This window comes from Dokdonia ponticola (genome assembly GCF_042653865.1).
GTDB classification, from domain to species: Bacteria; Bacteroidota; Bacteroidia; order Flavobacteriales; family Flavobacteriaceae; genus Dokdonia; species Dokdonia ponticola.
In genome coordinates this window covers 1-57,671 of sequence record NZ_JBHSFV010000018.1, presented here as the reverse complement: position 1 = coordinate 57,671, position 57,671 = coordinate 1, and the positions used below count along the sequence as shown (strand labels likewise).

At 38.8% G+C, this 57,671-nt stretch carries 45 protein-coding genes (1 of these 45 running past the window's edge); 27 read left to right on the top strand and 18 right to left on the bottom strand.

The window, feature by feature from the left end; all coding sequences use genetic code 11:
- On the top strand, positions 1-1,044 hold the 3' portion of the coding sequence (locus ACFO3O_RS20810; RefSeq protein WP_379982480.1) for a response regulator. Its footprint begins 81 nt before the window's first position; the window shows 1,044 of its 1,125 coding nt (coding positions 82-1,125); its start codon lies off the left edge, out of view; it ends in the stop codon at positions 1,042-1,044.
- 233 nt (positions 1,045-1,277) lie between these two features.
- Here the strand turns inward: ACFO3O_RS20810 and ahr are convergent, their stop codons facing one another.
- Entirely contained in the window at positions 1,278-2,285 is a 1,008-nt protein-coding gene (gene ahr / locus ACFO3O_RS20805) for an NADPH-dependent aldehyde reductase Ahr (RefSeq protein ID WP_379982478.1), read from the bottom strand.
- A 780-nt stretch (positions 2,286-3,065) separates the two neighbouring features.
- Complete coding sequence (locus tag ACFO3O_RS20800; RefSeq protein ID WP_379982476.1) at positions 3,066-5,465, bottom strand: TonB-dependent receptor; 2,400 nt, start codon at positions 5,463-5,465, stop codon at positions 3,066-3,068.
- A 189-nt stretch (positions 5,466-5,654) separates the two neighbouring features.
- Between ACFO3O_RS20800 and ACFO3O_RS20795 the strand changes: the two genes are divergently transcribed.
- From ACFO3O_RS20795 to ACFO3O_RS20785, 3 genes are read left to right on the top strand one after another with little or no spacing between them, the layout of a single operon-like run.
- A complete protein-coding gene (locus ACFO3O_RS20795) occupies positions 5,655-6,305 on the top strand; it encodes a hypothetical protein (protein ID WP_379982474.1) in 651 nt (216 codons plus the stop codon).
- A gap of 3 nt (positions 6,306-6,308) precedes the next feature.
- Positions 6,309-7,364, top strand: coding sequence for a sensor histidine kinase (locus ACFO3O_RS20790; protein WP_379982472.1), 1,056 nt, complete (start codon positions 6,309-6,311; stop codon positions 7,362-7,364).
- A complete protein-coding gene (locus ACFO3O_RS20785) occupies positions 7,361-8,086 on the top strand; it encodes a LytR/AlgR family response regulator transcription factor (protein ID WP_379982470.1) in 726 nt (241 codons plus the stop codon). Before ACFO3O_RS20790 ends, ACFO3O_RS20785 begins: the two co-directional genes overlap by 4 nt.
- Positions 8,087-8,218: 132 nt before the next feature.
- Here the strand turns inward: ACFO3O_RS20785 and ACFO3O_RS20780 are convergent, their stop codons facing one another.
- Entirely contained in the window at positions 8,219-8,353 is a 135-nt protein-coding gene (locus ACFO3O_RS20780) for a hypothetical protein (protein ID WP_379982468.1), read from the bottom strand.
- A gap of 506 nt (positions 8,354-8,859) precedes the next feature.
- Here ACFO3O_RS20780 and ACFO3O_RS20775 point away from each other — a divergent pair.
- From ACFO3O_RS20775 to ACFO3O_RS20765, 3 genes are read left to right on the top strand one after another with little or no spacing between them, the layout of a single operon-like run.
- The gene (locus tag ACFO3O_RS20775) at positions 8,860-13,929 is read left to right on the top strand and encodes a translocation/assembly module TamB domain-containing protein (protein WP_379982466.1); all 5,070 of its coding nucleotides are present in this window, start codon (positions 8,860-8,862) and stop codon (positions 13,927-13,929) included.
- Positions 13,930-13,980: 51 nt separating this feature from the next.
- The gene (tamL, locus tag ACFO3O_RS20770; protein WP_379982492.1) at positions 13,981-16,224 is read left to right on the top strand and encodes a translocation and assembly module lipoprotein TamL; all 2,244 of its coding nucleotides are present in this window, start codon (positions 13,981-13,983) and stop codon (positions 16,222-16,224) included.
- A gap of 12 nt (positions 16,225-16,236) precedes the next feature.
- The gene (locus tag ACFO3O_RS20765) at positions 16,237-17,121 is read left to right on the top strand and encodes a YihY/virulence factor BrkB family protein (protein ID WP_379982464.1); all 885 of its coding nucleotides are present in this window, start codon (positions 16,237-16,239) and stop codon (positions 17,119-17,121) included.
- 90 nt (positions 17,122-17,211) lie between these two features.
- Here ACFO3O_RS20765 and ACFO3O_RS20760 read toward each other — a convergent pair whose 3' ends face one another.
- Positions 17,212-18,318: a DNA topoisomerase IB gene (locus ACFO3O_RS20760; protein WP_379982462.1), complete on the bottom strand. Its 1,107-nt coding sequence runs from the start codon at positions 18,316-18,318 to the stop codon at positions 17,212-17,214.
- 247 nt (positions 18,319-18,565) lie between these two features.
- On the opposite strand from ACFO3O_RS20760, the gene ACFO3O_RS20755 reads away from it, so the two are divergent.
- The 3 genes from ACFO3O_RS20755 (at position 18,566) to ACFO3O_RS20745 (ending at position 22,499) form a co-directional block, all read left to right on the top strand.
- Positions 18,566-19,834 carry a DUF2254 domain-containing protein gene (locus ACFO3O_RS20755; protein ID WP_379982460.1) on the top strand — a complete coding sequence of 423 codons (1,269 nt, stop codon included), beginning with the start codon at positions 18,566-18,568 and terminating at the stop codon, positions 19,832-19,834.
- 515 nt (positions 19,835-20,349) lie between these two features.
- Positions 20,350-21,639, top strand: a complete 1,290-nt coding sequence (locus tag ACFO3O_RS20750) for an AAA family ATPase (RefSeq protein WP_379982458.1) — start codon at positions 20,350-20,352, stop codon at positions 21,637-21,639.
- 2 nt (positions 21,640-21,641) lie between these two features.
- A complete protein-coding gene (locus ACFO3O_RS20745; protein ID WP_379982457.1) occupies positions 21,642-22,499 on the top strand; it encodes an HNH endonuclease family protein in 858 nt (285 codons plus the stop codon).
- A 133-nt stretch (positions 22,500-22,632) separates the two neighbouring features.
- Here ACFO3O_RS20745 and ACFO3O_RS20740 read toward each other — a convergent pair whose 3' ends face one another.
- Entirely contained in the window at positions 22,633-22,836 is a 204-nt protein-coding gene (locus ACFO3O_RS20740) for a YgaP family membrane protein (RefSeq protein ID WP_379982455.1), read from the bottom strand.
- A gap of 222 nt (positions 22,837-23,058) precedes the next feature.
- On the opposite strand from ACFO3O_RS20740, the gene ACFO3O_RS20735 reads away from it, so the two are divergent.
- The 12 genes from ACFO3O_RS20735 (at position 23,059) to ACFO3O_RS20680 (ending at position 39,185) form a co-directional block, all read left to right on the top strand.
- Positions 23,059-24,231 (top strand): helix-turn-helix domain-containing protein, encoded by a 1,173-nt coding sequence (locus ACFO3O_RS20735; protein WP_379982453.1) that lies wholly within the window; start codon positions 23,059-23,061, stop codon positions 24,229-24,231.
- Between the two features lie 179 nt (positions 24,232-24,410).
- Entirely contained in the window at positions 24,411-26,576 is a 2,166-nt protein-coding gene (locus ACFO3O_RS20730; protein WP_379982451.1) for a serine hydrolase domain-containing protein, read from the top strand.
- 267 nt (positions 26,577-26,843) lie between these two features.
- A complete protein-coding gene (locus tag ACFO3O_RS20725; protein WP_379982449.1) occupies positions 26,844-27,056 on the top strand; it encodes a hypothetical protein in 213 nt (70 codons plus the stop codon).
- Positions 27,057-27,220: 164 nt separating this feature from the next.
- Entirely contained in the window at positions 27,221-28,138 is a 918-nt protein-coding gene (locus ACFO3O_RS20720) for a hypothetical protein (RefSeq protein ID WP_379982447.1), read from the top strand.
- Positions 28,139-28,400: 262 nt separating this feature from the next.
- On the top strand, positions 28,401-29,426 hold the full coding sequence (locus ACFO3O_RS20715; RefSeq protein ID WP_379982446.1) for a ligase-associated DNA damage response exonuclease: 1,026 nt from the start codon (positions 28,401-28,403) through the stop codon (positions 29,424-29,426).
- A complete protein-coding gene (locus ACFO3O_RS20710; protein ID WP_379982444.1) occupies positions 29,423-31,027 on the top strand; it encodes an ATP-dependent DNA ligase in 1,605 nt (534 codons plus the stop codon). Before ACFO3O_RS20715 ends, ACFO3O_RS20710 begins: the two co-directional genes overlap by 4 nt.
- Positions 31,024-33,486 (top strand): ligase-associated DNA damage response DEXH box helicase, encoded by a 2,463-nt coding sequence (locus tag ACFO3O_RS20705; protein WP_379982442.1) that lies wholly within the window; start codon positions 31,024-31,026, stop codon positions 33,484-33,486. The genes ACFO3O_RS20710 and ACFO3O_RS20705 overlap by 4 nt, the downstream gene beginning before the upstream one ends.
- 237 nt (positions 33,487-33,723) lie before the next feature.
- Positions 33,724-34,374 carry a ligase-associated DNA damage response endonuclease PdeM gene (gene pdeM, locus ACFO3O_RS20700; protein WP_379982440.1) on the top strand — a complete coding sequence of 217 codons (651 nt, stop codon included), beginning with the start codon at positions 33,724-33,726 and terminating at the stop codon, positions 34,372-34,374.
- Between the two features lie 358 nt (positions 34,375-34,732).
- Entirely contained in the window at positions 34,733-35,200 is a 468-nt protein-coding gene (locus tag ACFO3O_RS20695) for a (2Fe-2S)-binding protein (RefSeq protein ID WP_379982438.1), read from the top strand.
- Positions 35,201-35,233: 33 nt separating this feature from the next.
- Positions 35,234-37,495, top strand: coding sequence for a xanthine dehydrogenase family protein molybdopterin-binding subunit (locus ACFO3O_RS20690; RefSeq protein ID WP_379982436.1), 2,262 nt, complete (start codon positions 35,234-35,236; stop codon positions 37,493-37,495).
- Between the two features lie 78 nt (positions 37,496-37,573).
- Positions 37,574-38,596 (top strand): XdhC family protein, encoded by a 1,023-nt coding sequence (locus ACFO3O_RS20685; protein ID WP_379982434.1) that lies wholly within the window; start codon positions 37,574-37,576, stop codon positions 38,594-38,596.
- The gene (locus ACFO3O_RS20680; RefSeq protein WP_379982432.1) at positions 38,589-39,185 is read left to right on the top strand and encodes a nucleotidyltransferase family protein; all 597 of its coding nucleotides are present in this window, start codon (positions 38,589-38,591) and stop codon (positions 39,183-39,185) included. Before ACFO3O_RS20685 ends, ACFO3O_RS20680 begins: the two co-directional genes overlap by 8 nt.
- A 94-nt stretch (positions 39,186-39,279) precedes the next feature.
- On the opposite strand, the gene ACFO3O_RS20675 is transcribed toward ACFO3O_RS20680, so the two are convergent.
- The 10 genes from ACFO3O_RS20675 to ACFO3O_RS20630 all read right to left on the bottom strand — a co-directional run bounded on the left by ACFO3O_RS20675 (position 39,280) and on the right by ACFO3O_RS20630 (position 47,409).
- Positions 39,280-40,020 carry a KilA-N domain-containing protein gene (locus ACFO3O_RS20675; RefSeq protein WP_465251769.1) on the bottom strand — a complete coding sequence of 247 codons (741 nt, stop codon included), beginning with the start codon at positions 40,018-40,020 and terminating at the stop codon, positions 39,280-39,282.
- 197 nt (positions 40,021-40,217) lie between these two features.
- Positions 40,218-41,267: a GTP 3',8-cyclase MoaA gene (moaA, locus tag ACFO3O_RS20670; protein ID WP_379982430.1), complete on the bottom strand. Its 1,050-nt coding sequence runs from the start codon at positions 41,265-41,267 to the stop codon at positions 40,218-40,220.
- Positions 41,267-42,172, bottom strand: a complete 906-nt coding sequence (gene moaCB, locus ACFO3O_RS20665) for a bifunctional molybdenum cofactor biosynthesis protein MoaC/MoaB (RefSeq protein ID WP_379982428.1) — start codon at positions 42,170-42,172, stop codon at positions 41,267-41,269. Before moaCB ends, moaA begins: the two co-directional genes overlap by 1 nt.
- Positions 42,173-42,437: 265 nt before the next feature.
- On the bottom strand, positions 42,438-42,881 hold the full coding sequence (locus tag ACFO3O_RS20660; RefSeq protein WP_379982426.1) for a molybdenum cofactor biosynthesis protein MoaE: 444 nt from the start codon (positions 42,879-42,881) through the stop codon (positions 42,438-42,440).
- Positions 42,878-43,942, bottom strand: a complete 1,065-nt coding sequence (locus tag ACFO3O_RS20655; protein ID WP_379982424.1) for a ThiF family adenylyltransferase — start codon at positions 43,940-43,942, stop codon at positions 42,878-42,880. The genes ACFO3O_RS20660 and ACFO3O_RS20655 overlap by 4 nt, the downstream gene beginning before the upstream one ends.
- Positions 43,942-44,175: a MoaD/ThiS family protein gene (locus ACFO3O_RS20650; RefSeq protein ID WP_379982422.1), complete on the bottom strand. Its 234-nt coding sequence runs from the start codon at positions 44,173-44,175 to the stop codon at positions 43,942-43,944. Before ACFO3O_RS20650 ends, ACFO3O_RS20655 begins: the two co-directional genes overlap by 1 nt.
- A gap of 2 nt (positions 44,176-44,177) precedes the next feature.
- Positions 44,178-44,921, bottom strand: coding sequence for a sulfite exporter TauE/SafE family protein (locus ACFO3O_RS20645; RefSeq protein WP_379982420.1), 744 nt, complete (start codon positions 44,919-44,921; stop codon positions 44,178-44,180).
- Complete coding sequence (locus ACFO3O_RS20640; protein WP_379982418.1) at positions 44,912-45,256, bottom strand: winged helix-turn-helix domain-containing protein; 345 nt, start codon at positions 45,254-45,256, stop codon at positions 44,912-44,914. Before ACFO3O_RS20640 ends, ACFO3O_RS20645 begins: the two co-directional genes overlap by 10 nt.
- On the bottom strand, positions 45,240-46,451 hold the full coding sequence (locus ACFO3O_RS20635) for a molybdopterin molybdotransferase MoeA (protein ID WP_379982416.1): 1,212 nt from the start codon (positions 46,449-46,451) through the stop codon (positions 45,240-45,242). The genes ACFO3O_RS20640 and ACFO3O_RS20635 overlap by 17 nt, the downstream gene beginning before the upstream one ends.
- Positions 46,452-46,539: 88 nt before the next feature.
- Complete coding sequence (locus tag ACFO3O_RS20630) at positions 46,540-47,409, bottom strand: Brp/Blh family beta-carotene 15,15'-dioxygenase (protein ID WP_379982414.1); 870 nt, start codon at positions 47,407-47,409, stop codon at positions 46,540-46,542.
- A gap of 86 nt (positions 47,410-47,495) precedes the next feature.
- On the opposite strand from ACFO3O_RS20630, the gene ACFO3O_RS20625 reads away from it, so the two are divergent.
- Positions 47,496-48,233: a bacteriorhodopsin-like gene (locus ACFO3O_RS20625; protein WP_379982412.1), complete on the top strand. Its 738-nt coding sequence runs from the start codon at positions 47,496-47,498 to the stop codon at positions 48,231-48,233.
- 119 nt (positions 48,234-48,352) lie between these two features.
- Here ACFO3O_RS20625 and ACFO3O_RS20620 read toward each other — a convergent pair whose 3' ends face one another.
- The 3 genes from ACFO3O_RS20620 to ACFO3O_RS20610 form a co-directional block, all read right to left on the bottom strand.
- Complete coding sequence (locus ACFO3O_RS20620) at positions 48,353-49,189, bottom strand: mechanosensitive ion channel family protein (RefSeq protein WP_379982410.1); 837 nt, start codon at positions 49,187-49,189, stop codon at positions 48,353-48,355.
- A 406-nt stretch (positions 49,190-49,595) separates the two neighbouring features.
- On the bottom strand, positions 49,596-50,297 hold the full coding sequence (locus ACFO3O_RS20615) for a YiaD family glycine zipper/OmpA-like lipoprotein (RefSeq protein WP_379982408.1): 702 nt from the start codon (positions 50,295-50,297) through the stop codon (positions 49,596-49,598).
- Between the two features lie 6 nt (positions 50,298-50,303).
- Positions 50,304-50,789 (bottom strand): lipocalin family protein, encoded by a 486-nt coding sequence (locus ACFO3O_RS20610; protein WP_379982406.1) that lies wholly within the window; start codon positions 50,787-50,789, stop codon positions 50,304-50,306.
- A gap of 375 nt (positions 50,790-51,164) precedes the next feature.
- On the opposite strand from ACFO3O_RS20610, the gene pta reads away from it, so the two are divergent.
- The 4 genes from pta (at position 51,165) to ACFO3O_RS20590 (ending at position 57,283) form a co-directional block, all read left to right on the top strand.
- Entirely contained in the window at positions 51,165-53,258 is a 2,094-nt protein-coding gene (gene pta / locus ACFO3O_RS20605) for a phosphate acetyltransferase (protein ID WP_379982404.1), read from the top strand.
- Between the two features lie 12 nt (positions 53,259-53,270).
- Positions 53,271-54,455, top strand: a complete 1,185-nt coding sequence (locus ACFO3O_RS20600) for an acetate/propionate family kinase (RefSeq protein WP_379982402.1) — start codon at positions 53,271-53,273, stop codon at positions 54,453-54,455.
- A gap of 129 nt (positions 54,456-54,584) precedes the next feature.
- Entirely contained in the window at positions 54,585-56,003 is a 1,419-nt protein-coding gene (locus ACFO3O_RS20595; RefSeq protein ID WP_379982400.1) for an exonuclease domain-containing protein, read from the top strand.
- A 185-nt stretch (positions 56,004-56,188) separates the two neighbouring features.
- The gene (locus ACFO3O_RS20590) at positions 56,189-57,283 is read left to right on the top strand and encodes an adenylate/guanylate cyclase domain-containing protein (RefSeq protein ID WP_379982398.1); all 1,095 of its coding nucleotides are present in this window, start codon (positions 56,189-56,191) and stop codon (positions 57,281-57,283) included.
- The last annotated feature ends 388 nt before the right edge of the window (positions 57,284-57,671 follow it).

Genomic DNA, 57,671 nt, shown 5'->3' with positions numbered 1-57,671 from the left:
AATGATGTTTTATCTATCAATCAGGCATCTAATGTACAAGAGGCTATTGAGTATTTGCAAAAAAAAGAATTTCATTTGTTGATTACAGATTTAAAAATGCCATTGCGACATGATGATTTACCTAATGATTCAGGAGGTCAATCTCTTGTTAAAAACCTATACAGACGAAAAAACAAAACTAACGTCCCTATGTTTATTATAGGTTTGACACAATTTCCAGAACTTGAAAAAGATTTAAAAAATGTTTGGAAAGTTTGGCATTTTGAAGCAAGTGAAGAATATTGGAAAGTAGCACTAAGGGATCTAATATTCCATATTAGTTTGGTAAAATCTCGAATAAATGTTGAAAAAATTGAAACCATTTTTGTTGAAGGTATAACTGATAAACAAATAATTGAAACTGTTATGTTATTGTATTATCCTAATAAGTTAGACAGTGTCTATATAGATGCTATAAAATATGGAGGCGGTGCTTCATGGGTAGAAAGACAATTGTTTATATGGGCTAAATCATTAACAACAAAAATTAATGATAAATTATATGTAAAATCCATTGGTTTGTTCGATGACGACGAATCAGGAATTACTTCAATTAATAAATTAAGAAAAAGTATAGATGTTAATTCAGCGGAAGGTAAAACTTTTCATATTAAAAAATCTTGCTATAAATATTCTCCAATAATAAAGTCGATTAAGAATAAAGGAATTACTTTTCCTACCGTAATTGAAGATTTAATTTCCGAAGGTTTATGGGACTATTCGCACAAACAAGGATGGCTAACTCCTAGAAATTTAGATAGTTTAGTTATTGATAAGGATAAAATTGAAAAAATAAATAAAGAGTTTAATATAAATAATTTAAAAGAATTAGGATTTACTAATTCAGAATCTTTACTTATTTTGTTTAAAATCAAAGATGATTATAAAAAAAAATTTTCAATGCATATTAAAAAAACAAAGAGAGAGTATTTATATCCTATAAAATATATGGTTGAAGACTTTTTTGACACATTAAATATAAAATACACTAAAGTTGAAAAATAAATTTAATTAATATATAAGAAGTAACAAGAAATGATCAAGTCGATTTAGATTTTCTTTTTAGATTTATCTAATTTACAATTCAGTTCATTCTTAATAAAAACAAACCTTTCCACCCTATTTCGACAGTTTCAATATACCCTTTCGCGAAATCGAAAAAAACAAAAACGCTTAAAGCACCCCTACATTCAGGCATACTCAAAGCGTTTTTATAAATTTATTAAAAAAAAAATCCTCTACCCATTCTTCAACACCACTCTAAACCGCGCCTTTCCATCTTTCAGATGCTGCACCGCTTCATTAATATCATCCATAGGAAATTCTTCTACCGTAGGATAAATATTGTGACGCACACAAAAGTCGAGCATCGTTTTGGTCAGTGCAGGGCTTCCAATGGGACTCCCTCCTACTGATTTTTCACCGCCTATCAAACTAAAGGCAGGGATTTCCAACGGTTCCATCGCAGCACCTACCGTATGAAATTTTCCTTTGGGTGCGAGTGTGGTGAGGTAGGAATTCCAATCTAAGGTGACGTTGGTGGTATTTAATATAAAATCAAGCGTACCCGCGATACTTTCGAGGGCTTCGGGTGAGGTAGAATCGATGACTTTGGTCGCACCCATGTCGAGAATTTGGGCTTCCTTTTCTGGGCTAGAGCTAAAAGCAACCACCTCACAGCCCCAATGTTTTAAAAACTTCAGCGCCATGTGACCGAGTCCGCCAATACCAATGACCCCCACTTTATGCGTAGGCAATACCCCTGATAAAATAATCGGGTTAAATACCGTAATGCCGCCACATAACAAGGGGCCGGCTTTACTTTTGTCAATCCCTTCAGGTAACGCAATCGCCCACGACCAATGTCCGCGTACATAATCGGCAAAGCCTCCGTGTCTTCCGACAATGGTTCCTTCACTCGTGCTACACAGATGATGATCGCCACTCATACATTGCTGGCAACCCATACAGGAGGCAGATGTCCACCCCAAACCTACAGTATCCCCTACGTTGATATTTTTAACCGCATCCCCTGCCGCAATGACTTCACCGATAATCTCATGGCCGGGAACTAATGGATATTGGGTCATGCCCCAATCATTTTGCATCATACTCAGATCGGAATGACATATCCCACAATACTGCACTTTAATATCGACTTGTTCGCTGCCTAATTCGCCTAATTCGTAGCTAAAGGGGGTTAATTTTTCTTCGGGTGCCGAAACGGCATATGCTTGTACTTTCATGGTCTGTTTTTTTGAGTGTTAGTTGAGTTCTAATAGAAGCACTAAGGTACTGATTTTAGATAAGAAAGCCCCCTAACCCCCAAAGAGGGAATTCATACTCTTCGCTGTTTTTCTTAGCTGATACGCTTGATTTTTAAAATAGAACTTAAAATTAGAAACTCAGGACTTTACAACCCGGGGCTTCGGTACAATTTTCTCCGAAAATCACTCAGCCGCCTGACTTTTGTACTTTTATAAAACTAAAACAAAAATAGAGTAGTACTCTAATTTAGAGTACTACTCTATTTTTGTTTTAAATGAAGAATGAGTAAGAAGTTCTCCCTTTGGGGGTTAGGGTCTCTTATCACGTTTAAGAAATGAACTTTTATTTTTATTCTTTTCTTTTTTTCATTGCCAAAAAAAGAAACAAAAAAGGCTAGGCTGGCGAAACCTTGTCTAAATTTATCGTTCTATCCCTAAATTCCTGAAACTCGCTAAGCTCAAACAGTCAGAAATTTTACGGGATTTTCACTTCAAATTTTACGACAAACTTTCGAGTCCGTTTAAAACAAATAGACTCAAGACTCAAGACTCACCACTCACAGACTTCAAAACCCGGTGACTTCGGTACAATTTTAAATCATCACCCTGTGCTGATCTAAAATCACGCAGCCTCCTACTTTAGTGCTATCTAAAAACGATACGTTAGGTGATTGAGTGCTTTCGCTTTTTTTGCGAAAGTGTATCGAAATTACCGACTCCTCAACTCCTCAACTTACGATTTCGGTTTCGGTTTCAATTTCAACTTCTCCCTCCTATTCTCCCCTTCTCATCTTCCAAACTGCCATCGCGTTTGCGGGCATTTTTGACGTCGTTATTGCCAAAGGTGTATTGGATATAAAAATTCACGTTACGCGTATCGCCACCGCCACGGCCATCGATAAACAAATCGCCAAATTGGGTAATCCCTTCCCATGGGATGGTGTATAACACATCATTTACCGTGATTTTGCCCGTCCACTGCTTCCATGTTTTTTGTAGGGCTAGGTTGAGCGAACCTAAGCTCTTAATCTCATACGTTCCACCCCATATCGACGGACTGCTATACCAGCCGCTAACTTCTAGTTTGTAGTCCTTGGGGAGTGTAAAGGTGCTTTGCGCATAGAAACCAAACGTTTCTTGAGAGGTAGAGATAAAAGCAGGGTTGGTCGCGGTGTACTTACTGTACGAACCATAGACATTGGTGTAGGTATTCCACCAGCTATTGACTTTATACGGATAGGAAATACTGAAGTTATAGACTTCCTGATCGGCGACGTTACGGGTGCTTAGAAAGTTTCGGGTCTCGCCTACAGCTTCGGTGACTTGGGCAAAAAAGTCACTGACATAGGAATAGCTCACACTCGTGGTGAGCGTATATTTATAGGTGTGTGATAGTTTTACATTATTGGTGTATTGGGGTTGTAAAAAGGGATTTCCGCGTCTGAAACTAAGTTCGTCTAACTGATACTCAAAAGGGTTGAGGTCTTGATAATTCGGGCGCTGAATCCGTCGGCTGTAGTTGAGGGCAAAGGAATTGGTTCGGTTGAGGGCATAGGTCACGCCTGCCGAAGGAAACAGATCGGTGTACGTTCGACTCACGGACTGATTATTCGTGTCACTATCGGCAGTCAGGTCGCCTTGGGAATCGGTACGCTCCACGCGGAGACCGCCTTGAAATTTCCAGTTGCCTGTGCCTGCGTTATATTTCGCGTAAGCGGCATAAATTTTTTCATCATATAAAAATTCGTTGCTCCGATTGAGATTGAGCACATCCATCCCATTGATAACATCAAAGAAATCAAACGTATTATCAGTACGGACTTTAGAGGCTTTAAGGCCTGTTTCAAAAGTGCCGTTGCCCAATTTTTGTTCATAATCGACTTTGGCGGCATAAATATCAATGTTGATGGGCGTATCTTGATTGGTGATACTTTCATTTAGCACCTCGCCCGAGGGCGTGACATAAAAATTAGGCTGGTTATTGAGTCGATCGCGGGTATAGCGTCCATAATCAACATCGGCGCTAAAAACGGTGCCTGTGGTATCCTGATAGCGATAGTTAAAGTTCATGCCTAGATTCACCGAATTACTTTCAGAGCGATTGGGCGCGCGTAAAATACTATCAATGGTACCTGTGGTGCGGTTGATGATGGGCGTACGGCTGTTGGATCGGCTTTCGGAATCGTTGAGGTTGGCAGTCAACACAGCCCCTAGCGTACTGCGTTTGGATACGTAATGATCGGTACCAAAACGGATATTATTTGAAAAACCATCATATTCTGAATCGGTTTGTGCATCAAAAATGGTGTTTCCTTGAATCCGGAATAGATCAATAAACCCCGTAGAACGCCCGATATAATTAGAATAGGTCCCATACAGATTCCATTTTTTAAGACGGCTGGTGAGGGACAACGAATTGTTCGTTCGCATATAATCCCCCACGGTCACGGTACTAGACACACTCCCGCGGGTACCGAGTCCTTTTTCCCTTTTGAGACGGATGTTGATGATCCCTGCATTTCCTGCGGCATCAAAACGTGCAGAGGGTTGTGTGATGATTTCGATGCTGTCTATGGTATCAGCTTGCAAAGACTGCAAATACGCGGTAAGGTCGTCACCTTGCAGGAAACTCTGTCGCCCATCGATGTAGATGAGCACCCCTGTTTTTCCTTCGACAATCACATTATTATTATTATCTAAACGCACGCCTGGCGCTTTCCGTAGGAGTTCGATGCCATTATTGCCCGCACTACTTACTGTTCCTGCAACATTAAAAATGGTTTTATCAGGTTCGACTTGAATGATGGGGCGTTCAGCTACCACGGTGACTTCTTCTAGCGTTTCGGTGGCGAGTTGGAGTTGGATGGGTGCTAGCGCTAGGGTTTCGGTGGTGATGGTAATAGAGGTTTCGACCGTAGTATATCCCACAAAAGAAAGCATTAGCGTATAGGTGCTGGGTGCTAGATCTGTGATGGTAAATGCACCTTGTTCATTGGTGATGGCCGCTTTTACAAGTGTGCCTTCGGTGGTATTGATGATGACATTGACATAAGGTAATGGGGTTTGTGTTTCGGATATGACGGTGCCTTTTAAAGTTTGCGCTTTCGCGAAAGCGGATACAACCAGCAGCAATGTAAAAAATAGCATTCGAGTGTTCATAGTAGTATTTGTTTGCTGCAAATATGCGCGATGCATGTATCCTACTAAATAAAGAACCGACGAACCGTACCATAGCCTGATGAATGGACAAAGGACCATTGGGCGATCTATAGGGCGACTCATCGAAAGGTGTATGGATACTCGGTGAAATCGCCCTAGTTTTGATCTGAATCAAAAAAATAATTAGTTATGAAAAAGAATATCGCATGGTTAATAGGACTTTTATTGATAACCTTTACGGCCGTCGCCACAGAAACGAGTTATCTAAAAATTCAATTGGATGACCAAAAAGAAATCAGTTATCCACCAGGGATTGGTTTTGTAGCGCAAGATGCCGATGGGAATACGGTGTTAAGTCCTTCAGAATTAGAAACCATCAAAGTGTATAAAGTGCAAATGCCTATCACCTTATTTGTATTTACCACCTGGAATGACGAACCTGATGTGTACGAAATCTCTAGCGGTACGCTTTCTTTAGGAGAGACTGACGTCGATTACAATCCAGCTACCAAATACACCTATGGGAGATCTAGGAAAGGAGAAATGTATGGTCGTGCGAAAGAAGGGGAAACCTACGGAGCATCAACGATGACGAGTAATGGTGTGTCTATGACCCGAGCTCGGTATTTTGCAAACAACGACAAAACGGGGTACAATGCCAGTATAGAATTTTCTAATGATGTGGTGGTGTATTATCGTGATGGTGAACTTTCTGCTTGGCAAGATGGAAAGGATCTTGAAATAACAGGCAAGTATCTTATTAAAACTAAGGAAGGAATTATTAAATTGAGCTATCGTCCATCTAACAAAGAATTGTGGTGGGTATTTGATAAAAACTAATCTATGAAAAAAGGCATTTTCAACATACGAATTAAAGAGGTTTTTGCCGTCATAAGTGTATATCTTGTACTTTCTTTCTGTTATCATGTGACGCTTTATTTTAATCGAGGGGGACAGAATGATCCTAATGATACGATATGGGATTTGGAAGAGTGGTACTTTACAGAAGGCATGCAATACACCTTTATGTTTGTTGCCACCACTATTGTTTGGTTCTTTATATTTCGGATATTTAGGAATAGACCTCTTAAATATAGACTCCTCCTCCACTTTTTAGGTCTTCCCTTTTTTATCTTATTTGCTTGGAAATTATTTTATCTAACATGTGATTTTATAGGAGAATGGCACATGGAGGGCAACGGGCAGGTATGGGATATTTATATTCCTGCACTGTTTTACCTGATTCAGTTTGCTATTTTTCATGCGTATGAGCATTATGTGATTAATCAGCGACGGTTACAGTATGAGATTGAACTCAAAAACTCAGCACTCAAGAGTGAATTAAGTGCTATCAAAGCACAGTTGAATCCGCATTTTCTTTATAATGTATTTAATACGATTAATGCGAGTGTCCCAAAAGAAATGGAAGAAACTCGGGAGATGATTGCGGAGCTTTCAGATCTGTTTCGGTATCAGCTTAAAGCGAGTCGGGAGGATGTTGTCACGCTTGCCGAAGAATTGGAATTTGTCAACAAGTACTTAAAGCTAGAGCAAAAACGATTTGAAGATCGCCTTTCCATTATGATTACGGTGGATGATGGATTGCTTTCGCGAAAAATTCCACCAATGATCCTACAGCCGTTGGTTGAAAACTCCGTAAAACACGGAATCTCTCCGCTGGTAAAAGGCGGCCGAATTGATATTGTCATTCAAGAAAAGGACGATAAACTCCTTTTTGAAATCAGTGATACGGGCGTAGGTGTAGATGATAAAGACGCTATTTTTACTTTGGGCGTAGGTTTGAGTAACACCCAAAAACGTCTTCAAAAAATGTATCAATCTACCTTATACGTGAGTGATAATCTTCCTAGCGGACTCAAAGTGCAATTTGAATTATGAAAAAAGTAGTCATAGTCGATGATGAAAAATCAGGGCGTGCGTTGATCAAAGAATATTTAGAAAATCACCCAGCGCTTATCCTTGTTGGCGAAGCCAATAATGGTGTAGATGCGATTAAAATTATTAATGAGTTTCGTCCGGACTTAGTCTTTATGGATATCCAAATGCCTGGCTTAACCGGTTTTGATGTCCTCGAACATTTGGAAGAATTACCCACCATCATTTTTAGTACCGCTTATGATAAATATGCCTTACAAGCCTTTGAAGTCCACGCGGTAGACTATCTTCTAAAGCCCTATACCAGAGAGCGTTTTGATAAGGCGATTTCAAAGTTAAAGGACAATTCGCCCAAACAAATCCTTCCCCTTGCCGATCAGCATATCATGTCCAAAACCACCTATCCTGACCGCATTATTGTCGAAAAAGGCAACAAATACGTCACGCTCGCCACTGAGGATATTTATCGCATAGAGGCTTATGGCGATTATTCTAAAATCTATGATGCCAAAGACACCTTCATCAGCAATCGGGGCATTAGTCAGCTAGAAGAAAAGTTGAATCCAACCCAGTTTTTACGCATACACCGCAGTAGCATCGTCAGCCTCCCGGCTGTCAAAGAAGTCGCTAAGTATGGTAAAAGTTATTTATTGATTCTCAAAAATGACGAAAAAGTAAAAGTCAGTCGCAGTTATGCCGATAAGATTAAGGAATTGATGTTGTGATGGGTAAATTGTAGTATTGCTTTATATGCTTTTGCGAACCGGCCTCGCCGGCAGGCAGGAGCGGACTCAGGACTCAGGATTAAAAAGAGTCTAGAATCTAGACCGCTGCGCTTATAGAATATAGAGAATAGACTAAAAAGAAACAGGCTCCCCTCCGTCTGTATCTCGTACCTCGACACAGCCACCTCCTACTTCGACAGGCTCAGCACATACCTTGTAGAGAGGAGGAGCTTTGTTTATCGTTTTTATTTTTAGAATAGAACTCAAGATTAAACCCGCATTATGCATTAGAACTTCGTAATGAGGTTTAAAGAAGCAATAAAATATGGCGTTTTCTGAGTTTTAGCATAGCATCGCTATGGTTAAACTTAAAAAGGTAGTGTAACGGTATATTTTGAAGCTTATTTAAGTTGTAATAGATTTTCTAATGCATAATGCGGGTTAAAAGACTAAAAAGAATCTAGACTAAAAAACGCTCATAAACAATTAAACTTCTCAACTCATCGACTCACCACTCAAAGACTCACACACTCAACCATAAATTAATGTTAATACGTCAAAATTACCCCTACCGTGAGCCTAGACAATTTATAGCAATGTTATACATTTACAGTTTCTAAGCCTATTATAAAATAAGCGCTACATTAGAGAATAGTAAACTACCTCGGGGCGAGTCCACGGGGCATTTTAAGAAAAAACAACATTTAATTTCGGGGCAAGCCTCGGAGCATTTAAACCTGGATGATCGAATAAAATTCCTATTAGAACCCCCTGTGAAAGAAGTCAACAAAGACAACATAAAAAAGAAAAAACGTTTTAAAATACTTCGTTTTATAGGCAAATCACTTCTTGTGCTACTCCTAGTTTTCATTGCCTTAATTCTTTTTGTGCGAAGTCCATGGGGACAGAATATCATTGTCGATAAGATCACTTCCTATATCTCAGACAAAACCAAAACCCGTGTTGATATTGACCGTTTTTTCCTGACTTTTGAAGGCAATTTGATGTTGGAAGGGCTTTATGTAGAAGAGCCCAAAGGCGATACCCTTGTCTACTCAAAATCACTAGAAGCAGGTGTTGCCCTCTGGCCCCTAATTAACGGGGAAGGTGTTGAGATTTCTTCATTAGATTGGGAAGGTCTTAGAGCTACGGTTATCAGAAAGGATACAATTAACGGATTTAATTTTCAATTTTTAATCGATGCCTTTGCTGCGCCTTCTGAAGCATCAGTTTCAGAGCCACCAACCCCTACGCCAACGATTACGCTCGGAGATCTTTCGTTTACAGACTTTGACATTGATTATGTAGATGATGTCACAGGAATCGATAGCAAGTTTGTCATCGGATCGATGCTGTTGGAAGTTGATGATATCAATCTGGAAGAAATGGCATTTCACGTATCAAAAACCGTCCTAAAAGACGCTCGAATCAAATACCATCAAAGCCCTATCCCTCCTTCTGATGAAGAAACTCCTTTACCGATACTCACTTTTAATGAAATAACGGTACAGAATGTCGTGACCGACTATGCCGATGTAGGGAGTGGTCTAGAAGCAACTCTAAACATCAATTCTCTCTTTACAGAAATCCCGCTGATGGATCTCCAAACCAATACGATTGATGTTACCAGGGTACAGTTGGCAGATTCTAAGATCGATATTCAGATGAAATCTAGTGCACAAGCAACCACAATAGATAGTACACAGAAATTTGAATGGCCATTATTGGATATTGAGGTTGGGAGGATTTCGCTTTCGCGAAATACCATAGCGTACCAGGTTGATACTGCCGTTCCTGAAAAGGGTGTTTTTAATCCAAATGCACTTTTTCTTGAAGATCTTTCGTTCGAAGGAACAGATATGTTTGTAAAAGAAGGAGCTGCGGGTATGAATATGGAAACATTGAGTTTTAATGAGGCGTCTGGGATTCACCTCCAAAACGTTGCCACTCGTTTTAACATAACAGATCGTACGCTTACGGCAGAAGCTATTGATATTGCCGTTAATAATAACCGCCTACAGGGGCGGTTTCAGCTAGAATATACTTCCTTGTCTAGTTTTATCAATGCCCCTGAATCTGGTACGGTAGCATTGGATTTCCCAACCTTTCAATTGGATCCCAAAGAGATCTTTACCTTTCAACCATCGCTTAAAGAAAATGAATACGCAAGGACCCTCAGTACAAAACGGATTACGGGCGTATTAAAAGCGCAAGGCACGCTAGCGTCTATACAGATTCCAAATGCAACCATTCAATGGGGAAATGCCACAGAAATTGTAGTGACCGATGGTCTCCTAAAAAATGTCACAGATCCAGATGCTTTAGGGTTTGATTTCACGAAAGTGAACGCATCAACCACCAGAACTGATCTTATCCGCTTTGTAAAAGAAAAAGACCTGAGTGTACAACTTCCCGAAACGATCAAAGTAACTGGGCGTATCAGTGGAAGTATGGATGTGATTGACACCAACTTAAAAGGAACCACCTCCCAAGGAATTGCTTCTGTAAAAGGAACCTTTGAGAATAAAAAAGAGGTCGCTTTTAATGCCACTATCAACCTACAGGAATACCGACTAGACCAATTACTTCAAAATGAAAAACTAGGGCCTATCAGTTTGACCGTTACTAGTAAAGGAAGAGGTACCACCATCAACTCTTTAGATGCAGATCTTAGCGCGACCATTTCAAACTTTGCACTCAATGAATATGCTATCAAAGACCTTACACTTAATGGCGCGATCAAAAATGGAAAAGGAACAGTTACCTCCAACTATAAAGATGAGAATCTTAACATGAATCTAGAAGCATTGGTGGTGGCAGATTCAATCGCTCCTGAAGCCAATATCAACATGAATATTATTGGCGCCGACCTACAGGCCTTAGGACTGATGGATCGTGATGTGCGAACAGGCTTACAACTGAGAGCCAATTTTAAAGGCAATGCCAAAAACTATGAAGTCGACGGAAGTATCATCGATGGTGTGGTGGTATATGATAATCAAACCTATTTATTAGGAAGTTTTGATGCCGCGGCTTATGTACGGACAGATACAACTGCGATCTCCATAAAAAACAAAATCCTAGATCTTGAATTAGCTTCAAACACAGATCCTCAAACATTTGGAAATGCTGTACAACGTCATATATCTAGCTATTTTTACCGAGATACCGAAGTTCCTGACACTATTACAGATCCAGTGCGTATCAAAATGAAAGGAACTATCAGTCAGGCGCCTTTATTGAATGAAGTATTTCTCGTGAATATAAAAGATATAGACACCATCAACATTGCGGTAGATTTTGACGAAAAATCAAGACAACTTAATGCCAATGTAGTTGCACCCCACATCAACTACGCTGGAAATGAAATAGACAGTCTTGCCTTCTCTATAGCAACAGACCATAGTGATTTTAATTTTGATCTTGGGTTTAATGAAATCAGTGCAGGTCCCTTTTCGATTAAAAAAACGAGCCTAACAGGCATCCAAGTGAATAACGAACTAGATCTTGAATTCCTCTCCTATGATGATGATGAAAAGTTAGTACACATACAATCCCGTATTACTGGAAATAGAGAACGCTTACGCTTTGCTGTGGTACCTGAAGATTTAATTCTCAACAAAAATCCTTGGGTGATTCCTGCTTCTAATGAGATCATCTACACAGAAAATAAGCTGGAATTTAATGACTTTAACATCACTAAAAATGGTCAGTCCATTGCCGTGACAGACAAATTCCCTTCCATAGAAAAAGAGCATATTGCTATTGTTCATACAAACTTCAAACTTAGAGAGGTACTCGATTATTTGAATCCCGATGAACGTTTTGCAGACGGAAACCTCAATGGCGATTTTATTATAGAAAACCCCTTTACTGATCTAGGCGTGGTCGCAGACCTTACCATAAACAAACTACAGGTACTCGATGTTCCGCTGGGAACACTAACGATGGATGCTAAAGCATTGGGGGATGCTAAATATGATTTTAATTTGGGAGTTAAAGGAGGTGAGGTTCAATTGGATGTGACAGGAGGTTATCTAGCCAATGAAGAAGGGCCTACACTTAATTTAGATCTTGATATCACTCGATTTACTATGAAAGCGCTGGAAGGCTTTACGTTAGGTGAAGTGAGCAATGCAAGTGGTTTTTTTACAGGCTCCTTTGATATAGATGGCCCTATCGATACACCTAACTATACAGGCGAACTTAATTTTAAAGAGGCTCAATTTGAAGTAACGAAGTTCAATACACCTTTTACACTTCCCAATGAAAAGCTGAATATTAACAATCAGGGGCTCTCTTTAAATGATTTTACCATACTTGATGCCAATAAAAATAAACTCGTGCTCTCAGGGTCTATTGGGACTAAAAACATCATAAATCCTTCGTTTAACCTTTCGGTGAAAGCTACTAATTTCCAAATCCTTAATGCGACCGAAAAAGACAATAATTTCCTTTATGGAACTGCAGCATTTAACGCCGATGCCAAAGTAACAGGCGATTTGCAAATTCCCAAAATAGATCTTAAACTCACAGTATCACCTACCACAAATGTTACGTACATTATGCCTTCGGCTGCTGTGAATATAGAAGAAAAAGAGGGGGTAGTTGTTTTTGTAAACAGAGAGAATCCGGATGCGATTCTTACGAATACAGAAGCGCAAACAGCCGCTACCGTTACTGGGTTTGATATTTCGGCACTGATCAATGTTGGAAAGGGCGCTAAAGTAAAAATCATCATCGATGAAGAAACAGAAGACAACTTCCAAGTGTCTGGAGAAGGTGATTTTAATTTTACCATGCGACCCAATGGACGTATGAATCTTGTGGGTGTCTACAATGTGGTAAATGGTCACTATGAAATGAATCTCTACAATTTGGTCAACAGAAGATTTGAGATCGTAGAAGGAAGCCGTATTTCTTGGTCTGGCGATCCTTTTGATGCAGAACTTGATGTAAAAGCCCTGTATAATGTAGATACCTCAGCGGCTTCGTTAATGGCAGCACAAACCTCTGGTGCGGATCCATCGGTGCGAGGAAAATTTAGACAAGTTCTCCCCTTTTATGTGTATCTAAATATTGATGGTGAATTATTACAACCCAAAATATCCTTTAATTTGGACATGCCTAAAGACGAACAAGGAGCCATCGGCGGACAGGTATATGGGAGACTCCAACAACTCAATCAGCAAGAAGCAGAACTGAATAAGCAAGTATTTTCGCTCTTAGTATTGAATCGTTTTTATCCTGAACCAGGGAGTGACGGAAGTCGTGGTGGTGCCGTGACCGTAGCTAGAGATAACCTGAATGACGCACTTTCTGATCAGCTGAATGTGTTTTCAGATAAAATTCTTGGAGATACAGGTGTAGAGCTCGACTTTGGAGTAGACAGTTACACCGACTATCAAGGCGAAAGCCCTACAGAACGAACACAGCTGGATATTGCAGCACAAAAGAAACTATTTGACGATCGGCTTATTGTACGCGTAGGCAGTGAAGTCGACTTACAAGGAAGTAGCGCAACAGGAGAAGCTACGCCACTTATTGGAAATGTGAGTTTAGAGTATATTCTCACAGAAGATGGGAGATACCGTCTCAAAGGGTTTAGACGAAACGAATTTGAAAATGTCATAGATGGACAAACCATTACGAGCGGTATTGCGCTTATTTTTACACAAGAATTCAACCGATTCAGTGAATTGAAAGAGGCGCTGTTCTTCAAAAAAGCAACTAAGAAAAAGGAGAAAGAGGAAGAAGAAGAAGAAAAAAAGGAAAATGACGATGAGAAGGATAAAGAAAATGACCCGCCAAAAACAGAAGGGATCAAAGATGAGGAAAACTAATTTATATACCATATCGTGAGTACACACCGTGTTTATATTGCTTTACTAAGTATGATCAGTGCGACACTGATGGTATCCTGTAGTATTCAAAAATTTATTCCTGAAGGTGAATTATTATACACAGGCGCGTCTTTAGAAATCGAGAGCGATACGCTTATAAAAAACGAAGAAGAATTAAAAACAGTTCTGGAAGAAGTACTCCGTCCTACCCCCAATAAGAAGTTTTTAGGGATGTACCCAAAACTGTACTTCTATTATAAAAACCAACAAGAAAAGCCAGGTTTTATAAATAAACTACTATTTAAGAACGCAGGAGAAAAACCCGTCTATCTAAGTGATGTAAAAACATTTCAAATAGAAGAATTACTACGAAACCGACTAGAAAACAGAGGTTTTTATTACAACAAAGCAGCTTCTTACACCACAGAAGACGACAAAAAGAAACGGGCAAGCGCCACCTACACACTAAAGATATCAAGTCCTTATGTCTTAGAAACTTATCAATTAGACACTGTAGCATCCCCTATTTATGAAGATCTTAAAGAGTTGGTTACAGATTCAAAATTCAAGAAAGGAATGCGTTATGACTTAAACGCATTACAACTAGAAAGAGAACGTATTGATAGTAAACTCAAACAAAAAGGATATTATAATTTCAATCCTAATTTTTTGTTATTTGAAGCAGATACCAATCAATATAAAAACAAACGATTTGATCTTTTTCTAACCATAAAGAAAGATGTTCCGCAAAAAGCCATAGTCCCATATACTGTCTCCAAAGTGAACGTATATTCAAATTACGATTTACAAAATGATTCCTTACAAAAAGAAAGCGTTCGCTATGAAAATAAAAACTTTGTAAATGATAATGACTTTTTTAAACCAAAATACCTAGATCCGTTTATTACCCTAGAAGAAGGTGATCTTTACAATCCTATTACATCTAAGAATACAGCACGTAGACTCTCTACTATTGGCGCCTATAAGTTTGTAAATATTCAATATGAAGAAGTCGATTCTATGTCGACAGACAGTACTCGGAATCTGGAGGCTTCTATCTATTTATCCCCTTTAAACAAACGATCTATTCGAGCCGAATTACAGGCGGTTACAAAATCTAATAATTTTGCAGGCCCCGCATTAGGGTTTACATTTAATAACCGAAATTTATATAAAGGAGGGGAATCACTCAATATCAGTGCAAATATAGGGTACGAAGTGCAAATTGCAAGCGGTACTAATGCAGGATTGAGTAGTTTAGAACTAAGCCTAAAATCAAGTTTAATACTTCCACGTCTCATCGCTCCTATCAAGATAGATAGTGATGTATTTGAATATACCATCCCTAAAACCAAAATAGGTGTAGGAGCAGAATTCTTGAACAGAAGTCAACTATATACCCTGCTGTCTGGTACAGGTCAATTTGGATATATCTGGACGGCTAACAAATATGTAACGCACGAGGTATATCCTATATCCATTAACTACACAGAGCTTTCAAATACCACGACTGAATTTGATGATATTCTAGCTGAAAATCCTTTTTTACAGCGAAGCTTTGAACAGCAGTTCATTTCTGGACTTACCTATTCCTTTATTTACAACGGATTGGTCTCTAAGAAAAAAAATAAGTTTTATATCAACTCCACGGTGGACATCGCTGGAAACAGTATTAGTCTCTTAGGGCAAACGCAAGAAGGTAGCACTAGAAAAACCTTCCTAGGTGCAGAATATGCGCAGTATGCCAAAGTAGATGCCGATATCCGTTATCATTTTAATCTTGGAAATGAACAGAAAATAGCCACTCGATTATTTGCTGGATACGGCTTTGCATACGGAAACTCAGACGTATTACCATTTATAAAACAATACTTTTCTGGAGGTCCTTATAGTGTTCGTTCGTTTAGAATTCGTTCTTTGGGACCCGGAACTTTTTCGGGCGGAAGCACCAACAATGGAACTTTCTTTGATCAAACAGGAAATATCCGTTTAGAGGCCAATGTTGAATATCGTTTCCCCATTTTTAGATATGTAAAAGGTGCCGTCTTTGCAGATGCTGGTAATATCTGGTTATCCAAAGAAAACGAAGCCTTACCAGGGGGAAAGTTTACAAGCAACTTTATCAACGAATTGGGAATAGGTGCTGGTATTGGGCTACGGGTAGATATACAAGGTTTTGTGATTCGATTTGATCTTGCGGCTCCTTTCCAAGACCCGACTGCTCCTGAAGGAGAACGCTTTGAATTTAAAGTCGACGAACCAGTATTGAATTTTGCCATCGGCTATCCTTTTTAATATGATGAATGTATGGAAGAGCAAACTACAGACAAACCATTAGAACGCCATTTTAAAATCAAGCATTTGCCAGAGTTGCTAGTGACCACAGCAAAATCTTGGTTTGCAAGTAACCCTTTTGAAAAAAGTGCGATTGTTGCCTATTATGCCATTCTCTCCTTACCCGCCCTGATTATCATCATTCTAAACCTTGTAGGCGCTATTTGGGGTCGTGATATCGTACAAGGAGAACTCATCGATGAAATCTCTAAGGCATTGGGAAAAGAAACAGCAACATCCATACGAACAATGATGTTAGATAGAGGTGATGCACCTACCTCTATGTTTTCAAATGTCATTGGAATTGCAACATTACTCTATGGATCGACAGGAGTATTTTTTCAAATTCAGAATGTACTTGATAAAATCTGGGATGCTCCCCCTCCTTCTAAAAATGGGATTATTGCAACCCTCATTGGACGCTTTAAAAGTTTTGGGTTTATCCTCATTATTGGTTTTCTCCTACTCATCAGTTTTATACTCACTTCTTTACTGAGTACGTTTGGCAAAAATCTATCTAAATTTATTCCTGAAAACAGGATCGATCTGATTTATATATTTGACATTCTGGTGTCGTTAGGGTTTATTTATGTGTTATTTGCTATGATGTTTAAATGGTTACCTAATGCTACTATTAAGTGGAGAGCCGTACGTATAGGAGCAGGATTAACGTCCCTTCTTTTTGTAGGAGGTAAATACCTACTTGCTGTTTATTTTAGTGAAATGGAACCCGGTTCCACCTACGGAGCCGCTGGATCTATTATTCTAATTATGTTATGGGTTTCTTATTCTAGTTTGATTCTGTTCTTTGGTGCTCATTTTACGAGGGCCTATTCACAGAAATATTTAAAAGTATAACCAGAGTAGTCGTTAAATGAGGTGGTCGTTTTTCTTTACACGCTCTTGCCTGCGGGAGGCAAGTTCGCGAAAGCGTATATCAACTTACACCTACTCCAAAATATCTTTTATAAATCTTGGCGTATAATTCTCCATCATTTCCAGCAACACAATTTCTGAATCCGATAGGTATTCTTTCTCATCATTAAGTAGGTCTAACTTTTTAAAATCTTCGGCAATAGCATCATTTGTATATCGGTGTATGACCATAGGATGTACGTAGTATTTTCTACAAACATTCCGCGTATTACCAAGCTCTTTTGCCGTGGCATCAAAAGCGGTTAGTAGGTTTTCCTTTTTTTCTTTTTCTGAAGATGCAATTCCTAATTCCAACAAAGACTCAAAGAAAATACTAGTACCTGCCCACGTTCTAAAATCTTTTGCAGTAAACAACTCCCCACAGATATCATGTATATACTCGTTAATCATACCACTATCTATACTGTGCTTTGTGCCACTATCATCATAGTACTGAAATAGTTCCCATCCTGGAATTTCTTCACAGCGATTGACTAGCCTAGCGAGTTTCTTATTTCGAATACTAATGCTATGTTCCTTCCCTTTTTTACCAACAAAGTGAAATTTTAACTTGTCTTTTGCAACAGATACGTGCCGTGTTCGCATGGTGGCTAGCCCGTAGGTTTTATTTCGTTTTGCATATTGCCTGCTCCCGATCCGGATATGGGTTTCTTCCATAAGACGAATCACAAGTGCCAATACTTTTTTTTTGGGCCAACCTGATTTTTCAAGATCGGTGTCTACACGGGCACGGATTTTTGGAAGTTGATGACCAAAGTTTGTCATTTTTAAAAACTTTGTTTGATTTCGCACCTGATTCCATAATGGATGATATCGGTACTGTTTTCTATTTTTCACATCTCTTCCTACCGCTTGTAAATGACCATTGTAGGGGTATGAGATTTTTACCTGTTGCCATGCTGGTGGGATGACGAGTCCCTGAATACGCGCTAATTGATCTTTATCTTTCAGCGGTTTTCCTTCATGTAGATAATCAAAGTCTTTTTCCTTTTTTATACGCTCAATACTCAAAGAATCATCATATACATAGATCAAATCCAGCTTATCAATCACTTGATCAGGAGTGTTTAATAAGGAATTAATAAAATCTAGGTTCTTATAATCGTCAAGATTCATCATATATGTTGGGCTACTAGCAAACTACTTTAAGGCAATTCTCGCAATAGTTAGCTCTCGATTATCGAGTACATTAATTTAGGGTTAAAAATAGACTAAAAATTAGGTATCTTATAGCTTTGAATAGTGACTTTTATTGCTTTCGCGAAAGCAAACCATTCAAATTACGCTAATAATATTATAGTTCAGATAACTATGCCTATAAAAAATGATACGTATCTTTCCTTTTTAAAAATAGAAAACCTAAGGTGTGAGAAAAATACTTAAGACGTTAAAAGCGAGTTATAAACGTACATTACGGAGTATAGCGTTATACCCTGTAGTGATTAGTATTCTTTTCTTACTATTCTCTATAGGTATCCCACAGCTAGAAACCACTTCACTTGTCACCTATCTTAAAGACAAAATCCCTTATTTATTAATAGATAATATAGATACGGCTCGTACCACGTTGTCTACACTAATTGGAGGGATTCTTTCCTTAACGGTATTCAGTTTTTCGATGGTAATGGTGGTCCTTAATCAAGCGAGCTCTAATTACTCACCGCGATTATTACCAGGTCTTATTTCTGATAAAAAGCATCAAATGATTTTAGGTGTCTATATCGGAACGTTGTTATATGCGCTTGTTGCCCTTATAACCATGGACGCAGCTGATAGTGATAGCTCCAAAGAAATTATTGGGCTGACAACAATGTTTGCTGCTATTTTCGGAATTATATGTGTAGGTCTCTTTGTGTACTTTATCCATACCATTTCCAATGCGATACAGATTCACGAGATTACCGATAGGATTGCCAAAGAAAGTGAACGCTATGTAAACGAAAAATGCGAAGAGCCAGAAGCTGAAATAAGTGTAGCAGATCTAAGAAAAACAATCATAAGTCATCGCACAGGATATTACCGAGGTTTTGATATGGGTATTTTTAATAATAGCTTACAACATTTTGAAAACGATTTACAGATCATCCCTTATCAGGATCAGCATGTTTGGAGAGGACACCCATTATTAAAAACAAAAAAAGATATTTCTGATGATGACTTAGAAAAAATACAAGATTGCCTTATTTTTTCTAAAGACCGTCATGAAGACAATACGTATATTGGTGGTATGATTAAACTCATGGAAGTAGCTGTAAAAGCGATGTCTCCAGGAATTAATGATCCAGGAACTGCTATTGAAATCATCACAAGACTAGGACCTTTATTGTATAAAACCATCAAGATTTCTAGCTATACACAAACCAAGAGTAGCTCAGAAAAATGTACGGTCATTCAATCAAATATTACGACAGCCGAGGTACTACGATTAATCGTTCAGCCACTCAGGCAGTATGCAAAACATGATAGTCTGGTGATGCACGAACTTATCCTAATGCTACAATATATCTTACAAACAGATATTGCGCTTCATGAAAAAATACCTGTAAAAACTGAACTTGATGCTATAAGAGAAGACGTTACTTCTCATATTACAAACGCTGCCGATCAGAAACAAATTTTTAAATTATTAGATTGATGCTGTTTCCGCTTTCGCGAAACTACCTATGATAGGCAGAAGCCTGCTATGTGTGATCTGTTAACGGTTAACAGATAACTGCTATTTAATGTCAGTTTACTTTTTTAGTATCCCAAATTTAAAGGTAGAAAAAAGGGAGATCGCCTAAGAGTTTCCATTTTGGGGTTAGGGAGCTCCCTCTACGTTTAACCTCATAAACATTAAACCCGAATTATGCATTAGAAAATCTATTACAACTTAAATAAGCTTCAAAATATACCGTTACACTACCTTTTTAAGTTTAACCATAGCGATGCTATGCTAAAACTCAGAAAACGCCATATTTTATTGCTTCTTTAAACCTCATTACGAAGTTCTAATGCATAATGCGGGTTAAACTCACAGACTCACTACTCACAAACATCTCGCTTTGATTTGGGAATATGTGCTTTAATACCTACCTTAGTTTTATTGCTTTTTTTAAGCTTATTTTTCCATAACCTCTATACAGTATATTGTGTAGTAAACCAACACTCATGTTTATACAAAAGCTTGTTCTTAAAAATTTTAGATCCTTTAGTGACTTAGAGATTGATTTTAGAGAAGTCGTTGATGAGGTGACGCTACAAGAGCAATCCTCTTCTCCTGATACGATGCCAAGAAATAGAGCACGCACCCTCATTCTTGGAGAAAACGGAACAGGGAAAAGTAATATTCTAAAAGCAATCGCATTAGTCACTGCAGGAAGTAATGCGCTTGGAGAACTGTTAGGTCGTGCTGATGATTGGATTCGGTACGGAACGGATGAGTGTCGTATTGATCTAGAAATGACCATAGAAGATGGTTCCTCACGTCATATATGGCTTGAAATACATAGAGGTGATCATTTGAGCGATATTATGAAACGCTCTGGAGAATCCCTTCAAGAGATTGACGCTGCCTTACGACATACGGATCGGAATTATTTTATAGTCGGCTACGGATCTTCTAGAAACGCTGGCTCCGGAGGATCAAATTTTAGGTCCAAACGATCATCTTCACAACGAGCACAATGCGTCGCCTCCTTATTAGATAAAACCGCAGAGCTTAACTCTATAGAAGAATGGGCATTGGATCTTGATTACCGAAGTGATAGCGGGATGGATATTATTAAAAAAGTATTTGACGAATTTTTACCAGATACACGATTTCATAGTATCGACAAGAAAGACCGTCGATTACTTTTAGAAACCAAAGACGGAATTATCCCTTTTAGTGCTCTCAGTGATGGCTATCAGAATATGGCTGCCTGGATTGGTGATATTCTCTATAGAATCAATGATATTTTTTCTGACAGGAAGGAACCGCTCAATACAAAAGGAGTGTTACTGATTGATGAGATTGCGCTTCACTTACATCCCGTGTGGCAAAGAGAATTACTCGGTTTTATACAGAAAACCCTGCCAAATATGCAGCTCATTGCGACCACACATTCGCCTTTTATCGCACAGCAAGCAGGAAAATCAGAGCTCTATACGATTGAAAGAGTAAATGACATCATTCGCCTAGATGTCTTTAGCGGAGACCCAAGTAGTCTTCTCTTACATCAAATAATCATGAGTGATGTATTTGGAATGCCTACAGATGAATCGGTTGAGGTCGTGAACTTAAAGAAAAAAAGATCAACACTCTCCCAACGTAAAAATCAATCCTCAAAAGAAAAACAAGAACTAGAAGGTATAAATGAAAAACTAAAAGATATGCCTATCAAGTCCTATTCAAACAGTATCATTAATCAAGATGAACATGCGACCTTAAAAGAAATTCTAAAATCGTATAAAAAATAGACATGCGTAAGTTATCTAGAATCCGCGATATGGGCATTCCTCCTACGTTTGTAGGAGATCTTCGAAAAAAGCAATTACTAAAATTGGTAAAAACGGAGCGAGATATAAAAAACGGAATTCTAGAAAAGCATAAATTCCCCTCTACTTGGTCGCCGTGTAAAGAGCAATTACACAAAGAAAGCTATTCAAAATGTGCGTATTGTGAATCCCCTACGACAGTGGTTTCCTATGGAGATGTGGAGCATTACCGTCCTAAAAGTAAATATTGGTGGTTGGCCTATTGCTATGATAATTACTTAGCATCCTGTACTTTATGTAACCAAAAGTATAAAAAAGCAAAGTTCAAGACTTTACACACTCCTATAAAACCACCCCTTATTAAGAAAAATAGTACAGATACCTATTTAGAAAAAATCGTAGACCGTATCACGCCAGATCCCATTCAGGAAACCGATGGGGTTCCTTGGGATACTTACTGTCAAGAACATATCGCAGAACGTCCCTTATTACTAAATCCTTACATAGATGACCCAAAAGCCTATTTTGGATGGGAAGTTTCTCCTGAAAATGAATCAGTGCGTTTAGTCCCGCTAGATGCTCAAAATAAGCTTCATAAAAAAATAGTAAAAGCTTCAGAAGAAGACTATGGAATCAATCGGCCTGAGCTTTGTTTCCATCGCTTCGAAGCCTATCTGGTGTACTGTGCTGCTCGTCTTATTAGTGAAGATGTGAATATTCCTGATAACTATAGAACTATGCAACGAAGAATTCGAGAGCGGCTCCTTCGAGATGAGAGTGCCTATTCAGGAATGCTTCAGTATTTTGAACAAAAACCAACAACAGCGATCATCATCCCTTAAATAGGAAGTTAAATGGACAAGAAAATTTGCGGACTAATTTTGCTTTCGCGAACCTGCCTGCAGTAGGCAGGAGAGATCATAGAAAGAATAAATACTTATTAAATGTAATTAGTTCAAACAGTTTTACTATAAACTACTTAAAGTACTCATCTGAATTATGGAAATCTGCATTGATAGATTTATAAAATAAGCAGAAACCTGTAACACTGGCTACAAGGAAAAAAACAGACATGACTATAAGTATAAATCCTAATACCCCTCTAATGGGGCCAAATATGACTAATGCTACAAGAACTGCTGATACAAGAAATCGAGAAACGCGATCCATTGTATTCATGTTTTTTTTGCTTTTAAGCATAGATAATGAATTAGTTACCTCACAAAGGTAATGTTTTTACGCATATAAAAAAGAGAAATATCCTACAAATAAGATATTTAACATTTTTAAAGAGATTACATCGGAAATAAATGAATAAACTATATTTTAAGTGAAATTACAATAAACTATCCATATTGGGGTAAGTTTTGTGTCATCAATCAATTAATCATAAAAAAACGTATGCTTTTTAACTTTGGACCTAAAAGTTCTATTTTATTGATTTTCTTTTTTCATGGTATTGTCTTTTCTTTTTTACTCTTTAAAAAAGGAAAACAAACAGACAACAGTGCTAGTAAATGGTTGAGTCTATTTGTTTTATTATGCACCTTATACATCACCCCTTTTATGCTAGGGTATGCCAGTTGGTATTCTCGAAAAATATATCGTGAAATTTTATTTTTCACTCCCTTCCAGCAAGTCTTGTTGATTGGACCTGTACTCTTTTTTTACACTCAAAGTTTATTAAACATCTCATTTAAACTCTCCAAAAAGCAGTATATCCATTTTGTTCCAGCTTTTTTATATCTGATATACAGTCTCATCATTTTTATCACAGATAAATGGGTGCTATCAGAATTTTATTTTTATGCAGATGGTAGAGACAAAGATTTTGACTTGTGGTATCAAATAGCGGGACTGCTCTCTATGGTATTCTATTTGGTTCTAAGTCTTCGGGTATATGCAAACTATAGAAAGATCGTTTTTGAAACCGTTAGTTTTGCCGATTCTATTTTATTTAAATGGCTCAAGCATTTCTTTATTGTTTTCTTATGTATTTTGCTCTTACGGGTTTTATTTTTCATTCTAAATCCTGAATGGGGTGAGTTTGGAAGGAAATTTTGGTATTACCTCTCCTTTTCAATGCTCTACTACTACATAGCTTTGAGTGGCTATTCTAATACCATCAAAGCTTCTATTTCCATAGGTGATATTCCTACCGATACACAAGAGCCCGAGACCATAATAGTTCCTTTAGAAGATAAAGTTACCGAAACAATACTCCCCGACGCCGATCTTTGGAAACAAAAACTCTTGGATTTGATGCTTCTAGAAAAACTATATAAAAACCCTTCTTTAACCGTATCAGATGTAGCAACACACTTGGATACAACACCTAAGTTGATCTCCTCCATCGTAAATAGTGGTTTTAAAATGAACTTTAATGATTTTATAAATTATTATCGGGTAGAAGCTGTAAAAGAACAATTAAAAAAAGGGGTACAAGAAAACAAAACCTTATTAGGCATCGCCTTAGAATGCGGTTTTAACTCTAAAGCCACATTTAATAGAGCTTTTAAAAAGCACACCGCTCTTTCTCCTAAAGAGTTTCTTGTGGCATTGCATAAATCGTAAGAAACACTAAATTACAAATTGACTAAGATCCAGCTCACCATGAGATCCAGTCCTTACAATGTTGAATGCGTCCTTCGGACTTTTTAGTGCGGAGTTTCACAAAATACGTCTCAAATCCCGATTTGAAGCGTGTAATCCCTCTAAACAAAGGATATTTGTGTATCAATTTAAAACACGTCATGAAAAAAGTAATTACACCTATTCTTATTTTATTATCTTTTATAAGCTTCTCCCAAAACATTCCTACTGATAAAATAGATGCAGTGGTTTCTTCTCTGATTGAGGAAAAAGACCCTAGTTTATTTATAGGCATTGTAAAAGATGGAACTATTGTCTATGAACATTATAGTGGCCTTTCAGATTTACAGCATCAAGTAAAAGCTACCAAGGATTCACGATCTAATATCGCATCGGTGGCAAAACAGTTTACAGCGCTGTGTATCTTAAAATTGAGCTTAGAAGGCAAACTTTCTTTAGAGGAGGATATCCGTACCTACTTCCCTACTTTCTATCCAAACATTAAAGAAGCCATTAAAATAAGACATCTTCTCAATCATACCAGTGGTATCAGAGATTATCCCGATTTAATGGGTGTACAAATGGAGCCTTGGTGGAGACGTGTGGGCATGGATAATGATGATGTCATAGAATTATTGGAAAAACAAGAAGACCTCAATTTTACACCAGGATCGGGTTATACGTATAGTAATTCTAATTATACTTTATTAGCGAAAATTGTAGAGAAGGTTTCAGAAAAGTCTTTTCATGAGTATTCAAAACTAGTATTTGAAGAATTAGGAATGAAAAACACCGTATTTTTAAAAAATTATATGGCTGTTATTCCTAACCAAGTACTTCCCTACTCAGATTGGGGAGATGGAGTATGGCAACAATTCCCTATGCTTACCAATTTATATGGGGATGGTTTTCTATTTACCACACTAAAAGATCAATTGATTTTTGAACAAGCCATCCAAAATGCTCAAAAAACAAATAATCAATTATTACTACAAAGTCAGCTTCCTATTCCTAATAGTGAAATTACCACCTATGGTTTTGGGTTAGAACTCACCGACAGAATGAACTACAAGGCTGTACACCATTCAGGAGGTACAGGCTCATATCATGCACAAACGGCACGCTATCCAGAAGAAGGGCTTTCTATTTTTGTGATGAGTTCTAATAGTAGACTTTGGAGCGGTAGTATTGCAGATCAAATAGCAAATCTTATACTGCCTACTAAAGAATCATCAATGGCTAAAGTAGACTTTGAACGTCTTTCATTAGGGGATGTGATTCCATCCGATTCTCTTTCAGGAAAGTATATCACTGCTGATGAAGATATCATCATCAATATTTTGGAGAAAGATGGGAAAATACAATATCAAAGAGGAAACAATAATCCCTTTACGTTGATAAAAGAAAGAGCAAACCTATATGCTTTTGAAGGCTCTACAACTGATAAAATTGGATTTAGCCAACCTGCTGGAGAACCTATAAACGTCACATTGTATCTTGAAAATCGAGAACCTAGATTTCACACAAAACTTCCTACTACACGATTAAACAGCTATGAATTAGACGCATATACAGGAATATATGAAAATAAGGAATTAGATATTTCTTTTGAAGTTCTCAAAAAAGAAAATACACTATTCATCAAGAAAAAGGGTAGAAAGAAAACACAAGAAATCAATATATTAACACCCTCATTTTTGCTCACCTCTGGGTATAAACTAAAAGTACAAAAAGATGCTTTTAACCGAATTCGTACTATATTACTTACAACAAATCGTGTCGCAAATATCAAGTTTATCAAAAAAACGTCACTAGAATTTCAGCGTGTCATACCAACAGAGAACGGTTCTATACAAGTCACCACCATAGGATCTACAGGAAAAGATAGTGAAATTTTACTCACAAAAAATGATGCCATTGGCAACGAAATTTGGTTTAAAAAATACGGAGGCACAAGCTATGACAAAGCCTTTTCTATTATCAGTACAAAAGATAACGGCTATTTACTCATAGGCGCAACAAGCTCTTTTGGTAACGGAAATTATGATGTTTATGTCATCAAAGTAGATCAAAAAGGCAAGGAACAATGGAGCGCAACCTATGGTGATTTTTATAACGAATATGGGTACACAGGTCAAGAAACAGCTACGGGCTACATCATAAAGGGAACGAAGCAATTTTGCAAATCCAATAGTATGGAGTTAGAAAATAATTGCACGACCAATGTGTGGGAAATTGTAATTGACAAGAAAGGCACTAAGATTTCTGACACACTCCAAGAAGAAATAAAAAACCGTAAAGACGATCAAGAAACGTGGAATAAATAAGGGTCCGCTTTCGCGAAAGCGTACTCATACATAAAGCATTCAGCACGAAAACTAGAAGACGTAATACGTCCAAATCTGATGACTTGAGTACTATTTTTTTACAAAACCAATTAGCCTCCTATAGCTGTGAACCGTTATCTGTTATTTGGTGTCAGTTTCTTTTTTTGTTACCTCAAATGTAAAGGGTGCAAGAAAAAAAGAATATGTTCGCCCTCTAAAGACGGGGAAAAGACATATTCGTTGTAAAAAAATACGATTCGGACATACATGACCAAAGTAGTACGTTTTTTTGCACAAGAGTTTAAAGTTCGGCCTTGGGGGGCTCACTCGACTTATAGACTCCTCAACTCATCAACTCATCAACTCATCAACTCATCAACTCCTCAACTCATCAACTCATCAACTCATCAACTCATCAACTCATCAACTCATCAACTCCTCAACTCCTCAACTCCTCAACTCTCAGGACTTATAAAATAATAAAATTTTAAAATCAGCCCTGTATAATTGTAGTATTCTCACATAAGTGTCACTTTTTTTAAAAATAAGCTAGAATTAAACTATTTTATTGTCTAACTTTGATTGCAAATAGATAAACAATAGTTGCAAGAAAGCAACTCCTAACTAACATCTAGTAAGACACTATGAAAAAAATACTACTCCTTTTCGCTTTTATGATTTCTATAAGCATGGTAAATGCTCAAAATTATTTAGACGTTCTAAAAACTACCTACCATAGTACCACACTCGGAAATACAGAGAATGACAGTGAAACCGATGTAAGCAACGCCAATATTGAAATGTACTTCCCTGTGCCACTTACAGGAGACATCACCATGATTACGGGCTTTACGTATGAGAACACAAGACTAGGTTTAAACAACCTTATCGAATCAACGGGACAAGGGGTTGAAGACAGATCAAGTTTAATTATGACACGCCTTAACTTAGGAGTTAAACTAGATCATGGAAACAAATGGAGTGGTACCTACGTGGCGCTTCCTAAATTTGCTTCAGATTTTGATGATTTAGGTAACAAAGACTTTCAAATGGGAGGACTCGCCCTACTAGAAAAAAGATACTCAAGTAAATACAGCTTAAAATTTGGTACGTATATTTCTTCAGAAAATTTTGGTACTACCTTGACACCACTCATCGGACTTTGGTACAGATCAAAAAACAAAAAGTTTTATATCAATGCCACTTTACCTATCCGTGCAGATGCTAACTACTCCGTGTCAGATCACTTTAGTGTAGGAGCCAACCTGATTACGTCTATTAAGTCATATAACTTAACAGAATTTAATTCTGATTTTTATGTACAAGAAGAGTCTATTCGTTTCTCAGCCTTTGCTGCCTACGGATTTTTGGATGATTCATTAATCCTTCGTGGTCGTGTAGGACTAGATACTACCGATTACGGTGTATACAACCAAGGAGATACGATAGGATTGCAAGTACTTACTTTTCAAGTAGGCGGTGATGATCGTACCCGATTGAATAACGAATTTTCAGCAGCTCCTTTTGTAGGATTTGATCTGATTTATAGAACAGGTCTGTAATTTAGAGACTGTAACATACACAAAGCCCTGTTATCAAATAGATAACAGGGCTTTTATTATTTTATATTTCTATTTTTTAAAAATACATGAAGCTTTATGGAGTTTATATGGTTTAGCTTTCGCGAAAGCGATCTCAGCTTCAATACCACTAACAATACAACCCAATGCGCTAATACCGAATTATAAAAGATACGTATCTTACCTACATGAATAACAGCATATCAATGAATCCCTATAGTACCTGATAAGAATACGTTACCTCATGAAAACACCTTTACTCATATTTAATAAAAATGGAATTTACTGCGAAGCGGCAGATGTCTATTTAGACCCATGGTTTCCCGTAGACAAAGCGATTATCACCCACGGTCATGCAGACCATAGCCGCTACGGTCATAAAAAATACATTACTCACCACACCAATATTCCTATTATTAAGCACAGACTAGGAGATATTACGGTATCTGGTGTTTCATACAACGAGTCTTTTACGATCAATAATGTGAAATTCTCACTACATCCTGCAGGTCATATTATCGGAAGTTCGCAGGTACGTGTAGAACATAAAGGGGAAGTTTGGGTCTTTACAGGGGATTACAAACTCTCGCACGATGGTGTATCTGTCCCCTATGAATGCGTACGTTGTGATACCTTTATCACTGAATGCACTTTTGGACTGCCTGCCTTTGCTTGGAAACCACAAGAAGACGTGTTTACAGAAATTAATACGTGGTGGTCTGAAAATCAAGCAGAAGGCAAAACTTCTATACTATTTGGATATTCATTAGGCAAAGCACAACGCTTACTCAAACATCTTGATCCATCTATAGGGAAAATATATACACATGCTGCTATTGAAAATATGACCGAAGTGATTCGTCCAATGGTGTCTTTTCCAGAAACCACACGTATTACAAAAGAAACGACAAAAGAAGAACTAAAAGGTACGATGGTCATTGCGCCACCTAGTACACATGGAAGTCCGTGGATTCGGAAAATGGTACCCTATGTAACAGCATCTGCAAGCGGGTGGATGACTTTTCGAGGTGCAAGAAGAAGACGCGCTATTGATAAAGGTTTTGTCCTCTCTGATCATTGTGACTGGCAAGAATTACTTACTGCAATTGAAGGGACAGGTGCTCAAAAGATCATTACCACCCACGGCTATACAGATATCTTTTCTAAATATCTTCGAGAAAAAGGGTATGACGCGCGTACAGAGAAAACACAATATGAAGGCGAAGCTAATGAGATGCAAACCTCTAACAAGGAAGTAGAAGAAGTATGAAAGATTTTGCACATCTCATAAAACTATTAGACAGCACCAATAAAACCAATGCAAAAGTAGCCGCACTCACCGATTACTTTACAAAAGCAACCGATGCAGATAAGGTGTGGACAATTGCAATACTCTCACACCGTAGACCACCACGGCCTGTGAATACGACGCTTCTAAGAACATGGGCATCTGAGTTATCTAACATTCCGTTGTGGTTATTTGAAGAATCCTATCACATTGTTGGTGATCTTGCAGAAACAATCGCTCTTATTATTCCAGCCTCTACAGAAACTTCCGAAAAAAGCCTGACCCAATTTGTTCAGGAAATTAGTGCATTAAAAAAGAAAACTGACGAAGCCAAAAAGGAATACCTTTTTGATAATTGGAGTTCGCTGAATTACTATGAACGTTTTGTATTCAATAAACTGATTACAGGAAGTTTTAGAATTGGTGTGAGTCAGAAATTAATGACGAGAGCACTCTCAAAAGCGGTTGCTATAGATGAAGATATCCTTGCTTATAAACTTATGGGGAATTGGGATCCCAATACTATTAGTTTCACCGACTTAGTCCTAGAAGAAAAAGAAGCTGACTATTTATCAAAACCCTATCCTTTTTATCTCGCGTATGCGGTAGAAGATAAGGTTTCCGATTTAGGAGATGTAGCAGATTGGAGTGCAGAACATAAATGGGATGGAATCCGCTCGCAAGTGATTCTTCGTAAAGGCGAATTGTATGTATGGAGCCGAGGGGAAGAATTAGTCACCGATAAGTACCCTGAATTTTCAGCTTTTGTAGATGCACTCCCCGATGGTGTAGTATTGGATGGCGAAATCTTACCATTCATCAACGGACAGATTGGTACATTTAATGACTTACAAACGCGCATCGGACGTAAAAATGTGTCTAAAGCACTGCTCGCAAAAGTTCCTGTGATTTTAAAAGCCTATGATTTGTTGGAATGGGAAGGAAAAGACATTCGGCCCCTACCTTTTAAAGACCGGAGAGTTCTTTTAGAAACCCTCGTAGATACAGTCAATAAGGACGAAATTCCGTTACATATCTCAGAAACCCTTTCTTTTTCTAATTGGGAAGAAATGGCCGTGGAGCGGTCAAAATCTCGAGAAATGCACAGCGAGGGATTAATGATTAAACGTTGGGATGCCAGCTATAAAGTCGGACGTAAAAAAGGCGATTGGTGGAAATGGAAAGTAGATCCGCTGACTATCGACGCCGTACTTACCTATGCTATGCGCGGTCACGGGAGACGTACCAATCTCTTTACAGATTATACCTTTGGATTATGGAATGAGGAGAAGGAATTGGTCACTTTCGCGAAAGCGTACTCAGGACTTACCGACACAGAGTTTAGAAAAGTAGATGCATGGATTAAAAAAAACACCTTAGAACGTTTTGGTCCCGTGCGAAGCGTCACGCCAGAATTAGTATTTGAAATTGCGTTTGAAGGCATTGCGCTTTCATCACGTCACAAAAGTGGAGTCGCTACACGCTTCCCAAGAATACTGCGATGGCGACAAGACAAAAAAATAGAAGATGCCAATACGATAGAAGAACTTAAAATGATGATTCCTAAAACCGATCCCCTATGAATCGACCGGCATTACTACATATCGCCGAAGCTTGGTTTGAGGAACAAGGTTGGAAACCGTTTCCGTTTCAGAAAAAAACCTGGCAAGCCTTTTTGCAAGGAAAACACGGACTTCTAAATGCTCCTACAGGAAGCGGAAAAACATATGCGCTTTGGATTCCTATTGTATTGGATATCATCAAACAAAACCCAGACTATAAAACCAAACCCAAAAAAGGAGTAAAAGCCATATGGATTACACCTTTACGTGCCTTATCTGTAGAAATTCAACAAGCCGCCGAACGCTTTGCAGCAGGAATTGATGCGCCTTTCACGGTAGGTATTCGTACAGGTGATACCCCACAAAAAGTACGTGCTGCTCAAAAGCGGAAAATGCCAGATTTACTAATCACCACTCCTGAGAGTCTACAACTGCTGTTAGCCTCCAAAGGGTATGCTAAAACTTTTGAAAACCTACACGCTATCGTCATTGACGAGTGGCATGAACTTTTAGGAAGTAAGCGTGGCGTACAAATGGAATTAGCGCTTTCTAGACTCAAAGTAGTAGCCCCTCGATTACGAATTTGGGGAATTTCGGCGACGATTGGAAATCTGGAACAAGCCAGAGATGTCTTATTAGGCACCGATCCAAAAACACTAGACAATTCTGTACTGATTAAAGCATCTATTAAAAAGAAAATTACCGTAAAATCTATCATTCCCAATAACATAGAAACCTTTCCATGGCGCGGTCATCTGGGAATTCATCTACTCAATGAGGTGCTCCCCATTATTGATAAAAGTAAAAGTACCCTACTCTTTACCAACACACGATCGCAGTGTGAAATTTGGTTTCAAAAAATCCTCGCAGTACAACCAGAACTGGCAGGTTCACTGGCGATGCACCACGGGAGTATTAGTAAAGAAACCCGTTTGTGGGTAGAAAATGCGATTCGATCGGGTGATCTGAAAGCAGTGGTCTGTACCTCAAGTTTGGATCTTGGCGTTGACTTCGCTCCCGTAGAAACCATCATCCAAATAGGAAGCCCAAAAGGCGTGGCACGTTTTTTACAAAGAGCAGGACGGAGCGGACATCAACCTGGAAAAGAAAGTGTGATCCATTTTTTACCAACACACGCTTTAGAACTTATAGAAGCCTCTGCACTTCAGAAGGCAGTCAAACAAAAAATCGTAGAAGATCGTATTCCCTACCTCAATAGCTATGATGTACTCGTTCAATATCTGGTCACGCTCGCCGTATCTGACGGATTTTATCCAGATGTTATTTTTAAAGAAATCCAGACCACTAGTTGCTTTCAGGCAATAACGCAAGATCAATACCAATGGATTCTTAATTTTTTAGTACTAGGAAGTCAAAGTTTACAGGCGTATGATGAGTATCGCAAGGTAGAAGTTGCAGAAGATGGGAAATTTAAAGTGAATAGTCGTTTGGTAGCCATGCGCCATAGACTACAAATAGGCACGATTGTAAGCGATGCCAATCTAATGGTAAAATATCTAAAAGGGGGCTATATAGGAATGATCGAAGAGTGGTTTGTTTCCAAACTAAAACGGGGAGATGTCTTTACGTTTGCGGGTAGAAACCTAGAGTTGTTTAAAATTAAAAATATGCAAGTCCTCGTAAGAAAATCCAATAAAAAAACAGCTAAAGTACCTAGCTGGATGGGAGGACGTATGAGTTTTTCATCAGAAATGAGCGATATGCTTCGTGAGGAATTGTACAACGTTAATCGTACTGATCTTCCACTCTCTAAGGAATTAAAAGCATTAGCGCCAATTTTTACAAGACAACAAAAAGAAAGTATCATTCCATCCAAAGATGAATTTTTGATAGAAACCTTTAAAACCCGCGAAGGCTATCATGCTGTCTTCTACCCTTTTGAAGGACGTTTTGTACACGAAGCTATGGCAAGTCTCATCGCCTATCGGATTAGTTTATTATCCCCTATTACCTTTACCATTGCTTATAATGATTATGGGTTTGAACTTTTATCAGATCAGTTTTTTGATGTTCAAGAAATCATTGATAACAATCTCTTTACACCAGAATACCTCAAAAGCGATTTACAGAAAAGCTTGAATGCCACAGAAATGGCTCGGCGTAAATTCAGAGATATTGCAGTCATTTCTGGGCTTGTATTTACAGGCTACCCGAACAAGCAAGTAAAAAATAAACACCTACAATCAAGCTCACAATTACTCTTTGATGTATTTGGAGATTATGAGTCTGATCATTTATTATACCAACAAGCATTTACAGAAACATTTGACCATCAGCTAGAAGAAGGCAGATTACAACTCGCTATGGAGCGTATTGAAAAACAAAAAATCATTTGGAAACATTGTGAAAAACCAACACCCTTTTCATTTCCTATTATTACAGACCGCTTACGCGAAAAATTATCATCAGAAAAACTAGCTGACCGTATCAAACGAATGGTAGCGTTACTTACTAAATAAGTTAATTATCAGTGATGAGTCGTGAGTCTTTGAGTCATGGGATTGTTAGTTTAAAAAGTTTATGGGTTTGCTTGAATCTGATGTATGCCCTTGATTAGACTTAACCGTCTACATTTTTCACTTTTCACTTTTAACTGTTCCTAAAGTTATAATCGCCGATGGATACCAAGAAAAAACATGCAAACCTATACCCATTCTACAGGCTTATATGTCCTAGAATGTATATCTTAGTCTTGCATGGAAACGACAGAAATCACCGTCCAAAATCAAACATTGATACTACACCCCTCTGGAGCAATTTTCTGGAAACAAAAAAGCTATTTGCTTATTGCAGATGTACATTTTGGGAAAATCACCCATTTTAGAAAACACGGCAGCGGAGTACCTCAAAAGGCTATTCAGGAAAATATTGAAAAACTAGAAAATGTATGTTCCTATTTTAATCCAAATACCATTATCTTCATGGGGGATCTTTTTCATAGTCACTTAAATACAGAATGGATACTATTTAAAAAATGGGTAGAAAGCAATGTATTTAAAATACAATTAGTCACGGGAAACCATGATATTATTGCTCCCCTACTTTATGAAGAATTAGGAGTTCAAATTTTTGAAGAACGCTGTATCGATACAATTCTTTTAACTCATCATCCAGAAATCAGAAATGGTTTTTTTAATATAGCAGGCCATATTCATCCAGGAGTTCAATTAGTAGGTACAGGAAAACAATCATTAAAAGTCCCTTGCTTTTTCATGAAACCTAATCAGCTGATACAACCCGCTTTTGGAACCTTTACTGGCAACTATATTCTTATGCCAACACCAAAAGATCGTGTTTTTGCGGTAGCAGATGATCAAGTTATAGAAATAGTATTGGGCCTTTCATAATCGTCACATATCCCACTAAGAAGATGGTATAAACGTATTGCTTTCAGGAGATATGCTATGAATCATCTGTATCATCTCTTGAGGAGACTAATACTGACTTTTAAGATACAGTTTCTGAGGAACTGAACGTCTTGATTTTTCTAAAACAACGTATTTTGTTTTTAGTATAAACCACACCAAGTATAAAACATAAATAACGCAAAATCATATACTTCAATTCCTACGTATATAATAATAAAAGTCCTTTCTCATACATAGTTAAGAGCTCTAAATGGTTAAAAACTCAGAGAAGCCTTTAAATTTGGTTTTTTTTAATTAATTTTAAGAGGAATACATCAAACGGAAAAAACAGATCACTATGGCTTTATATAACTTAAAAGTAAACGGAAAAAAACAACAAATAGAAGTAGATGAAACGACTCCTATGTTGTGGGTATTGCGAGACCATTTGGATCTAGTAGGTACCAAATTTGGTTGTGGTGCCGCACAGTGTGGCGCCTGTACCATTCATTTGGACGGTGACGCCGTACGTTCATGCGTCACACCCGTCTCCGTCGCTGCCGAGTATGACATCACCACCATTGAAGGGCTTTCAGAAAATGGTGATCATCCCGTACAAAAAGCATGGCTCGCACACGATGTGCCACAATGTGGCTACTGTCAAGCGGGTCAAATCATGAATGCTAGTGCCCTCTTAAAAAAGAATCCATCACCTACAGATGATGAAATCGATGCCGCTATGGATGGTAATATTTGTAGATGCGGTACGTACACACGGATCAAAGCAGCCATCAAAACAGCCGCTAATCAAAATGCAACAAGCTAATTAAAAGGACTTCTAATAAAGAAAAAAGAAATCATGAGTAAAGCAAAAACAAACGTAGGAAGAAGGTCTTTTATTAAAAGTGTGGGCTTAGCAGGTGGAGGAATGATGATCGGCTTTAGCTGGTTATATTCGTGCAAAGAAACTCCAAAAGGAGAAGCCATCGCAGCACTAGAAATGCCCGAAAATTGGTATGAACTCAATGGGTTCCTAAAAATAGGAGAAAATGGAGTCGTGACCATCATGTCTCCCAATCCTGAAATAGGTCAAAACGTAAAAACCTCTATGCCCATGCTTGTGGCAGAAGAGCTAGACGTAGACTGGAAAAATGTCATCGTAGAACAAGCACCGCTCAATACAGATATATTCACACGCCAGCTGGCGGGAGGAAGTCAATCCATCCGTCAGGGATGGGAATCGCTTAGAATGGCAGGTGCAACTGCCAAACACATGCTCAAACAAGCTGCCGCAGATGCTTGGGGTGTGCCTTTCGGCGAAATAGAAGTCAGCGAGGGAATCCTCTCACACGCAGCGACCAACCAATCCGCAGGATTTGGAGACATGGCAGCCGCAGCCGCCAGTGTTGAAGTACCCGAAGAAGTAGAACTCAAAGAAAAAACAGATTTTAAAATTATAGGTACCTCCCGTAAAAATGTAGATGCCCAAAAAATTGTGACGGGTCAACCCCTATTTGGACTTGACTATAAAGAAAACGGAATGCTCATTGCCATGCTGGTGCAACCACCAGCCTTTGGAATGCAATTCAAATCCATGAATGCAGATGCCGTATTAAAAATGCCAGGGATCAAAGAGGTGTTTGTCATGGACACTTATAAAGACGTAAAAGGCATTAGTGCCTTTGACACAACAGCCTTTACCAAACTACCTGTGGTGGTTGGAGAAACTACTTGGCAAGTACTTCAAGCCAAAAAACAACTAGACGTTGCTTGGGAAAATGCACCTGATGTGACTGTAGAAATGAATTTCTTTGGACGCAATACCACCAAAAACTATCCCGCAGGTCTTGAAAATTCAGACACTCATTTTAAAATCATGGCACAAGAGGGTGCCAAAAACGCTACAGTTGCCCGAAAAGATGGAGACCCAGAAACCCAATTTAAAAATGCAGCTCGAATCATAGAGCGTAGCTATTCGTGCCCATTCCTTGCCCACAACACCATGGAACCCATGAATTTCTTTGCCCATGTCACTGCCGATGAAGCAAAACTCGTAGGACCCATCCAAACACCAGAAATTATGGAGATGAGCGTTTCTGAGCGACTCGGTCTCCCTAAAGAAAAGGTAGATATCATGATGACACGCCAAGGTGGTGGTTTTGGACGCCGACTCTATGGACATTTCCTCGTAGAAGCGGCTGTCATTTCTCAGAAAACAAATACACCTATTAAACTGATATACACCCGCGAAGATGATATGACCAATGGTGTCTATCGCCCTGCCTATTACGCTACCTACAGGGCCGCTATCGATGAGAATAATAATGTAACCGCTTTTCACGTCAATGCGGGAGGAATTCCAGAAAGTCCACTAGCAGCCAATCGTTTCCCTGCTGGGGCGTTTGAGCATTATCTAGCGGAGCAATGGGAAGTAGAAAGCAATATCACCACAGGGGCCTTTAGAGCTCCTCGTTCTAATTTTATCGCAGGAGCGGAGCAATCCTTCTTGGATGAATTAGCAGAAGAAGTCGGCAAAGATCCTATTCAATTCCGATTGGACTTACTTGCCAAAGCAGAGAGCAATCCTATCGGTGAAAACAATGATTATGACGCAGCGCGCTATGCAGGCGTACTCAAAAAAGTGCGCGAAACGTCTGATTGGGATACCCCAAAAACGGGCGTAAGCCGAGGCGTTTCTGCATATTTCTGTCATAACTCCTATGTCGCACAAGTATTGGATCTCGAAATGAAAAATAACGAGCCCAACGTAAAAGAGGTTTTCTGTGCTGTCGATTGTGGAATTGTAGTCAATCCTGATGCCGCCGAAAACCTTGTACAAGGAGGTACCGTCGATGGGATTGGACACGCGATGTATAGTGCCATTACCTTTAAAGATGGTCAACCTGAACAACGTAATTTTGATACCTATCGTTTGATCAGGCACAGCGAAGCCCCTTCTAAAGTGAAGGTCGATTTTGTGAAGAGTGATATCAACCCAACAGGACTAGGCGAACCTCCGTTCCCTCCTATCATGGGTGCGGTGGCTAATGCTTTATACAAAGCCACTGGAAAACGTCATTATCACCAACCCTTTATGGGCAATCAAGAATTAAAAGGATAAGCTAGCGAGTTTTATAGAAATATCAGTTTTTCATACTTAAAACCATTTCTCACAGAAATCGCTACGCACGTACCCACTATGACGCACGAATTTAAGGAACTCATCGTACAAGGCATTCAATGGCAAGAACAAGACATTCCCATGGTGCTTGCGACAGTTGTTGCCCTAGACGGCTCTTCCTATCGTAGACCTGGCGTTCGCATGCTGATGAATGCACACGGAGAATGGAAAGGCGCTGTGAGTGGTGGCTGTGTAGAAAAAGAAGTCTATCACCAAGCACAACAGGTTTTCAAAACGGGTCAGGCACGCCTTATGAGTTATGACGGGCGTTTTCGACTTGGTTGTGAAGGAACGATCTATATTGTATTAGAGCCGTTTTCTGTTGGGTCCGCTTTCGCGAAAGCGTTTACAACCCTACTTAAAGACAGAGCAACTTTTTCCTGTACGACTTATTATGATCGTACCACCTGCAACGAAAAACCAACTAAAAAAATAGGAACGCTCGTCCATCTAGGCAAAGAAACGTATGGATTTGATGCTTCATTTGAAGAAATCGACAAAGACCAAGCGCATTTTTTTCAGGAGTTTCCCCCTCTTTTGCAACTCTATATTTTTGGCGCCGAACATGATGCGGTTGCCTTATCAAACATGGCGAGCAACGTAGGCTGGGAGGTGCATATTATCGCACCACCTGATGAGCAAAAAACTAGTGCCTATTTTTCAGGTGCTAGTAGTTTACAAACCCCTACGTTTGAAACTCTAGACACTTCGGGCATTGACAACACCACTGCCGTGGTTTTAATGACGCATAGTTTTCATAAAGACATTCAGTATCTGATGGCATTACGCGATACCCAACCCCTCTATTTTGGATTATTGGGACCACTACATCGACGAGAACGTGTGTTTTCTGAATTTTTAGAACGCTTCCCCGATACCGAACCTGAGTTTTTAGAAAAAATACACGGGCCTGCAGGCATTAATATTGGCGCAGAAAATGCCTCTGAAATTGCGATATCCATCATCGCGGAAATCCTTACGGTTCTACGAAAACAACAACCCATGTCATTGCGAGAAAAACAAGGAGCAATTCATGAGTAATATCCAAATCCTCTTATTAGCTGCAGGTGCTTCCCGGCGTATGAAGCGATCAAAACCTTTATTGCCTTGGAAAAACAAACCGCTCATTGTTCATCAAATTCAACAGCTGCTCGCCACCTCCTACCCACTTACGGTGGTATTAGGCGCCAAAGCCAAAGACATTCTCCCAGAAATAAAAGACTTAAAAATAACAACGGTTGTCAATAATCATTGGGAAGACGGTATGGGGAATTCATTAGCCTATGGCATACAAGCAATCCTCAAAGCATCACCCAACGTGCAAGGTATCTTAATTGCACTTGTGGATCAGCCGTTACTCACTACTATACATTATGAGCGTATTCTCAAGGCTTTTACCTCTAATACAAAACAAATTATCGTTTCTGCCTCTAAGCAAGGCGTGACAGGTCCTCCTGTATTATTTGATGCTTTTTATTTCAACGAATTAACACAACTCACAGCTGACGAAGGGGCTAAAGCTGTCACAAAAAAGCATAAAGAGCAAGCCGTGCATATTGCTATGGATTCGGCTATTCAAGATATAGATACGCCAGAGGAGTTTGAGAGGTTGAGAAGTGATAGAGAATAGTACCATTCCTTATCATCGTTTTAGATCTTAACTTATAGAACTAATTTAAACCCACAACTAAAATATGATATGTAATAAAATGTTCTGTTTTATACTATCCTTTTAATTTCTTAATAGTAGCGCTATTCAATAAAGATTTCATTTGGGTAATTGCCATTTTGTTCAATTCAACAAGTCTTTCTGGTTGCGTCATCCCTTGACCAATAAAAACGGCGTTAATACTTTCCATGTTACTCAATACCACCAGTTGCTCAATAGTGGCTTCGTCTCTTATATTGCCTTTTGTATAAGAGTTTTCATCACGCCATTGTTTTGCTGTTTTGCCAAACAAGGCCATATTGAGCATATCTGCCTCATTAGCATATACTAAGCTAACTTGTGATTTACTGAGCTCTTGAGGTATTAAATTAGCTTTTATAGCATCTGTGTGTATGGTGTAATTTACTTTGGCAAGCGTACGTTGTAAATTCCAATTTAATTTAAGACGATCATTTTCATCTTCTTTAAGGCGTTGGAACTCTTTTATTAAGTACACCTTAAATTCGGCAGAAATCCACATTCCAAACTCAAAAGCAATATCAGAGTGGGCAAAAGAGCCACCATACCTTCCAGCTTTTGCTTTTAGTCCAATCGCATTGGTTTTTTCAACCCACTCTTTTACACTTAACTTATAGCTATTGAGACCTGCTTGACTTTTAATTATGGCGAATTCGCCATAATTAAAATTTGGGTTATATACACTTTCCCATATTCCTAAAAACTCTACGGTGTTTCTATTTCTTAACCAATCTGAAATAAAGAAATCACCATCCTTAGCCTTTATCATATCAGTCAAGGATATATGCGTTTGACCAGATTATTCTTTGATAGTTATCTCCGTCCCTTTTACTTGTATTGTCTTATTTTTTCCCATTTTAAAATTTCATCTATCATTCCGTATCACAGATCATTACAATATCATAAAAAAACTAAAGACAACTAATTGCCAGCGTGTATTTTATAAACCTAGTTATCAACACAAAACGTAATACCCTACCCCCCAATCCGAATCATACTTCGATTATCTGTATGCGCTTTGGGATCATTAAATTGTTCGGGGGTGTTGAGACCGCCGCGCATGGCAAACTTGCCTAATACCGCTTTTTGAATAATAGGTTTGATATCACCCCCAGCGCGATATACTGTGAGTAAATCACTTTCGGTGTTGGAAAACAGACAGTTTTTAAGTTGGCCGTTGGCGGTGAGTCGGAGCCGATTACAGGTATCACAAAAAGGATTGGTCACCGTGCTGATGATCGCAAACTCGCCTTGATAGCCAGCGATTTTGTAGTTTTTTGCCGTATCATTGGGCGCATCTTGGAGGCGGACTATTTTCGGTCCTACCTCTCCAGTAGGAAATTTCGCGAACCTGCCTGACCGGTAGGCAGAAGCGGACTCTACCGTATCCATAATTTCTTGATAGGAAATGGTTTTTTCTCGATTCCACTGATTGCCATCAAAAGGCATAAACTCTATAAATCGGACACTTACAGGATGGTCTTTGGTAAACTGAATAAAATCAAGCAACTCGTCATCATTGATGCCTTTCATTAATACGACATTGATCTTGACGTTAAAACCGGCATCGATGAGTGTAAACGTATTAGCGTAGACCTTATCAAAATAGTTGCGAAAGGTAATTTTCTTGAATTTAACGGGATCCAACGTATCGAGACTCAGATTGATATTTTTAACCCCATGTGCCTTCAAAAGATCCAAATGCCTATCGATACTCACCCCATTGGACGTAATGGAAATGGAGATGGGAAGACTCGCTAATTTTGTCAAAATCTCTGGAAAATCTTTCCGTACTAAAGGTTCACCCCCTGTGAGTCGTACTTTGGTCACGCCATAATCGACAAATAGTTTTGTGATTTCATACACCTCTTCGGCGTTCATAAGATGTGCTTTGGGGGTCAACGGAACGCCTTCGGAAGGCATACAATACGAACATCGCAAGTTACAGCGCTCCGTAAGAGAAATACGCAGATAGTTGTGTAGTCTGCCGTGGGTATCTGTGAGTATGTTTGTGGTTGTATCCATTAGTGGTTAGCGCCTTTGATGATATCAAAAAGATGTAATACTGCGGGAAATATGGCTTGCATAGATTCCCTTGCCCCTGCGGTAGATCCAGGAAGTGCGAGTACGAGACTATCCCCTATCATGCCTGCAATACTTCGGGAGAGCATGGCGTAGGTAGTGCGTTGTTGCCCATACGACCGAATGGCTTCTTCTATCCCTGGTATTTTCCGATCTAAAAGCGGTTCTAATGCCTCTGGGGTTTGATCTCTCGGAGATAGTCCTGTTCCCCCTGTAAAAATAATAAGCGATCTGCCTAGCTCTTGTTGCGTCTTCACCACTTTTTGAATCGTCTCGATCTCATCAGGAATAATGCTATACTCCTGAATGGCTACCTGATGCTGCTCTAATTGGTCAATAATCGCTTTTCCAGCTTTGTCTTCGTTCTTTCCTTGTGAAATTGAGTCTGAACAAACAATCACTGCCGCAGTGAGCGTACTGGTCGGTTTCTTATGATCTGACTTCCCTCCTTTTTTATGTAACAATTTGATATGGTGAATCTCAATGCCTTTATCAATGGGTTTGAGCATGTCGTACAAGTTAAGTGCCACCACACTCGCACCGTGCATGGCTTCGACTTCCACTCCGGTTTTGTAAATGGTTTTAATGGTACATTCTATATGAATTGCCAAGGCTTCGATACGATAGGTAATGCCTGTGTATTCAATAGGTAACGGATGACAATCGGGAAGGATATCGGGTGTTTTTTTGACAGCCAATAAGCCTGCAGCCCTACTCATTTCAAAGACATTGCCTTTGGGTACCGTTCCGTTTTGGATGGCTTCGATGGTTTCTTGTTTACTCACCATCACCGTCGCTTGGGCAGTAGCGATTCGGAGAGTGTTATTTTTATGTGTGATATCGACCATGGAGTGTCTGTATACTGTTTGCCTTTGGGGGCGTTATTATTTTACTTTCTAAAAACTACTGTTAGCATGTCAAACTGAGCACTTCAACAAGTTCTGTGTGCACTTGTCGAAGTTTTTAATCTTTAGTTAATCTATCATTCCTTCGACAGAGCTTGTCTTGAGCTTGTCGAAAGGCTCAGGATGACAATCGATCTATATATAAACTATTTAGACTGTCTTTTCACTTTTTCACTTTTAACTTTTAACTTTTAACTTTTAACTTTAATCACGTATTTACTTTCCATTGAAAGCTTTCGTCTTCAAAAATTTCTTTTCCAAAAATGGGTACGTTGGCTTTGATTTCATTCACTAGATACGGTAAGGACTCAAAAACACCTTCCCGATGTGCCGAAGACACAAAGACAAAAAAGCAAATCTCACCTGCTTTTACTGTGCCTATACTATGATAGATATGCATACAATGCACAGGATATTTTTCAAAAACGTGTTCTCGTATATCGTGACATACCGCATTTGCCATTTCTTGTTGTGCCGAAAAATCAATGGCAGCAACGGTTTTTCCTGCTATTTCATCCGCACGGACCTGACCTAAAAAAATATCATGGGCGCCGATGCCAGTTTTGGATTGGTGATTAGCAATAGACGTCGCGATCCGTTCGGGAGAAATCGCCCCTTCTACAAAAATGTTCTTTATTTTCTGTGTTTTCATACGCTTGTTTTTATCCATGTATGGAGTGCTTCAGCGCCTTCTTGGAGGCTGTAGCATTGAATGATTCCTTGATGTATTAATGCTTGTGTCGCTTTTTGAGCTCTTTGTCCTGATTGGCAAAAAAGAATGATTTTTTTATGGTGTTTAAGTTCGTTTGTATGTGTTGTTACTTCTTCCCACGGAATACATTGTAGGTTTGAAAGTGCTATGCGTGGGAGTTCGTCGGTGTTGCGAACATCAATCCAAAGGGTTTCTTCTTCGGTCTCGAGATCATCGAGTGAAACTTTGGGAGCGAACTGACAATCCTGAATCGCTACTTCGGTAAGGGGTGTGTTTTTAATGTGCGCAATACCTTCGTCATTACGCGTAATTTCAAGGAGTTGCTGGTGATGAGTACGCACATCGAGATACAGTACTTTTCCGCTTAAGACTTCGCCGATGTTGAGGATGATTTTCAATACTTCGGTGGCTTGTAGGATGCCTATTTGACCCGGTAACACGCCTAAAACTCCTATTTCACTACAATTTGGAACTTCTCCTTCATTAGGCGGAGTCGGAAAGAGACAGCGATAGGTAGGCCCGTTTTGGTGATTAAAGACTGCTACTTGTCCTTCAAATTTGTATAAAGACCCGTAGACCATGGGGATATCTAATTTCACACAGGTGTCATTGATCAAATAGCGTGTCGCAAAATTATCAGAGGCATCGACTACAATATCGTACTGACGTATAATGTCTAAACTATTTTGTACAGTCAGCGCCACAGGAAATGCAGTCATCTCAATGCTGGAATTTAACGCTTCCAAATGCTTTTTGGCGATGAGGGCTTTATTCTTTCCGAGATCTTTTTCTCGATACAATACTTGTCGCTGCAGGTTAGACAGTGATACGGTGTCAAAATCCACAATTCCTATACTTCCGATGCCTGCCGCAGTCAAATATTGCAATGCTGGACACCCAAGTCCACCCGCACCTACCACGAGCACTTTTGCTTGTGTGAGACGCTCTTGACCTTCATGGCCAATTTCGGGTAACTGTGTATGTCTGCTATATCGATTCATTAGCCTCCTGAAAAGGGTGGGAAAACGTCCATGCGACCTTCGGTGATCTCCGTATTTCCGTTGATTATTTTATTGTTTTGAGCCAATTGGTATGTGCTTTCGCGAAAGCGTACATCAAACACTTCCAGTTCTTTTTTTAAGCCAGCTACGGTCCGAGAAGCAACGTCAAGAGGTTCTTCCGTTTTGCCGAAAAGGGTCGTCAACTGACCGTGATAATGTAACGTTATCTTCATGATCAAAACATTAGTAATTTGATGGAAGCAGTGATTAACACAGTGGCTAAGCAATACTCCAAGATGCGATGAGTCCATTTTTTACTTCCTAAATAACTCCCTGCAAGGCCACCAATCACCGCTATGACGACCATCACCCCTGCGATGGGATATAATTGAATCCCGCTACTAAATTGCCCGAGCAATCCTGCGGCAGAATTCACCCAGATGAACAAGGCAGAAACGGCCGCAGCTTCTTTCATGGTGCCCCAATGAAGCAGCAGAATGATAGGCGTAAGGATAATTCCGCCCCCAATACCAATCAGTCCCGAGAAAAAGCCTATGACAGCTCCTAAAACGAGTGCTGGAAGAAAGTTGTTTTTTTTAATAGCCTCTTTGTTGTGATTTCGTTTCCACAACATTCTTGCGACAGCAAATACCAACAGCACGCCTAATATTTTTTTATAGATCAACGGATCTACTTCGATCATACCGCCTATAAATGCAGCTGGAATCGAACCGATGGCAAAGGGAATAAAAATAGATTTTTTAAAATACCCTGCTTTTTGATATTGATAAAATGCAATGCCAGCGACAAAAAGATTGAGTAATAGCGCTGTTTGCTTCATGGTTGTATTAGGAATGCTGAATAAGGCCATGAGTGCTAGGTAGCCACTCGCACCGCCGTGTCCGACACTTGCGTAGAGGAAGGACAGGATAGGCAAAATAGCCAAAAATGCGATAAGCATAGTGGTCTCTAATCCCATAAATCGTTCGCTTTTTTTAATTCATTATCTAGATGCACTGTCGTGGTGTCCATCAAGTTCTCAAAAAATGAGAGAAGTTTTTCGCCATAAGATGTCACCATCGCTCCACCACCGCCAGCCCCCCCTTTTTGGAGCTGTACCAACTCATGTACCGCCATAGTATTGACTTGATGGATCAAACGCCAAGACTTTCGATAGGAAATTCCTGTTTCTTTAGCGGCTTTATTTAACGAACCTGTTTTTTGGATAGCACGTAATAACTGTACATGTCCCTTGCCCATAAATTTAGCGCCGTCTATTTCTAACCAGATTCTATGTTTACTGTGTACTTCCATAGGGCAATAAAATAGTTTCTACTATGGTTCCTTGCGCAACTTCTGTGGTCGTTTCGGGAATATAAACAAGCGCATTGGCTTCGGCAAAGGTGATCATGGTCGCACTATTCTGAAAATCTAAAATAGTGACTCCTTCCCTATTTACCCGTGCTTTTAAAAACAACGCTCGCCCAAAGGTATTGGTAAAAGCCGCACTGATCGGGAGATGTATGCGCAATAATCCTTGATACTGAGCACCACTTAGAATATCAAATGCCAGCTGCACATAGATATAGTAACAGGTCAATGTAGATGCTGGATTACCCGGTAACGCAAATATATAGGTGTCGTTTTGTTTTCCAAAAAACAAGGGTTTTCCTGGTTTTTGAAGTACTTTATAGAAGATGGTACGTACGTCTAAATTTTGTAACGCAACGCCCACAAAATCATAATCACCGACAGAGATTCCGCCAGAAATTAAGACAAGTTCTGAAGTGGCTATGGCATTTTGAAGTATTTTTTGTGTTTTCTCAAGATTATCTTCTACATACACAATTTGCACCTCGTGAATGCCTCTTTGATGAAGCACAGCTTCTAGAACGGCACTATTACTCTCATAGACTTGCCCATCTGCTAGTGGGTTTCCTTCTTTTACCAACTCGTTACCTGTAACAAGAATGGTTACTTTAGGGTTTCTCGTCACTGAAACCGTATCAATCCCCAAACTTTTAAGGAGCCCAAGGGAGGATGGCTGTAAGGTATGTCCTTTTTTGAGTGGACAACTCCCCGCTTGTATCTGCCCTCCTATGGCTCTTATATTTTGACCTACAACAGGTACTTTCTCTATATGAATATGATCATCTTTTCGTTGTACTAATTCTTGGATCACTACAGCATCAGCCGTATCAGGAACGCGGGCTCCTGTAAAAATACGCACAGCAGTACCAGATGTCAAGGATGGATTTTGGGCATCACCTGCTTTAACTTCACCTATGAGGGTGAAGGTGTTGTTTTTGTTGTTGTTTCCGCTTTCGCGAAAGCGTACCGCATATCCATCCATAGCCGATTGGCGAAAGGAAGGAAGTGATACTGGTGCGACAACATCCTGCGCAAGGGTACGTCCTATTGCGTTTGAAACAGGAATATGCTCAGTGGCATCAAATGATTGGACATTTTTGTGGACAGATTGTATGGCTTGAGAAACAGTAATCATCATTTTTCGTTATGCATACGTGAATATAACGAAAAATATACGGACGTCCATTATTCTTTTTCATCATTTGAGAATAGTGAATTATTTGAGGCTATTTCTTGGATTTCATGCCGGTAATTACCCAGACATGTGGAAACGTAATAGTCGCTAAAAAAGCAAAAAAGATCGCATTAAATAGGTATAGATCATCCTGTAGGTAAAAATATAAGGAGAAAACGCCTGCGATGGATAGTAGCCAATACAGAAAAGAGGATTTCAAGTATTTAACCACAGAAGTCATGGACGTATTTCCATACAAAAAACGAATTTGACCAGACAGTGATGGAATCGCATGCCAAATCACAAAATAGATCGCAAACGACCAGAGTAGGTTCGCCATTTTAAATAATACGATAAAAACCAAGATATACACAAACTCTTCGAGATAAGAGACCTCTTTCTTTTTATGTTTGAATAAGAGTAAAGAGAATATTAGAGTAGAAACTCCTGTGATCCCTACCCCTACTAGAAAAAAAGTATTTGTTAAGGTGTAAGAAGTAATATCATAAATGATGGAAGAAGTAGCTGCTGTATTGAAATAAAAAATCAAGAATAAGATGAGCATCCCGTACGAAGTATAACAATAAGGTAACAGAGCGGATTCTTTTTTATAGGTATCATGTAAGTGCTCTTCTCCAAAATGAAAACCGCTTATCACCACAAATACCGTTAAGGCGAGTACAGGAAGTATATAAAAAAGAACGCCTACACAAAGGACAAATGCCACATAGCCTGCTAAAATTTTATACGAACTTGTTTTTTGAGTAGTTTCCTTTTGTGTGAGTAATTTGATGTCATTGGCTCCATGAAGGAGCCCTAAGGTGAGTATAGAAACGTACGCAAACACGTTTTCTGCCTCACTATCAAACTGAATGGTGAGCCATAAGAGGAAAAAAGTAAGTACGATTTTATAGTTTTTCACAGGCAAAGTATAAATATATCATAAATATAAGATCTTTTTGTTTAATTTTTATTACTTTTAGTTAAACAAAAAAAAACAATTTAAATATGAATCTTTTAACACTACCCACAATTCTGGACAAAATCGCATCTGACGATTATGTTGCATTTACATTTTTTGTAGGCGCTATGGCTATGATGGCCGCGGCTGCTTTTTTCTTTTTATCAATGAGTAGCTTTGATAGAAAATGGAAAACTTCGATCCTTGTATCAGGATTAATTACATTTATTGCAGCGGTACATTATTGGTACATGCGTGATTACTGGCAAATGAATGCCGAGTCTCCTACCTTCTTCCGTTATGTAGACTGGATACTGACCGTGCCATTGATGTGCGTTGAGTTCTATCTGATTTTAAAGGTAGCGGGCGCCAAAAAATCACTCATGTGGAAACTGATTTTTCTCTCTGTCGTGATGCTTGTGACCGGATACCTGGGAGAGACGGTGTACCGTGATGCTGCTTGGTTTTGGGGACTTGTATCTGGTATTGCTTACTTTGTGATCGTTTACGAGATCTGGTTAGGAAGTGCCAAGAAAATTGCTGTACAAGCAGGCGGTGCTGTACTAAGTGCGCACAAAACTTTATGTTGGTTTGTCCTTGTAGGATGGGCTATTTATCCTATTGGATACATGGCTGGAACACCAGGATGGTATGAAGGCGTCTTTGGAGGTCTTTCTCTTGATGTAGTATATAACATCGGAGATGCTATCAACAAAATTGGATTCGGTCTTGTTGTCTATAACCTAGCGGTTATTGCGACTGAGAAAAAGCAAGTCGAAGCTTAATAACAAAATTAACCATCAAAACTAAAAAGACCGTCGGAAAAGACGGTCTTTTTTTGTTTGCAAGTATGAACTTTGCACACTTAGAATCACATTAATTACTGAAAATCGTTTTCTCCTTTTTATTTACTTGTACGCTTGACATGCACATCCAACTGAGGAAAGGCTATAATTATATTATTTTCAATAAATCTTTTATTGATGATTTTTCGAATATCGCTTTTGATTCTCTCTACTCTAAACACATTGGCACTAAAAAATAAAAGTTGAAAATCTAATGATGAAGTACCAAAACTTAATAATCGAGCTTCAACCAAATTCCTGTCTTGTATGCTGGAATGCTCAAACGCGCTTTCTTCTAAAATTTTAATAACAAGATCAACATCGCTTCCATAAGCGACACCAACATCAATTTTAAAACGTGTTTGTTGTGATTGATGACTCCAGTTAATGACTTTACTCGTAGTAATCAAAGAATTTGGAATAATAATAGAAATATCATCTCTATTCATGGCTTTAGAAGTTCTTAAGCCTATACTTTCAATTTTAACAACATCATCGTCAATTTCTAGTACATCGCCTACTTTTATAGATCTTTCTGAAAGCAAAATGATTCCTGATATGACATCGTTAAATGTTTGCTGTAATCCTAGACCAACTCCTACCAATAATGCTGCCGATCCTGCTAATAATAAAGTGACTTTAACACCAATAGATTCTAATAGCAATGCAATAGCCATGACCCAAACTACATATTTAATAATTTGGAATATAGCGTACTTACTTCCTCTATCTATCTTGCTAAATTTATAATTACGAAAAAGCGCTTTTTTAATAATCCACAGTAGGATTTTAGTTCCTATGATGATTAATAAAATACTAACTACTTGGAAAACCTTTAGCGTATGATTCCCAAAAGTTAGTAATTCATAATCTAAAATTTGATTGACTACTTGCATTGTATTAGGTGATTTTAGTTGAAAGGTATCTCTTTTTCGTCAGTAATGGAGCGAAGTCTTTAAACAAAATAGCATCAAAAGAGAAGAAACTTTATGGGTGTAAGACACCTATTTCATTCATAAAAATGATACGTTTTCCATTTCTTGGGTATTTTTTCGCTTAAAGCGAAAAACTGCGATGCGTTTTCTTCATCATTTCTTCTCAACAAAACTATCAATTTTCGTTCCTTAGCTTTCAAAAAATATAACGGAAACAAACATCGTTACATCTCGGCCAGAACGTACGTTCTGTCATATACTCGATAGAAAAAATCATAATTTTGCTGTATGTTACATATATAACCAAAAAGAGCGTCTAAAAATATTTTTAGACGCTCTTTAATTAGTAGTGTACAAATAGTATATACTATCCTTTTATTTTCGCTTGTTGTATAGCGTTTGCTTTCATGGTTTCATCAGGTACGATGGCTAGGGTAACACGTCTGTTTTTTGCTCTTCCCGCAGCTGTTTCATTGGTGGTTGCAGGTTGTAATTCTCCGTACCATACTGTTGTAAAGTGGCTAGAAGGAATACCATTAGACGCCAAGTATGCACTCACTGCTTTGGCTCTACGTTCTGATAATAATAAATTTGAAGACTCCGAGCCTACATTATCAGTATGACCAGCAACAATAATTTTTGTGTTTGGATATTCTTTCATCACATTGGCTAACTTTGTAAGTAGTTCTTGCGACTCACTATTTACGTTGTATTTTGCCGTATCAAAGTACACGCCAGAGTTCTCATCAAAGGTCACGACTATACCATTATCAATACGCTCTACAACAGCGCCAGGAATTTCTTCTTCTATTTTTTGAGCCTGCTTATCCATTTCGTTTCCAATAATGATTCCAGCAGTACCTCCTACGACACCTCCTATGACAGCACCTAGCTCTGAATTTTCCCCATCACCCGTATTATTTCCGATGATGGCGCCTAGTATGGCTCCTGTAGTAGCGCCAATCACGACTCCTTTTTGTTTGTTATTCGCATTTTTTGTGGCTTCACATCCTACAGATAGCACTGTACAAATGGCCACGATAGATATATTTTTTATAATTGATTTCATAATTTCTTATTGAGTTAGGTTTTTAGAAAAATTCATGCTAATTGTAAAAGGACTGCCTTCTAATTGCACTTTTTGGTTAATTTGCAACTGATTGTCAGACAGGTAAGAGATAGAGAGTTTAAATCCTTTATTATCCATCGTAGACTTCATTTTTTCGTCCGTTGGTTTTAGAATAATATCGTAAGCAGTTTCGTTTTCTCCTGTACCTGGTAATGACCAGACAAAATACCGTTTCCCTGTAGGACAATTGGCATCTGTTATTTCGTAGTTACCAAAATTATTATTGGGTATAAACCGCCATGTAGAGCCCTCTAGACATTCTGCTGAGGTGTCTCCAAAAATAGTGACGTTAAATATTCCTGTTCTGTCATAGGAGATTTCATTAAGTGTCCAAGTTCCTTTCAAGGTTTTTTTAGATTCTTTGATTGTTTTGGATGGTCCGCAGCTCAGTAATACTAAAGAACACATCGCAATAAGCCATTGTTTTTTCATAAATAGTGTTTTAAATGGTTGGGTTATTACTAATTTTTGATGGTTACATCATGTCATTATTTCATACATACGAAGATGCAATAGTATCTGGACTTTTGTGTTACATGATTCCTATCATTGTTTATATAATTTTGGATGGGTTGTTGATTCAAGCTAACATGTACATAGTAAATACCTATCTAGTAAAAGCAACCTTCCCAATTCACATTTAGTCGCCAAACTCCCCATCAATTAATGGGAATTGCATGATCTAACTCTTATCTTTGTAACACGCTTTTTAGGTGATCTATATCATGTTCATCTAGAGAGGTAGCTCCTTTTATCCAATAGATGTAGTGTGATCAACACACCAAGTCAAAAAGTTTCAATGCATTCATGAATAAAGCTATATATATTGCTACTACAGAGTCCAATAGTGGTAAATCCATTGTTTCCCTTGGACTCATGCAATTACTCCTTCAGAAGGTCGTAAAAGTGGGGTATTTCAGACCCATTATTGATGATTTTGAACCTGGAGAAACCGATAATCATATTCACACCGTTACCTCATATTTCAATTTGGATTTGAAGTTTGAAGATGCGTATGCTTTTAAAAGAAGTGAAGTCATTCGAAATATCAATGAGGATAAGGATGACCAAATCATTAGCACGATTATCAAAAAATACAAGGCGATAGAAAAACGCTTTGATTTTGTGATTGTAGAAGGTACTAGTTTTTCGGGACAGGGATCTATGATCGAATTTGATATCAATGTATTAATCGTACGGAATTTAGGGATCCCCGCCATTATTTTAACGAGTGGCGTAGGGAGAACCTTAGAAGAACTCGTTGGCGATTTACAAATTACCTACGACTCCTTCAAGGATAAAGAAGTTGAGGTCGTCTCTATTATTGCCAATAAAGTACTTCCTGAAAATCAAAAGAGCGTCGTTGATGCCTTAGAAAAAAAGCTTCCTTCAAAAGTATTGGTCAATGCCATTCCGCTCAATCCTATTTTAGCAAATCCGTCGATTAGTGAAATTGTAGAAGCCTTTGATGCCAAGGTGCTGTTTGGAGAAGAATTTTTGAATAATCAAGCAGGATACTTTAGTGTGGGCGCGATGCAATTACGCAACTATCTCACCTATTTAAAATCCAATAGTTTGGTCATTACGCCAGGAGATCGTGCTGATATTATCTTAGGCGCACTTCAGGCAAATGTATCGGCCAATTATCCGTCTATATCTGGCATTGTTCTCACCGGAGGGCTCATTCCTGAAGAATCGATTAATCAGCTTATAGAAGGGCTGTCAGAGATTGTACCTATTATTTCGGTAGAAGGTGGTACGTTTTCTGTGACCAACAAAATTGGAAGTATTAAATCTCAGATTTATGCAAAAAACACCCAAAAAATAACGACCGCCATTCGTGATTTTGAGAATTATGTAGATACAGAGGCGTTGATAGAACGTCTCATTACGTTTAAGCCCAGTGGGATTACACCTCGAATGTTTCAGTACAACCTACTGCAAAAGGCACGCGTGCATAAAAAACATATCGTATTGCCCGAAGGCACAGACGAGCGTATTCTGAGAGCCACTAAGCAGTTAATCGATCAGGATATTGTGACCATCACTTTACTTGGAGATCGCGGAGAAATAGAAACGAAATTAGGCCTATTAGACCTAGATCTCAATCTTGATAAAATTACCATTATCAATCCTAGTGAATCTGTTGATTTTGACGCTTTCGCGAAAGCGTTATACGAACTACGCAAACATAAGAATGTAAATCTTGCGATGGCACGTGATCTGATGGAAGATGTCTCCTATTTTGGAACGATGATGGTACACATGGGAAAGGCAGACGGCATGGTGTCTGGAGCAGTGCACACCACACAACATACCATTCTTCCGGCACTTCAGTTTATTAAAACCAAACCAGACGTAGCTTTGGTGTCTTCGGTATTTTTTATGTGCCTAGAAGATCGCGTGAGTATTTATGGCGATTGTGCCATTAATCCGAATCCGACTGCAGAACAATTGGCTGAAATCGCTATTTCGTCTGCAGCAACGAGTCTCGCTTTTGGAATCGAACCTAAAATCGCCATGCTCTCCTACTCTTCCGGTACGTCTGGTGTGGGTGAAGATGTAGAGCGTGTACGAAAAGCCACCACCATTGTTAAGCAAAAACGTCCTGATCTAAAAGTCGAAGGCCCTATTCAATACGATGCCGCCGTCGATATGCAAGTGGGGCAAACCAAAATGCCAAATTCTGAAGTGGCAGGACAAGCGAATGTGTTTATATTTCCTGATCTCAACACAGGGAATAATACCTATAAAGCGGTACAAAGAGAGACCAAAGCGCTGGCGATTGGTCCTATCATACAAGGACTGAATAAACCGGTAAATGATCTCAGCCGTGGATGTACCGTGGATGATATTTTTAATACCGTTGTTGTGACCGCTATTCAGGCACAGGATATTTAAAAGAAAAGCTACATGAATATACTCGTCATCAACTCAGGGAGTTCGTCTATCAAATTTCAACTGATCGAAATGCCATCAGAAAACGTAATCTGTAAGGGAATTGTCGAACAAATAGGAGCTGAAAACGCCCGACTGAGTTACAAATCAGCTCACAGTGAGGTTAAAAAAACAGACGGATTTGCCACTCATAAAGAAGGATTACAAAGTGTTGTTGACGTATTGCTTGACCGAGAAAAAGGAGTGATTCAACAGGTAAGTGATATTCATATCGTGGGACATCGAGTGGTGCATGGTGGAAATTCTTTTTCAAGCACTACAGAAATCAATGCGGACGTAAAGGCAAAAATAGCCCAGTATGCTTCGTTGGCGCCTTTGCATAATCCGCACAATCTTCAAGGGATTTTGCTTGCCGAACACTTATTTCCCGATGCCACACAAGTGGCAGTATTTGATACGGCGTTTCATCAAACCATTCCATTAGTCGCTCAAAAATATGCGATTCCAAATACGCTTTTTAGCGAACATGAAATTCAGGTATATGGGTTTCACGGCACGAGCCATAAATATGTCTCTGAAAAGGCGATGGAGTACTTACACCTAGATACCTCGAAAATTATTTCTATCCATTTAGGAAATGGATGCAGTATGACAGCGATTGTAAATGGAAAAAGCATCGATCATAGTTTGGGCTTCACCCCTTCTACTGGACTGATTATGGGTTCGCGAAGCGGTGATATCGATCATTCTATCATATTTTATATGGTGAACACACTAGGCTATAGCTTAGCTGACGTTGAGAATCTATTGAACAAAGAAAGTGGCATGTTAGGTCTTACTGGCTTTAGTGACCTTAGAGATATTCAAGCCGGTGTTGAAAAAGGAAATACTGACTGTATCCTTGCCATGGAAATGAATGCGTATCGTATTAAAAAGTACATTGGTTCGTATATCGCCGCCATGAACGGATTGGATGCTATTGTTTTTACCGCAGGAATTGGCGAAAATTCTAGTCTACTGCGAAAAATGGTCTGCACAAATCTGGAGACTTTCGGTATCATCATAGACCCTTCTAAAAACGTGGAATCCTCTCAAGAACTCAGAGCCATTCATGCGGACGCTTCTCAGGTAAAAATACTAGTGATTCCTACCAATGAAGAATTGGAAATCGCTAAGCAGGCGTATCAATTACTACAATAAGGTATTGTTTGTATGCTCGTTTTGGAGGCTTGTTGTGTATGATTTCGCTTAAAGCGAAATAAATAACCCGTATTTTTTACAACAAATAGGAAATAATCCAATTTACAGTATCTTTGTGATATGAAGTTTATGAATGCGAAGTACACGATTATAGATGTTGAAACTACTGGGGGCGTTCGCTACGGACGGATGACAGAAATCTGTATCATTACCGTCATTCATGGAAAAGTAGTGGATATTTATTCTTCACTTATCAATCCTGAAGAATCTATCCCGAGAACTATCACGGCGCTTACGGGCATCACCAACGAAATGGTCGCCCATGCGCCTCGATTTTATGAAATCGCAGATATCATCGAAGAAAAAACAAAAGATGCTCTATTTGTGGCTCATAACGTCAATTTTGACTTTGGGTTCTTAAAAAAGGAATTTGAAATGATAGGGCGTACGTTTCAACGTAAAAAATTATGTACGGTTCGCTTATCGCGAAAACTCATTCCAGGATTATACTCGTATAGTTTGGGAAACCTATGCACCTCTATCGGGATCTCACTCAAAGGCGCACACAGAGCCGAAGCCGATACCAGAGCTACCACCGAGCTTTTTCTGAGATTAATGAATATCGATAAAGATGCTGATTTTTCGACCTTTACCACATTCCTCCATAAATCATCACGGCAAGCGACCTTACCGCCCCATATTCCTACCGAAGATTTTGAGAAATTACCTGAGTCGGCGGGGGTGTATATTTTTAGAGATAAAGCGGGAAAAGAGATTTATGTGGGGAAGGCGATTAATATTAAAAAAAGGGTGTTGTCGCACATCTATTCCAAAACGCAAAAGTCTATCAATCTGTGTACCGAAACCTATCATTTGGATTATGAAGAGACCGGTAACGAACTCACGGCGTTGTTATTAGAAGCAGATTACATACGACGGTTTTATCCGAAGTATAACCGTGCTCAAAAACGACCGACCACCACCTATCAGATCATCTCGTATGAGAATCAAATGGGCGTGATCCAACTAGCATTGGGAACGACAAAAAGCACCATCAACTCAGTTTTGACACTCTACAACAAAGAAATAGCCCTAGAGACGTTAATGAAGCTTTGCGAAGACTATGAACTGTGTCCAAAATATTGTTCGCTGCAAAGCACACCGGCAGGGTGTTCCCATTACAAAATTAAAAACTGCAAAGGCATCTGCATGGGTAGCGAAAATGCAGCGGACTATAACACGAGAGTACATCGTGCGTTGGATGCATTAGTATCTGAACAAGAAACCTATATCATTAAAGAAAAAGGTCGAACACCCTCAGAAAACTGTCTCATCCTTGTAGAACAAGGCGAATACAAAGGATATGGTTTTATAGACCATGACGTCGCTATTACAGATTTTGATGGCTTCAAAACGCATATTACGCCTTTTAAAAATACATACCATACCACGAAGATTATGAGTGGGTATATGCGTAAAAACAGTAAGAGGAATATTATGAGGGCTGAGGTTTATGTTGAGGGGATTGCTTCGTTCCGCTCGCAATGACGGTACAGAGGCTCCGCTCGCAATGAAGGGTATGTGGACAACGTCATTGCGAGCGAAACGCAGTGAAGCGAAGTAATCTCAATAATGAGAGTACGGGTTTCTAAAAGAGCTACTATTCCTTTAGAAAGTACTTTTTGAAGTCTTTTTAACCCATCCCTACAAAAATTATTTTTTACTTTGCAGTCATGGCACTATCGGCACTTGCAAAAAGAAATCTGGCTAAAATCCTCCCCTTTGGAGTCATTTGGTTGATTTTTGGTGCCTTATTTCTTTGGGTCGAAGCTGCGGTGCTTGGAGGTCAAGAAAATGCTGCTGCAACAGCAGTAAAACTAGATGCACAGATTGTCACTTTTGCACTATCGGTGATTTTCTTGATTGGCTGTATTGTCGGTTTTATAGAAGTGAAGTACCTAAGCCGATGGTTTGAGAAGAACTCTTTTTTAGTAAAAATTGGCTCTAAGTTTTTCATTTATCTCCTCTTCTTTTTACTCATCATTGTGATTAATTTCCCAATAGCTGCGAGTCTTGAACTAGACACTACCATTGTTGACCAACGGGTGTGGGATAAATTTTATAATTTCTTTTTTAGTATTACCCACCTCAGTGCAATCATTCAATTGTCATTTTCATTAATGATTTCCCTGTTATACGCAGAGGTGAGTGACCATTTAGGACAACAGGTAATGCTCAATTTTTTTACAGGTAAATACCATAATCCCATTGAAGAAGAACGCATATTCATGTTTGTAGACATGAAAGATTCTACCACCATTGCAGAGAAGATAGGCAACCAACACTACTTTGAACTCCTACGCTCCTACTATTTTACATTTTCAAATGCGATCATTAAAAATCAGGGAGAAGTCTATCAATATGTGGGGGATGAAATTGTGATCACTTGGAAATTAAAGCGAGGCATTACTAACAATCAGTGTATCCAGTGTTTTTTTGATATGAAGAAGGATCTCCAAAAAAAACAGAAGCTCTATCACAAAAAGTACGGAGTGGAGCTTGATTTTAAGGCAGCCCTTCATTACGGTCACGTCATTACAGGCGAGATCGGTGCTTTAAAAAAAGACATATTCTTTACAGGAGATGTGCTGAATACCACAGCGCGTATTCTTGGATTAGCTTCGGTTTACAGAGAGGATTTATTGCTGTCTGAACCGCTTTCGCGAAAGCTGAACCTGCCCGAAACATATACGGTAAAAAAGTTAGGAGCCCCCTCATTAAAAGGAAAAGCCGACAGTGTGGAGATTGTGGCGGTTTATAAAAATTAGACATAGTGAGATTTTACAAAGTGTAACAATACGGTATTGTAAATTTACTTTGATTTTGTTTTCTATATATCGACACAAACACTTATCTCAGATAGGAATCCTTGGCAAGCTTGAAACCCACAACGAGCCATGCTCGTTTGGTTTTTTGTTTTCGTACGCAAGCTGAAACGAGTTTTTCAAAGGGATTACCTGCGGTGATCCCATAAGAGAATCCTGGGCAAGCATGAAACCCACAACGAGCTGTGCTCGTTTGGTTTTTTGGGCTCAACACAAAAAGTTGTGGGGTAATTAAAATTGAGACAACTTTGCTTTAAAAAATTCTATGTCCTCAGATGCTCTATTTGCTGCCGCCAACTTATTACTTCCAGAAGTTCTTGTAACTTATTTT

Excerpts from the sequence above, each read along its gene's own strand:
- ahr (WP_379982478.1), bottom strand. The coding sequence starts at position 2,285 with ATGAAAGTACAAGCATATGCCGTTTCGGCACCCGAAGAAAAATTAACC.
- ACFO3O_RS20800 (WP_379982476.1), bottom strand. The coding sequence starts at position 5,465 with ATGAACACTCGAATGCTATTTTTTACATTGCTGCTGGTTGTATCCGCT.
- ACFO3O_RS20795 (WP_379982474.1), top strand. The coding sequence starts at position 5,655 with ATGAAAAAGAATATCGCATGGTTAATAGGACTTTTATTGATAACCTTT.
- ACFO3O_RS20790 (WP_379982472.1), top strand. The coding sequence starts at position 6,309 with ATGAAAAAAGGCATTTTCAACATACGAATTAAAGAGGTTTTTGCCGTC.
- ACFO3O_RS20785 (WP_379982470.1), top strand. The coding sequence starts at position 7,361 with ATGAAAAAAGTAGTCATAGTCGATGATGAAAAATCAGGGCGTGCGTTG.
- tamL (WP_379982492.1), top strand. The coding sequence starts at position 13,981 with ATGATCAGTGCGACACTGATGGTATCCTGTAGTATTCAAAAATTTATT.
- ACFO3O_RS20765 (WP_379982464.1), top strand. The coding sequence starts at position 16,237 with ATGGAAGAGCAAACTACAGACAAACCATTAGAACGCCATTTTAAAATC.
- ACFO3O_RS20760 (WP_379982462.1), bottom strand. The coding sequence starts at position 18,318 with ATGATGAATCTTGACGATTATAAGAACCTAGATTTTATTAATTCCTTA.
- ACFO3O_RS20750 (WP_379982458.1), top strand. The coding sequence starts at position 20,350 with ATGTTTATACAAAAGCTTGTTCTTAAAAATTTTAGATCCTTTAGTGAC.
- ACFO3O_RS20745 (WP_379982457.1), top strand. The coding sequence starts at position 21,642 with ATGCGTAAGTTATCTAGAATCCGCGATATGGGCATTCCTCCTACGTTT.
- ACFO3O_RS20740 (WP_379982455.1), bottom strand. The coding sequence starts at position 22,836 with ATGAATACAATGGATCGCGTTTCTCGATTTCTTGTATCAGCAGTTCTT.
- ACFO3O_RS20735 (WP_379982453.1), top strand. The coding sequence starts at position 23,059 with ATGCTTTTTAACTTTGGACCTAAAAGTTCTATTTTATTGATTTTCTTT.
- ACFO3O_RS20730 (WP_379982451.1), top strand. The coding sequence starts at position 24,411 with ATGAAAAAAGTAATTACACCTATTCTTATTTTATTATCTTTTATAAGC.
- ACFO3O_RS20725 (WP_379982449.1), top strand. The coding sequence starts at position 26,844 with ATGACCAAAGTAGTACGTTTTTTTGCACAAGAGTTTAAAGTTCGGCCT.
- ACFO3O_RS20720 (WP_379982447.1), top strand. The coding sequence starts at position 27,221 with ATGAAAAAAATACTACTCCTTTTCGCTTTTATGATTTCTATAAGCATG.
- ACFO3O_RS20715 (WP_379982446.1), top strand. The coding sequence starts at position 28,401 with ATGAAAACACCTTTACTCATATTTAATAAAAATGGAATTTACTGCGAA.
- ACFO3O_RS20710 (WP_379982444.1), top strand. The coding sequence starts at position 29,423 with ATGAAAGATTTTGCACATCTCATAAAACTATTAGACAGCACCAATAAA.
- ACFO3O_RS20705 (WP_379982442.1), top strand. The coding sequence starts at position 31,024 with ATGAATCGACCGGCATTACTACATATCGCCGAAGCTTGGTTTGAGGAA.
- pdeM (WP_379982440.1), top strand. The coding sequence starts at position 33,724 with ATGGAAACGACAGAAATCACCGTCCAAAATCAAACATTGATACTACAC.
- ACFO3O_RS20695 (WP_379982438.1), top strand. The coding sequence starts at position 34,733 with ATGGCTTTATATAACTTAAAAGTAAACGGAAAAAAACAACAAATAGAA.
- ACFO3O_RS20690 (WP_379982436.1), top strand. The coding sequence starts at position 35,234 with ATGAGTAAAGCAAAAACAAACGTAGGAAGAAGGTCTTTTATTAAAAGT.
- ACFO3O_RS20685 (WP_379982434.1), top strand. The coding sequence starts at position 37,574 with ATGACGCACGAATTTAAGGAACTCATCGTACAAGGCATTCAATGGCAA.
- ACFO3O_RS20680 (WP_379982432.1), top strand. The coding sequence starts at position 38,589 with ATGAGTAATATCCAAATCCTCTTATTAGCTGCAGGTGCTTCCCGGCGT.
- moaA (WP_379982430.1), bottom strand. The coding sequence starts at position 41,267 with ATGGATACAACCACAAACATACTCACAGATACCCACGGCAGACTACAC.
- moaCB (WP_379982428.1), bottom strand. The coding sequence starts at position 42,172 with ATGGTCGATATCACACATAAAAATAACACTCTCCGAATCGCTACTGCC.
- ACFO3O_RS20660 (WP_379982426.1), bottom strand. The coding sequence starts at position 42,881 with ATGAAAACACAGAAAATAAAGAACATTTTTGTAGAAGGGGCGATTTCT.
- ACFO3O_RS20655 (WP_379982424.1), bottom strand. The coding sequence starts at position 43,942 with ATGAATCGATATAGCAGACATACACAGTTACCCGAAATTGGCCATGAA.
- ACFO3O_RS20650 (WP_379982422.1), bottom strand. The coding sequence starts at position 44,175 with ATGAAGATAACGTTACATTATCACGGTCAGTTGACGACCCTTTTCGGC.
- ACFO3O_RS20645 (WP_379982420.1), bottom strand. The coding sequence starts at position 44,921 with ATGGGATTAGAGACCACTATGCTTATCGCATTTTTGGCTATTTTGCCT.
- ACFO3O_RS20640 (WP_379982418.1), bottom strand. The coding sequence starts at position 45,256 with ATGGAAGTACACAGTAAACATAGAATCTGGTTAGAAATAGACGGCGCT.
- ACFO3O_RS20635 (WP_379982416.1), bottom strand. The coding sequence starts at position 46,451 with ATGATGATTACTGTTTCTCAAGCCATACAATCTGTCCACAAAAATGTC.
- ACFO3O_RS20625 (WP_379982412.1), top strand. The coding sequence starts at position 47,496 with ATGAATCTTTTAACACTACCCACAATTCTGGACAAAATCGCATCTGAC.
- ACFO3O_RS20620 (WP_379982410.1), bottom strand. The coding sequence starts at position 49,189 with ATGCAAGTAGTCAATCAAATTTTAGATTATGAATTACTAACTTTTGGG.
- ACFO3O_RS20615 (WP_379982408.1), bottom strand. The coding sequence starts at position 50,297 with ATGAAATCAATTATAAAAAATATATCTATCGTGGCCATTTGTACAGTG.
- ACFO3O_RS20610 (WP_379982406.1), bottom strand. The coding sequence starts at position 50,789 with ATGAAAAAACAATGGCTTATTGCGATGTGTTCTTTAGTATTACTGAGC.
- pta (WP_379982404.1), top strand. The coding sequence starts at position 51,165 with ATGAATAAAGCTATATATATTGCTACTACAGAGTCCAATAGTGGTAAA.
- ACFO3O_RS20600 (WP_379982402.1), top strand. The coding sequence starts at position 53,271 with ATGAATATACTCGTCATCAACTCAGGGAGTTCGTCTATCAAATTTCAA.
- ACFO3O_RS20595 (WP_379982400.1), top strand. The coding sequence starts at position 54,585 with ATGAATGCGAAGTACACGATTATAGATGTTGAAACTACTGGGGGCGTT.
- ACFO3O_RS20590 (WP_379982398.1), top strand. The coding sequence starts at position 56,189 with ATGGCACTATCGGCACTTGCAAAAAGAAATCTGGCTAAAATCCTCCCC.